The sequence below is a fragment of the Vagococcus salmoninarum genome, from assembly GCF_003987495.1.
Classification (GTDB): domain Bacteria; phylum Bacillota; class Bacilli; order Lactobacillales; family Vagococcaceae; genus Vagococcus_D; species Vagococcus_D salmoninarum.
In genome coordinates, this window is sequence record NZ_NGJU01000021.1 from 1 (window position 1) to 57,671 (window position 57,671).

The window sequence follows — 57,671 nt, forward strand, 5'->3', positions numbered from 1 at the left end:
CTGCTTCTTTAACTTCTAATGGGTATGAAATTCGTTTAACCATAAAAATACACCTCCGTTTTCTTCATTTTACACGAATTCAACGGGGGTGTTTTTATATTTGTCTCAACCTATGGGGTCAGTTCACATGTGCCTAACTCGGTTTTTTTATTTCTGATATTTAACGTTAGCCATAAAGGCTTCTAGTTCTGTTCGACGCTGAATTTGTTTGTTACACTGATGACTGTCATAACAAATATAGTTTCCTTGGTTTAGATAAGTGCCATCGTGGCCACCGCGGACCCGAGCTATAAATAAAGTGACTGCAGATTTAGTATGGCAAATCGAGCAAATACTTGTTTTAACAGTTGGCGAAACAACGCCATCGACACCAATTAATTGATCGTTCTCATAATAAATTAAGTATTTTCTTTGCTGACCGGGGTCGTTCCAACCGTAGAAAGAAAAGTCAGTTAAGGGCAACGTTTGCCAATCAGGTAGTTTGAGCTTTTTAGTTTTTTTGAAAAGTTTCTTTAACTCACTGTCAGTTGGCGCCTTAAAGGGAATAATTAAAGGGGTTAGCTTTTCCAAATAAGCTTGGACTTCTTTGTGAGATTTTTCAATAAGTAAGATTTCCTCTAATATGGCTAGCTCTGTTAAGGAGCTGTCTGGAAAGGTCTCATGAATTTTTTCAATAATTAACGAGCGTAAAGTTCCTCGGGTTCCTTGGTCATTGACCCATTGATTAGTTTTTAGTAAATTCAGACTATGTTCTGCTAGAAAATTATAGTGATAAGGTTGAATAAATGGTTTCATTACTGTGTCCTCCTTAGGTTGGTTAAACAAAACAACCTTCAGTATTGAAACGTTTAGCTAAGCTTTTTGCTGGAACTAACTCAATACTGAAGTAGTGTGAGTTGTTCCTAAGGAATGCAGTTTAATTTGCATCATGTGATCACCACCTTGAAAGGTATTATAAAATAAAACGATAAAAAATGTCAATTTAGATAGAAAAAAAGAACTTGTCATCTAGAAGATGATAAGTTCTTTTAGCGTTTATAACTTAGTTTTATCCGCTTGTTGTTGCGCTAATAAATCACGAATTTCAATTAATAGAAGTTCACTGGCTTCAACTTCCGGTAAATCCTCTTCTTCAACTGGTTTAGTTACAACAGCTTTAGCTTTATTAACAGCTTTTAAAATAATGAAGAGGACAAAAGCGGTAATTATAAAGGTAATAATAGCACTTAAGACGTTACCGTATTCAAAAGGTACGCCATTAATCGTTGTGGCCATCGTTTTAACCCCATCGGCTCCATCTGTCCGGTGAGTGAAAAGGCTGAAAAATAAAGCAATTAATGGAGTGATTAAATTTTCAACTAAAGAAGTTACGATGGCTGTAAAAGCTCCACCAATAACAACCCCAACTGCTAAATCTAAGACATTCCCTCGCATAATAAACTCTTTAAATTCTTTGATCATAGTAAACTCCTCCTTTTTTTAGTCAGCATCCGTTAGAGGGGAAAGTCGTAAAAGTGGAAAAAAGTCGTACATAATTGCAAAAAAACGTGACCAATTCTCTAAAAAAACCAGATGTTTAATAACTAATTTCATTATACAGAATAACCTGAAAAAACGGAATAAATAACTACCATTAAACTTAATTTGTATATTAAAGCCGGGGAATTTGAACCGCATCAAAGTATTATCTTTAGCGGATTTATGCTATCATATAAGGACGAAGTTTTTAAGGTCTTAGCAAAATTGACTCTTGAAAAGTAATAAGGAATTCATTAAGAAAAATGATTTTATTTGTGATTAGATTTTGAATCTATTAGAATTAATAAATGATTGGGAAAGTAGGAAATAAAAATGAGTATAAGCTTAACTAAAGGCGTGGAACTCCATGTAATTCCCACAACTAAATATAAAACTGTCCGCATGATGGTCCGCTTTGCTAGCCCGTTGTTAGCGGAAACGATTAGTAAACGGACACTATTAGGTAGTCTGTTAGAAACTAATAGTCAAAAATACCCAACTCAAACGAAGCTCAGTGAAAAATTAGCCGATCTCTATGGGGCTAGTTTTGGTGCGAACGTCACTAAAAAGGGCGACAATCACTATTTTACGATTAGTTTAAATGTCGTTAACGATAAATTTTTACCAAATGAAGCGCCAGTGTTAGTAGAAGCTGTGGCTTTTTTAAAAGAAATCATCTTTCACCCTAACTTTACAGGAGGGGCTTTTGAGCAAGGAACATTTGAACGAGAACAACGGAATTTACAAGAATATATTAATTCCGTCTTTGATGATAAACAAAGTCATGCCGCCTTAGCCTTGCAAGAACTTTATTTCCAAGGAGCCCCTCAACAAAAAATGCCGAGTTTTGGGACTGTGGCAGGAGTTAAAGAGGAGACAGCTGAAAGTTTAGCTCAGTATTACAAGGAAATGTTAGCGGAAGATGATGTGGCGATTTTTGTGATTGGCGATGTGGTTGAAGCAGAGATTACTGAGCTCTTTAGCCAGTTACCTTTTACTCCAAGAAAGACAGAACAGCAACAAGCTTTTTATCAGCAAGCAGTCACGACTGACATTGTTGAGAAAGTTGAAAAACTAGCTGTGACGCAATCTAAGTTTAATTTAGCCTACCAAACAGGGATTTACTTTCACGGAAAAGATTATTTCCCGTTACAACTATTTAACGGACTATTTGGTGGTTTCCCTCATTCGAAACTCTTTATGAATGTTCGTGAAAAGGAAAGTATGGCGTATTACGCTTCTAGTTCCCTTGATACGTTTAGAGGGATGTTAACGGTTCAAACTGGGATTGATGGTCGTAACAAAGAACGGGTGTCTCAGTTGATTTCAGAGCAGCTGGCCAGTTTAGTTGCCGGCGAAATTAGCCAAGAAGCCTTAGACCAAACGAAAGAAATGTTGAAAAATCAATATTTATTGTCCCTTGATAATAGTGGGGCAGTCATCGAGTCTGCTTATATCACTAGTAAGTTTGAAGAAGGCGCCTTAACGACGGAAGAATGGTTAAAGGCAGTGGATGATGTTGAGATTAAAGACATTCAACGCGTTGCGGCACAAGTTAAATTACAAGCAGTCTACTTTATGGAAGGAGGGCAAGCTTAATGGAAAAAGTTGTTTACCCAGTATTAGAAGAAACCTTATACACAGAGACTTTAGAAAATGGTTTAAAAGTGACATTACTACCAAAAGAAGGCTTCCATAAAACGTATGGTCTTTTTACAACGAACTATGGATCAATTGATAATGAGTTTATCCCCTTAGGAGAGTCTGACTTTACAACTGTGCCAGATGGGATTGCCCATTTTTTAGAACATAAAATGTTTGAAAAAGAAGCAGGTGACATCTTCCAAACCTTTGGTAAACAAGGGGCTTCGGCGAATGCCTTCACTAGTTTTACCCGGACGAGCTACTTGTTTTCAACAACAGGTCAAGTAGCGGAAAACATGGAAACCTTATTAGATTTTGTTCAAGAGCCTTACTTTACTGAAGAAACGGTTGAAAAAGAAAAGGGGATTATTGGTCAAGAAATTCAAATGTATCAAGATGATCCCAACTGGCGTTTGTTTTTTGGAATTATTAGTAATTTATATCCAAAACATCCCTTACATATCGATATAGCTGGTACCATCGAAAGTATTGCTGAGATTACAGCAGAAGACTTATATTTATGCTACAATACTTTCTACCATCCTGGGAATATGAATTTATTAGTTGTTGGAAAAATGGACCCAGTGGCGATGATGGACTTAATTAAAGAAAACCAAGCTAAAAAACCCTTTAAAGCAGCAGAAACCGTTGCAAGACGCTTTCCAATCGAAGAAACAACTGATATTATTAAAGAGTCCCGTTTAGAAATGCTGATCAATCGACCAAAAGCGATTGTTGGCTTAAAAGGGACAGGGGCGTTACCAACAGATGGCTTTGAACTATTACGTTACCGGACCTCGGCCAGTTTACTATTCCAATTACTATTTGGGGATACTTCCCAAAATCAATTAGACATGTATGAAGAAGGGTTGATTGATGATAGTTTTGGTTATGAATTTAACTTAGATCGTGGGTTTTACTTTGCTGATTTTGGTGGTGACACAAATCACCCAGAAGAGTTAGTCTTGCGAGTGAAAGAAATACTTTTATCAGCCTCAAAGAGTTCGGAAATTACTGAAACTAATTTAGAATTATTGAAGAAAAAAATGTTAGGACAATACCTCCAATCATTAAATTCATTAGAATACATTGCTAACCAGTTTAGCCAAATGCAGTTTGGTGAAGCTACGTTATTTGATATGGCAGAAGTGATTGGCAGTATTACGATTTCAGATATTCAGCATGTAATTAGTCATTTTATTAAAGAAGAGGCGATGAGTCAGTTTTACATGTTTCCAAAAACTGCTGAAAATGACTAATGAAGTAAGTGATTGAAAGTTTAACAATAAAGAAAAAAAGGTGAGCAAGTGGAATCGATTGGAGAAATATTAAAAAAAGCGCGCTTAGCGCGAGGACTGACAATTGAAGAATTACAACAAATAACTAAAATTCAAACTCGTTACCTAGAAGCCATGGAAGAAAATGATTTCGATGCCTTGCCTGGAACCTTTTATACCCGCTCATTTATTAAGCAATTTGCTAAAGAAGTCGGTGTCGACGGGGAGTATTTAGTCGACCGTTTTGATGGCAAACCAACGAGTAAAATGAAAAAGCCTGAATTAGTTCGTGGCTCTCGTTCGGAGTTATACAAAGGCCGTCACGGCAGTAGCAGTACTCCGGGAATCAAAGGGAAATTACCAATGATTGCGCTATTCTTAGTCGCTGCATTAATCGTCGGTGGAATTGGCTATTTAACTCTCAAAGAAAATGAGAAAAAAGATTTAATTAACCGAGCGACTGAGCTAACAGTTGATAATCAAGTGACTGCTGAAACTTCAGAGACAACTGTTGCCAGTGAAACTGAAGCCAGTTCAACTGCCGAAAGTAGCACTGAAGCCTCAACTAGTGAAGAGCCGAAAACGGAAGTTAGTTTTGATAGTGAAAATGGCGCTGAGATTGGTATGACAGTCAAAGGATTAACGGAACCAGTCACCTTTGAGTTTGAAGGAATCGACGGACAATGTTGGATTGGAATCTTAGTTGACGGGGCTTATGTCTACGACTACACTTTAAATCCTGGTGAGACGGTTACTACCGAGCTGCCAGCCGGACTTGAAAAAGCAACCTTAGTGTTAGGGGCTTCCAGCAATGCCAAAGTCTCAGTTAACGGGGAAGAAATTAACGTGAACCCTAATCAAACAGGGACGATTAAGAGAAATGTTAACATGAACTTTGAATACGATGAACAAAATTAATTAGTGAGTAGAAAGAGGAAGGTGTGACACCGTTGAATTTACCGAATAAATTAACTGTAATCCGCATTTGTATGATTCCAGTTTACATTGTTGTTGTTGGAGTGAGTTTTGATTGGGGAGTAATCACTTTAGCAGGCACAGAAGTAGCTTTAACCCAATTTGTTGGGATGATTATTTTCGCTGTGGCTAGTTTAACTGACTGGTTAGATGGCAAAATTGCTCGTTCCCAAGGGTTGGTCACAAATTTCGGGAAATTTGCTGATCCCTTAGCGGATAAAATGTTAGTGATGACCGCTTTTATCATGTTAGTCGCCCAAGATAAGGCGCCAGCTTGGATTGTGGCAGTGATTGTCTGTCGTGAATTAGCAGTGACGGGCTTACGTTTATTATTAGTTGAAGATGGGGAAGTCATGGCTGCTGCTTGGCCAGGTAAAATCAAAACAGCAACGCAAATGTTTGCGATTATTTTTCTGATGATTAATAATGCGCCATTTGCAGCGATTGGCCTACCTATGGATCAATTGTTGTTATACATCTGCCTAGGCTTTACAGTCTATTCTGGTGTTGATTATTTCATTAAAAATGCCCATGTTTTTAAAGGCTCAATGTAAGAGCATCAGAAGTTCTTTGCTAGAGATAGCAGAGAGCTTTTTTTGTCTGAGGCCAAGGTTGTTTGTGCTATAATAATACAGAATTGAAAATAATACGAATACTATATCAGGTGAAGAGGGATAAGATGAAAGCAGAAATAATTGCCGTTGGGACAGAGTTATTACTTGGTCAAGTAGTCAATACAAATGCGACGTTTCTATCTGAAGAATTAGCCGGTCTTGGTTTTGAAATTTACTATCAAACTGTTGTGGGAGATAATCCGGAGCGATTAGTTGAAACTTTAGCCCTAGCAGAAACTCGTAGTCAATTGATTGTCTTATGCGGTGGCTTAGGTCCTACCGATGATGATCTCACTCGTGATGTCGTCGCAGCCCATGTCGGTGAACAATTGGTCATGGATGAGGCATCCTTGGCTAAAATCTTAAAATACGTCTCTAAAATTGGTCATCCAATGACTGAAAACAATAAGCGCCAAGCTTTATCGATTAGTGGCGGTCAAGTCATTGAAAATCCTACTGGCTTAGCAATTGGCACTTTATATCAAGCTGAAACAGTCAATTATTTATTATTGCCAGGCCCACCACGGGAGTTGTATCCGATGTTTCACCAAAAGGCCAAACCATTACTAGCTAAACTCTTGCCGCAAGATTATCACTTGACCTCGCGAGTTTTACGCTTTTACGGCATTGGTGAATCCCGATTAGTGACTGAGCTAGCCGAACTGATTGCTAGTCAAAGTAATCCAACGATTGCCCCCTACGCGAAACCGAATGAAGTCACCTTGCGTTTAACGGCTAAAACGAAAGAGCTAAGTCAAGCTGAAACATTACTAGATCAAATGGAAAATGAAATTATGGCAAGTGTCGGTGAGTATTTTTATGGCTATGGTGAAGAAAATAGCTTAGTCCAAGAAACAGTCAAGTTGTTAATTGCCGAAGACCAGACAGTGACATGTGCTGAAAGCTTAACTGCAGGTATGCTTCAGAGCGCTTTAGGTAGCGTTCCAGGGGTTTCAGCGGTCTTTCCAGGCGGATACATCACTTACAGTGACGAAGGGAAAACTAGCCTCTTAGGGGTCCCAGGGGAAGTCTTAACAACTCATGGAGCAGTTAGTGAAGCTTGTGCCATTGCCATGGCGGAAGGGGCGCGTCAAAAGATGGGCACAGATTTTGGGCTATCTTTAACTGGAGTAGCAGGTCCAACTGAAGTTGAGGGCCAGAAAGTTGGCACAGTCTGGATTGGCATCGCCTCTAAGAATCAGCCGACGATTGCCAAAGAGTACTTTTATCAAAGAGATCGGGAGACAATTAGACAAAGTTCCGTCATGGCCGCCTTAGGCTTATTACGGCAAGAAATCTTGGCTCAAAAAGCCTAAAAAAAAGAAAAGCGAATGTTTGTTCGCTTTTCTCTTGATTTTTGTCAGAAAAAAAAGTATGATTAGTTTATTAGAGAAATAGGTACATTACATAAGGAGGTTCATATTAGTGGCAGATGATCGTAAAGTAGCCTTAGACGCTGCGTTAAAAAAGATAGAAAAAAGTTTCGGTAAAGGGTCAATTATGAAGTTAGGGGAAAAGATTGATACGCAAATCTCGACTGTTCCCAGTGGTTCACTAGCACTAGACGTTGCGCTAGGTGTAGGTGGCTACCCTCGAGGTCGGATTATTGAAGTTTATGGTCCAGAGAGTTCAGGTAAAACAACTGTTGCCTTACATGCCATCGCTGAAGTTCAACGAAATGGCGGAACAGCAGCCTTTATTGATGCTGAACATGCCTTAGATCCAAAATACGCCCAAAACTTAGGGGTAAACATCGATGAATTATTATTATCACAACCAGATACTGGTGAGCAAGGCCTAGAAATTGCTGATGCTTTAGTTTCAAGTGGCGCGATTGATATCGTTGTTGTCGATTCAGTAGCAGCTCTCGTTCCTCGTGCGGAAATTGATGGCGAAATGGGTGACGCCCACGTCGGCTTACAAGCCCGTTTAATGTCTCAAGCCCTACGTAAATTATCAGGTTCAATCAATAAAACTAAAACGATTGCGTTATTCATTAACCAAATTCGTGAAAAAGTCGGCGTTATGTTTGGTAACCCAGAAATTACCCCTGGTGGTCGCGCGCTGAAATTCTACGCAACGGTCCGCTTAGAAGTCCGTCGTGCGGAGCAATTAAAAATCGGAACGGATATTATTGGTAACCGTACGAAGATTAAAGTTGTTAAAAACAAAGTTGCCCCACCGTTTAAAGTGGCAGAAGTTGATTTAATGTACGGCGAAGGAATTTCAAAAGCCGGCGAACTAATCGATATGGCTTCTGATCGTGACATTGTTGATAAGAGTGGTGCTTGGTACTCTTACAAAGAAGAACGAATTGGTCAAGGTCGTGAAAATGCGAAGCGTTACATCTTAGATCATCCAGCGATGTTTGCTGAAATCGAAAGCCGTGTCAGAAATGAATTCGGCATTGGTGATGGCAGTGAAGAAGTGGCTGAACCAGTTGAAGTTACCTTAGATTTAAAAGATAAAAAATAATTTTAAATAAAGGAGGGCTGACAAATATCAGTCTCTCCTTTATTTTTTGCCTCACACAAGGAATCTGCCAACAGATTTAATGGCCCTTTCCAGCTGGTTCATTAAAGGTTTATTTAATTCTGGAAGTAGTAAAAAAGACTAGGGCGGGAATCAAAATGAGCGGTTTTTATTCCCTAATAGTCGAAAACAAAATTTTTCTAGCTCTTTCAGCATTTTAACGAATACATTAGCAAGTAAGTTTGCTATAATAATAGATAGGCGTCAAAACTTTACTTGAAACCACTGACGAAGGTAATTTTAAAGTTGACACACCTAGATTCAAACATTAGAATAAAAGTTGTATACTATTTAATTTTATACAAAATATGCAAGTAGGGCATATTGATAAGTAACAAACCTTTTATCAATTAAAAACTACAGATATAGAAGATTTTACGGAGGTGTACTAATGGGTATTGAATTATTCCTCGGTATCATCATGTTAATTGTCGGTCTCGGCGTAGGGTTTATTATAGCTAACAATCGTCATCAAAAAGCGATTGACGGTGCTAAAAACTCAGCAACTGGTATTATAGAAGAAGCACAACGAGAAGCTGAAACCTTGAAAAAGGAAACTTTATTAGAGTCCAAAGAAGAGAATCAGAAGTATCGCCTAGAAATTGAAAGTGAGCTGAAAGAGCGAAGAGATGAAGTAAAAATTCAAGAAACTCGTTTATTGCAACGCGAATCTAATATTAATCGTAAAGATGAAACATTAGTCAAACGTGAACACTCACTTGAAGACAAAGAAGAAAAACTCGATTCTAAACAACAATTGATTGATGAACGAGAAAAAACCGTCTCAAACTTAATTGAAGAACAACAACAAGAATTAGAAAAAGTCGCTGCCTTATCAAGGGAGCAAGCCCAAGATATAATTATGACAGCAACTGAAGAAGAATTAACTCATGAAGTTGCCGTAATGGTTAAAGATAGTGAGCGTAAAGTTAAAGAAGAAGCCGACCGGGTAGCCAAAAATATTTTATCATTAGCGATGCAACGTTGTGCCGCTGATCAAGTATCTGAAGCAACCGTGTCAGTAGTTACTTTACCGAATGATGAGATGAAAGGTCGCATTATCGGTCGTGAAGGTCGTAACATTAGAACTTTAGAAACATTAACAGGTATTGATTTGATTATCGATGATACACCTGAAGCAGTTGTACTTTCGGGATTTGATCCTATTCGTCGGGAAACAGCCCGGATTGCCTTAGAAAAATTAATTCAAGACGGCCGGATTCATCCAGCTCGGATTGAAGAGATGGTTGACAAAGCTCGTAAAGAAATGGATGAAACGATTCGTGAGTATGGTGAAAATGCTGCTTTTGAAGTTGGCGCCCATACGTTACACCCAGATTTAATTAAAATTATGGGGCGGATGCGTTTCAGGACAAGTTATGGTCAAAATGTTCTTAATCACTCAATCGAAGTTGCTAAATTAACAGGTGTCTTAGCTGCTGAGTTAGGTGAAGATGTTGAATTAGCGAAACGTGCCGGTTTCTTACACGATATTGGGAAAGCTCTTGACCGTGAAGTCGAAGGTTCTCATGTGGAGATTGGAACAGAGTTAGCTAAAAAATACAAAGAACACCCAGTCGTGATTAATGCGATTGCTTCCCATCATGGGGATACTGAAGCAACTTCAGTAATTTCAGTCCTTGTGGCTGCTGCTGATGCTTTATCAGCTGCTCGTCCTGGTGCGAGAAGTGAATCATTGGAAAACTATATTAAACGTTTAGAACGTCTAGAAGGTATCTCAAATGACTTCCCAGGTGTTGACTCAAGTTTTGCGATTCAAGCAGGACGTGAAGTTCGGATCATGGTTAAACCAGATGAGATTTCAGATGATGAAGCAACGATTTTAGTTCGTAAGATTCGTAAGCGAATTGAAGAAGAGCTGGATTATCCAGGACATATTAAAGTCACAGTTGTTCGAGAAACTCGTTCTGTGGATTATGCTAAATAGTTAAATAAAAACAAGGAAAAGTCAGTTTGACTTTCCTTGTTTTTTCTGTGAAAATAGCCTTATTAGAGGTTATCAATTTAAAGGAGATGAATAAAGTTGGATTTAGAAAGAAGTAGCCGACGCTCACAAAACAATCAACCAAAGGGTGGTAAAAAATGGTTACTGGCATTAATTGTCCTGTTGTTATTAGCAAATACTCTCGGTTTAGGTTTATTAGTTTATCAATCATTAGCAGCACCGAAAGCGGCCAGTCATGAAAATGAACGATTGACGAAAATCGAAGAACAACTTGAAAAGATTGTTTTAGATAATCAAGAATCAACACCGAGTCAAGAAGTTAAAGAAAGATCAACTGAAACAAGTCAATCAGACCAAGTAACGGAGTCTTCAGAGCAAAATCAAGTTCTAGCCTCAAGTCAACCAGAGACAAGTGAAGGAACAGAAACTAGCATGGAAGCTCCTAAAACCCACATCGTTGAAGATGGGGATAGCTTATCTGTCTTAGCTACGAGATATCATGTGACTTACGAAGACTTGTTAAAATTAAATAATTTAACGAATAATATTATCGTGATTGGTCAAGAATTGATTATTAGCGAATAAGAAAGTGGTGACTGATGTGAATAAATTATGGTCGATCATTAAAAGTGTCTTAATCATTATTGGACTCTTTCTACTATACAATATACCTAGTTTTTTTCTAGCTTTGGAGCAGCCAGTACTCTTATGGGGGAGTGGTATAGTAATCATCGGACTGCTAATCTGGGTAGCAATCAAGTCAGGCTATTTTAATTCCCGAGCAAAACTGTTAACTAGTTATAATTTAAAGTGGGTTTTAGGAGCTTTTGTAGCTGGCCGTTTTGTAGCTGTGATTTTCACTTTATTAATGGGTGAAGCCTCTAAAAACGATATTGCCATTCAAGAGATGACTAAGAACTTACCGATTGGCAGCTTGTTCATGTTATTGTGTTTACTAGCACCAATTGGGGAAGAAATTATTTTTAGAGGAGCGATTTTAAATAGTATCAGCCCCCTTAAAGATAACCCAACACAAGTCCGTCAGTTAATGGGATTGCTCGTTAGCTCTTTATTGTTTAGTAGCGTCCATTTATCAAGTAATGTGATGGGCTTTCTCATGTATGCTTCTTTAGGAGCTTTGATGGGTCTAGTCTACTTAAAAACGAAACGACTGGAATGTGCCATAGCTGTCCACTTTTTAAACAATTTTTTACCATTTCTCTTTTTAGCTTTAAATAATTAAAAAACGTCAACCGGTCAGCTTCCTAGAGTTAGGAAGGAACGGTTGACGTTTTTTTTAGTCTAATTTGAATAAATAAATTTTTGAATAAGGCGTATTTGACTTGATGTTACTAATTTTATTTGCTGGGTAAGAAGAGTGCCAAAATTTATTTTCAGAAGGGCTATTTCCCCAGAAATAACCTAAGTGACAGTCAGCATTTGGTTTTGAGCGATCCGCTTCAAAGTAAATGATGTCACCTTTTTTAGCTTCACCACTTTTTAGTAAAGCGTTAACTGAGGAGAAGGTTTCGTAGCGGGTATTCGCTAAGAGAACATCACGGACACGGTAGCCATCTGCTAGGCCAGCCCACCCTTTTGAAAGTTGAGGGGCTTTGTTAAAGTTACCACCGGAGCGTTTAATGACAACTGTCACAAAGCCGGTACAGTTCATGCCAGCCCCATATTTATTAGGTGCACCATTTGGACTCATTGAACGAGCGGCATCTGGGGAATCTAACAGACTACGATAACGGGTGCCTTGGTAGAAACGGTCTTTTTCATGACGAGTCAGTTCTTTAAGGACTTTAGCCCGAGTCGTATTGAAGAAAGCGGCAGTACCAGGTTTAACTTTGACAGCCTTACTATTTAGATAACCAATCCAACCGCCATTTTTATTGTAAATAGAATAATAAGTCGACCCATTATAATGACGGTAGTGGCCTTTGACACGATAGGATTTATTACGCATGTTTTTTGTGGTTGTCTTTTTTTGACCATTAAAATTTCGCCAAACATCATAGTTGCCTTTGGTGACAAGGACTTCTTTGTCTAAAGGTAACCAAATCCCTTGGGGCCCGGGAGCTGCTTTCGAGTCTCGCCCATTTAAGTAACCTAGCCAGTTGCCTTTTTGATTGTAAAGGGAATAATAAGTCGAGCCGTTGGCATGGAGGTACTTGCCTTTCGCTAAGAATGTTTGTTGGTAAAAGTTACTATTTTTGTGGCGTGGTTGCCAGCTGAAATTGCCCCAAAGGGTATATTTTTTAGTTGTAATCGTGATGTACTTATCATAAGGGAGATAAGAGCCTTGTAGATTATTTGTTAACTTACCAGCTTTACCATTAATATAGCCTAACCAACGCCCAGCTTGATTATAAATGGAGTAATAAGATGTTCCACTGTAATGATGGTAAACCCCTTTAGCTAAGTAAGTATGATTGACGAGTTGTTTGCCACTCAGTTTACTTGCCCCATCAAAGTTGCTCCAAGAGTTGAAGGACTTGCTAGTAATCGTGAGATATTTTCCAGAAGCTTGGTACCGACCTTGGGGGTCATTTGAAAGCAGACCAGAACGACTATCGATATAGCCTTGCCATTGCCCTTTATTATTATAAAGGGAGTAATAGCTAAGACCATTGGCGTGATGGTATACCCCTTTAGCTAAAAAAGTCTTATTGATTACAGAACTATTAGCTAATTTTACTTTCCAAGCAAAGTTACTATAGGTGCCGTAATTTTTACTAGTAATCGTAACGTATTTGCCTAAAGCTTGATAAGCACCTTGAGGGCCAGTTGCTTCTGTCGCGTCACTTCGATCGAGATAGCCTAATAATTGTTGCTTATCATTATGTAAAGCTAAGTATTCTTTACCATTGACATGAATGTAGCGTTCTTTGGCAAAATAAGTTTTACCATAAGCGACAGTAGCGTTAGTTGCAATCGTGCCCTTTAAGTCACTGTAAAGAACAAATTTTTTGTTGAGAATTGTGACGTATTTCTCGTAAGCAATGGCTTCCCCTTGAGGGTTGTCACTTAAAGCAATTGCGTTACTAGCAACGTAGCCTAAAAACTGCTCCTTGCTTGTGTAAAGGGCGTAATAACGTTGGCCCTGACTGTCAAGGATGTAGTGTTTCGTTATCAAAGTTTGATTAACTAGTTCTTTCGTTGTCCCACTTTGTTCTTCGTTAACGACTTGCCATAAAGGATCATTGTCATGGAGAACACGTCCATATTGATGAGGTTCCAACTTGATTTCAGTTAAAGTGAGGGTGTCAGTCAGAGACTCCTCAACTGTCGAGTCGACGGTACTTTCCCTGGACCCTTCCGTAGTACTATTTTGATCTGTTGTTGCTTCTAAAGAAGTTTCACTAGAAACCTCTGTTTCTGCTAATGACTGACTTGTAGAAACTAGTTCGCTATTCTCACTGTCTTGATTAATTCCGCTACTATCTTCTGTGGCACTAACCATTGTGCCAAAGCTCATTAGTAAAAGAGTACTAATACTAAATAAACTAACCCAACCCTTTTTCATTGTCTCACTCCTAATTATCTCTGTATAAAAACACCGTTTTATATAACTCTATTTTAACCTAGAAAAGGCTATTGGGATAGTCATAAAGCTGACAAAAAGAACAAAATTTAATTAACTGCCACAGTAAATCCCCTTTCGATAAGAGAAGAGATTGAGATTCCTTTCATTTGGAGCTAAATATTGTTAAAATAGATAGAGATATTATAAGAGAAGAGGAAGTAATGATGCGTTTATTGTTTGTAGGAGATGTTGTCGGCTCTTTAGGTCGCGACACAGTCAGTGAGTATTTACCAAAATTAAAGAAAAAATTCCGTCCTCAAGTGACGATTTTAAATGGCGAAAATGCCGCCGCCGGTCGAGGAATTACCGAAAAAATATATAAAAAATTTTTACAAGACGGCGTCGATGTTGTGACTCTAGGCAATCATACGTGGGATAATCGCGATATTTTTGAGTTTATTGACGAGGCTAAAAAAATGATTCGCCCAGCCAACTTTCCAGCCGATAGTACACCAGGCAAGGGGATTGTCTATGTTAAAGTCAATCAAGTTGAATTAGCAGTTATCAACTTACAAGGTCGGACCTTTATGACACCCATTGATGATCCCTTTAAAATCATTGATGAGTTAGTGGCAGAAGCGCAACAAAGAACGCCTTTAATTTTCGTTGATTTCCACGCGGAAACAACGAGTGAAAAGCAAGCCATGGGTTGGTTTTTAGATGGTCGTGTCTCAGCGGTAGTTGGGACCCACACCCATGTCCAAACCAATGATGCCCATATTTTACCAGGAGGCACAGCTTACTTAACAGATGTTGGTATGACTGGCCCTTATGACGGTATTTTAGGTATGAAACGGGAAGCTGTGATTGAAAAATTCCGGACAGCTTTACCTCACCGTTTTGAAGTTGTCGAAAAAGGTCGGACGAACTTGTCTTACTGTGTGATTGAATTAGACGACACTGACGGCAGTGCTAAAAAAATTGAGATTGGCCAAATAAATGAAGATACTCCTTTTAGAGATTAATTAAAAAGGGAAAAGTAGGTGAGCTGAATGATAAGAAGTGGTGAAGAGTTTAAAATGGAAGATGATGTTCGCCTAACTTTAGATCGCTTGTTAAAATTACTAGATGATAGTGATGTGATTCAAGCTTATAAGCAAATCGAAGAACGGGTGACCGACCATCCTAAATTATATGCCATGACGGAAGAAATTAAAGCGATTCAAAAAGAGGCAGTTAAATGTGCCCATTACGGCAAGCCAGAAGCTGAAAAACAAGCTATTAAGCGGGCGGATCAATTAACTCAGGCCTTTGACGAAGAACCATTAGTCATCCGTTACCGGGAAAAATTAATTGAAGCCAATGATTTATTGCAACACATTACGAGTCTGTTAGAGCGAACCGTGAATGTCAAACTAGAACTAGCTTACGAGGACCTTTTTAAACAGCCCTCAACTGAAACTCAGGAACCAACATAAGGAAGTGAACAAAACGTGCCCCAAAAAACCAAACATACGCCAATGATGGAACAGTATTTCCAAATAAAAGCCGGCTACGAAGATGCCTTTGTCTTTTATCGTCTAGGCGATTTTTATGAAATGTTCTACGAAGATGCGATCAAAGCCTCACAAATTTTAGAATTAACGTTAACAAGTCGTAACCGGAATGCCGATGATCCGATTCCAATGTGTGGGATTCCCCATCATGCTGCTCGTAGCTATATCGATACGTTGATTGAGCAAGGCTACAAAGTTGCTCTCTGTGAACAAGTGGAAGATCCTAAAACGACGAAAGGCATGGTTAAGCGAGAAGTTGTTCAATTAATTACTCCAGGAACAGTCATGGAGACAAAAGGTCTCAGTGCTAAAGAAAATAACTACTTAACAGCGATTGTCTTTCAAGAACCAAGTCAAACATACGGCTTTGCTTACATCGACTTAAGTACAGGTGAATTAAAAGTCACTACGTTACTAGATGAAGAAAGTGTCTTAAATGAAGCCTCAAGTCTGCAAACGAAGGAACTTGTCTTAGGCAGTGACATCCCTGAAAGCTTGCGCCAAAAATTAAGTCAACGGTTAGAAATTCTCTTTTCAACCCAAGGGGAAGTGGCTCACAATTCCGAGTTAAACTTTCTCGCTAGTGACTTAACTGAAGCAATCGAATTAGCAGTAGTCCAAAAGCTATTAGCTTATTTAAGTGTCACCCAAAAACGTAGCTTATCTCATATTCAACAAGCGACACGTTATGAGCCGACTCATTATTTGAAAATGGACCATAACTCAAAGTTCAACTTAGAGTTAGTTCAATCGATTCGGACGGGGAAAAAGCAAGGAACTTTGCTTTGGTTGTTAGATGAAACGAAAACGGCTATGGGTGGCCGTCTCGTCAAACAATGGTTAGACCGTCCCTTAATTCAAGAAAAAGCCATTATTCAACGGCAAGAAATGGTTCAAAGTTTATTAGATGCCTTTTTCGAGCGTGGTGACTTACAACAAGCCATGACGAAAGTCTATGACTTAGAACGTCTCGCTGGTCGAGTGGCCTTTGGTAGCGTCAATGGTCGAGACATGATTCAATTAAAAACATCTTTAGAACAAATTCCTCAGATTCGTCAGTTAATTGAAGGGATTAACCAAGGTCAGTGGCAAGACTTGTTACTTGCCTTAGATCCTGTTCAAGATGTAGTTGATGTGATTAATCACGCAATTTTAGAAGATGCCCCTCTGACAATTACGGAAGGTGGCGTGATTCGTGATGGCTATAACGAGCAATTAGATACTTACCGCGAAGCCATGACTCATGGCAAACAATGGATTGCGGAGTTAGAAAGCAAAGAACGGCAAGCCACTGGTATTAAAAATCTAAAAATTGGTTTTAACCGGGTCTTTGGCTATTACATTGAAGTCACGAAAGGTCAGTTAGCTAACGTGCCAGAAGGTCGTTATGATCGCAAACAAACTTTAACCAATGCGGAGCGTTTCATTACGCCAGAGCTGAAAGAAACGGAAACGTTAATCTTAGAAGCGGAAGAGAAATCCCAAGACTTAGAGTACCAACTCTTTTTAGAAGTCCGAGAAGTCATTAAAGGTGCCATCGGCCGCTTACAAAAGCTAGCGAAAGCAGTGGCCGCAATCGACGTCTTACAAAGCTTCGCTACCGTCAGTGAAAAATACCAATACGTTCGACCAGTCTTAAAAGCTGGGGAACATAATTTACAATTATTAGAAGGTCGTCACCCAGTTGTCGAAAAGGTGATGGGTCATCAAGAGTATGTCCCAAATAGTGTTAAAATGGATCAACAAACGGGAATGTTACTAATAACTGGACCGAACATGTCGGGTAAAAGTACGTACATGCGCCAATTAGCCTTAACGGTCATTATGGCTCAAATGGGGTGTTTTGTCCCAGCTGAGTCAGCAGAAATGCCGATTTTTGACCAAATCTTTACTCGAATCGGGGCCTCAGATGATTTAATCTCCGGTCAAAGTACGTTCATGGTAGAAATGATGGAAGCGAACGAAGCTCTCCGCCATGCCACGCCAAATAGTTTAATTCTCTTTGATGAAATCGGTCGGGGAACCGCGACTTATGACGGTATGGCTTTAGCCCAAGGAATTATCGAGTACATTCATGAAAAAGTTAAAGCGAAAACCTTATTCTCCACCCATTACCATGAGTTAACGGATCTAGAAGGCAGTTTAGAGAATCTCGTTAACGTCCATGTTGGCGCCATTGAAAAAGATGGGGAAGTAGTCTTCTTACATAAGATGATGACTGGACCAGCGGACAAAAGTTATGGGATTCACGTGGCGAAACTAGCCGGCCTCCCTTTAGCCCTGTTAGAACGCTCATCAACTATTCTCGCTTCGTTGGAAGCAGGACATTCTACAACGAGTTTACAAACTGAGACACCAGTACCAGTAGTAGCTGAGTCTGGACAATTGTCACTCTTTTCCGAAGTTTCCACAGAAGAATTAAGTGTGATTGCTACTGTTAAAGGCTTTAATTTATTAGATATGACACCAATGGAGGCTTTAAATGCCTTACATGAGTTGCAAAAAAGAATTTAAATGTGAGACACAAGACGTGAAAGGAGGTCCAATCAATGGGACGAATTCAAGAACTTTCAGAAATGTTAGCGAACCAAATTGCCGCAGGAGAAGTCGTTGAACGGCCAGCTTCCGTTGTTAAAGAGTTAGTTGAAAATGCCATCGATGCCAATAGTACGCAAATAGATATTTATTTAGAGGAAGCTGGTTTACGAAAAATTCAAGTCATCGATAACGGTGACGGGATTGAAAATGAAGATGTACTCAACGCCTTTAAACGACATGCCACTAGTAAAATTCATACTCGTGACGATTTATTCCGGATTCGGACCTTAGGTTTTCGGGGTGAAGCTTTGCCAAGTATTGCTTCAGTCTCGGAACTGACGATTGAAACATCGACTGGTCAAGAAGCTGGCCGGTGGTTAAAACTAGCTGGGGGCAAAGTCTTAGAAGATAAGCCAGGCGCAATTCGTAAAGGGACCAAGTTAACCGTTGAAAATCTCTTTTTCAACACCCCAGCCCGTTTAAAATATGTTAAAACCTTACAGACCGAACTAGCTAATGTGGGCGATATTATTAATCGCTTAGCTATGAGTCATCCAAATGTGGCTTTTCGTTTAATTCATGATGGCAATAAGATGTTAACGACTACAGGGAATGGGGACATTAAACAGACAATTGCTGGTATTTATGGTGTGGCGACAGCGAAGAAAATGTTGAAAATCGCTAAAAGCGACTTAGACTTTCAGATTAGTGGCTATGTCTCTTTACCAGAATTGACTCGGGCAAGTCGTAACTACTTGTCGATCATCATCAATGGTCGCTACATTCGTAACTTTGCGATAAATAAAGCGATTGTTGAAGGCTATGGCTCTAAATTAATGATTGGCCGTTTTCCTTTAGCCGTTATTCAAATCGAGATGGACCCGTTACTCGTAGATGTTAACGTCCATCCAACGAAACAAGAAGTTCGCTTAAGTAAAGAAAAAGAATTAATGGCCTTAATTTCCGCCAGTATTCGTGATGTCCTGATGGAGCAACAATTAATCCCTAGTGCCGGGTCAGACTTAGGGGCGAATTTAGCCTTAAAAAAAGAACCGAAGTTTCCTCAACTAGAAATCCCCCTAGCTGAGAGTCACGACACACTAGTAGCGCCTAAGCCCCAAAGAAGTCCAGCTGAACAACAACGACTGAACCAAGGTCGGGGACTAGCTTACAACGCCGCTGAAGGCCGTTTTTATGTGCCGGAAACGCAGACTAGTGAGGTTGGCAAATCGGAACCTACGGCGGTAGCAGAAACGGTTAAAGACTTACCAGTCCAAGACAGTTCAATCAAAGAGTTAAGTCAGATTGAGGATAGTAAATTTGAGTTTCCTTTTGGTGAAGATGAGCCAGTCGCCGAAGCTGAAGTCTTGCCAGAGCCAAGTTCAAGTCAAGCTGGTTTTCCTGACTTAGCTTATTTTGGGCAAATGCATGGCACTTATTTATTTGCTCAAAGCGCCCAAGGGTTATATATCGTGGATCAACATGCTGCCCAAGAGCGAATCAAATATGAATACTTCCGAGAAAAAATCGGCGAAGTTGGGACGGACTTACAAGAATTACTCGTCCCAATCGTGCTGGATTACCCTCAAACTGATGTTTTAAAAATTGAAGAATACCGGGAGAATTTAAAAGATGTGGGAATTCATTTAGAAAACTTCGGTCAAAATAGTTATTTAGTCAGGTCTCATCCCACATGGTACACTGCTGGCAAAGAAGAAACCATTATTCGTGAGATGATTGATTTAGTCTTACAAACTGGCGATGTCAGTGTCGCTAAATTTCGGGAAGATACCGCTATTATGATGAGTTGTAAACAATCGATTAAAGCCAATCATCATTTAAATGAAAGCCAAGCCCGGATTTTATTAGAAGATTTAAGTAAGTGCGACAATCCCTATAACTGTCCTCACGGTCGCCCAGTCTTAATTCATTTTGATAATAAAGACATGGAAAAAATGTTTAAACGGATTCAAGATTCCCATTAAAAAGTCAGAACATAAATAAAAAAACGCGATTAAACACTTTCTTAATCTTCGATGACTATCGGAAACTAAGAAGGTGTTTTTTTTGTATTAGAGGGAAGCCCTCGAAAGGACTCATCCCTAAGTGAAGGATAAAGTTATACTCTAACATGACATTAACTCTGGATTTTTGTATAATAAAAAAATGTTATGTTTTAAGGGGAAATTAAATGAAACAACTATTTAATAAAAGTATGGCACGGCAGATGAGTTTAGTCGAAGAGATCAATCAGTCAGAAGAGTCTTCCGTGATTGAACTAGCGAATCAGTTTGGGGCAGACGTTAAAACCATCATGAAAGACATTAAAGAAATCAATAAGACTATTTACCCGCTAGAAGTAGTGCCTTCAGTTTCACTGACTTATTATGTGGAAGTGCCACCAGGCTATAGCTTTGACTTTGTTTACATTAGTTTTTTAGCTAAAAGTCCAGAATTCCAGTTATTAGAACTAATTTTTAAAAATGAAACTTATAGTGGCCAAGAACTTTCAAAAAAATTATTTTTAAGCTTGTCGAGTTTACGACGGCGAGTGATTCGCTTGAACAGTATCTTACAGTCAGAAGGCATCAGAATTGAGAGTAATCCTTACCGTATTAGAGGGGACGAAAAAAGAATTGTTAATTTTTTTGTTCACTATTTAGTCGGAAAATATACAATTAGTCAAAACTATTTGTCAGAGTTTGAACAAAAAAATATTACTCACTTAGTTAATAAAATTTTGACAGTCAGTAAAATCAAGGAAAATTTTCATTACCGTGAATTAACGACTTGGTTGATTGTTGTCAGTTTGGTTAGGGAAAAACACGGAGTCAGCATTGAAGGCTTAGACATAGGTGTCTTTGAAGCCGTTCGACAGTATTATGCTGAAGAAGTTATTTTACATAAAAAATTCAAAAGTGTTTTTAAAGTTGGGGTTACCACTTCTTTACTTTGTCGCAGTACTTATTTAGTTATTCAACCGGGTTACGCTTATACGACGGATCAATGGCAAGGGGAGTCATTAGTTGGGACAAAAAGCTATGAACGGGGCCGCCGGATTGAAGCTTTATTAGCGAAAATCGTCAGTGATTTTAAGTTAACGTCGCCACCACCGGAAGTCGCTTTAAAACTCTATAACATTTCGATTACCCATTTGGGGAAAGTTAGACTGCTAAACAATTTAGATGACGTATTTTTAAAAGAAGCTCAAAAGAAATGGCCAGAATTTATTCAGATGCTAACTAAGGAGTATGAGGCGTCCAGTCAGTATTTGGCGACTGAACAATTCAGTGTCTTTGTCTTTCAGTTAGTCAGTGAGTGGGCAGAGTTAGCTCACTATTTGAGTCGCAATCAAAAAAAGCTGAGTATTGGTTTGTTTTATACAACGACACAGGCTCATATGGAATACGTTGCCAGAGAGCTCCAGCGATTCTTACCAGATATTTTGACGATTACCTTTTTAGATGATGGGGGAAAGGAGGAATTACTAACAAAAGAAATTGATGTTATTGTGACTAAAATTAATGATTTTTCAAATACGAAAAAAGTAATTTGTCTTTCTAGAGATATTGATAGTAAAGATGTGGCAAAAGTTTCAAAATTTTATGAGCAGTGGTTGCTTAAATAAAAGATTAAAAGTAAGGGCGTAACTAGCCCTTACTTTTTTGTTATGAGAAGGGATAGGAGGGGAAATTAAATTAGTTCAACTGTTCAAAAAATCCTTGTTGAACGGAAAGATTGAACATTATAATATTAATTTTTTTATTATCATTAATAACAGGAAATAATTAACTAAATGAAAGGAGCTAACATGAGACGTATTCTGAATAGTAACTTAAGTCGGCAGTTAAAAGTCTTTGAGTATTTAAGCGACTATCATCAGCAAACAATCCATGACTTGCGGAGTGCCATGGAAGTTGATGAAAAGACAATCAAAACCGACGTTCAAGTCATTAATAGTTTGATTGCCCCAGTTCAAATTGAAGTTAAGGGCATTCATTATCAGATTAAAGTAGCAGAGAAATACGATGTAAATTATGTCTACGCCAAATTTTTAGAAGCTAGTTTAGAATTTAACGTCTTAGAGAAGATATTACTGACAGAAACCTTTAGTTATAACGAGCTAGCAGAGGAACTGTTTATTAGTGTCTCGACTTTGCGACGACTATTAACTCGTCTCAAACAGATTCTTTATAGTTATGACATGGTGATTTTGACTAATCCTTTACGTGTTCGGGGAAATGAAGGGAAAATCCTTAATTTTATTTTTAATTATTTAAAAGAAAGATACTTGATTACGTCGAATTTTTTAAATGATTTTGAAAGTGAATTAATTGATGAAATGCTAGCTTCAGGGTTAGCCAAACTTAATAAAGATTGGACGTTTACCCAAAGTGAGTCCCTTAAATGGTTAATTAAAACCCATTTAATCCGTATGAGTCATGGCAATCATCGTGACTATCAATTTCAGGAAGACAAAGAGATTACGAATCGATTGTTGGAAAATCTTAACAGTTATCAAGGACGGTTTAAACGAATTTTTGGGAGGCCTTTTACGTTAGAGATGGTAGGGGAGTTAGTCCAAGAGAGTTATGTTTTAAGTCCAGAACAATTTGTGAAAATGGAGCAGAATAATAATCAGATTGCTAAAAAAATTGCTGTCATTAAAGAAATTTTAGGACTGATTGAAGTTGAATTTGAAGTGGCTAGTGAAAATAAAGGGAGACTGGTGCTACAACTCTATAACATGATGACTTTAGACTACAGTAAAGGCTTTATTTTATACGATATGACAAAAGAATTTAATCAAGGATTGAAAAATAAAAAGCCGGACTTTTATCGAAGGCTAAAAGCTTATTATGAAAAGAATAAAACAATCTTTGACGATCATTCCTTTTCTCAGTTCGTTTTTTTAATTGTTACGGAATGGGAAGAATTGTTTGAAAAATTAAATCAAAAAAAGCGACGAATGAAAATCGGACTCTTTTTTTCGACAACAGAGAATCACATCCAATTTATCGAAGAAAAATTTAAGAAAGCCTTAAATAACCACTATTTTTTAATTAGTTTAAATAATGTCTCTTTGCAGATGTTAGATAAGACAGAAGTCGATTTAATCGTGACTAATATTAGTGATTTATCGACTAAGAAACAAAGTATTTGCGTTTCCGACTACCCTAAAGAAGGGGATTATCAAAAAGTCACAGCTGCCTATCGTCAATGGTCAAAACAGTAAGGGAATTGACTGAAGCTTTAAGGGGCGAAAGAACGAGGGAATACCGTTCAAAAAAGAATCTAAAAAAGAAAGAACTGGTGAAGTGAAAATGAGTAAAAAATACAAAGTGAAGAATCGGTGGCTAGTGTTAGTCTTGTTTTTTTTGGGTGGGCTACTATTACAAGGAGAAAAAGTCTCTGCGAATGTTGAAGAAGTCAGTACCCCAGCTGAGTTTTCCGCGGCTTGGAACAACTCAAATACAACTAAGATTGTTTTGAAAAATGATATTTTATATGGATCAGGAACGACTGGCTTAAAAAATCGCACGACCAATATTGAAATAACTGGTGAAGCAGGAGCTAGTGACTACGGTTATCGTTTAAATTTACAAAGTCGCTCATTACGGGTAGATAATCCCACAGAAAGTACAGGGAAAGGTCTCTTTAAACTCCATGATATAATTGTTGAAAATAATGGCGCGATTACTGGTGCCCGAGGTGGCTTTGTAGAGGATGAATCTTACACTGGTTCATCAGCTCGGAATTGGACATTTGAGATCGGTAACTTACAAGTACCGAAAGGGCGGACGGTCCGTTTAGGGCGAGTGACCCGTGGCCAAGTTAATGTCTATGGCAAGCTAAACTTAAGCACTTTAGGAGAAAATTTCTATACTGGTGGCATGTATTTTGAAGAAGGGACAGAGTATTATGGGGAAATTACGCGAGAGAACTTTTCGGCTATCTGGTTTCGTTCGTCAATAAAAGCCGGGGATTCAGGAGATGGCAAATTTGAGTTAGCACCGAATACTTCTGTTAAATTACGGAACACTGGCACAGGAGTGACTTATCCAGCCGTCTACCGGGCTTATAAGGAAATTATCATCGGTGAAAATGCGGAGTTTACCGCAACTGTTCCCGGAAGTGCAGTTCAGTTTGGTGGCACGAATAAAAAATTCACAGCTAAAAAAGGCTCTGTCGTCACTTTAACAAGTTTGAATTCTCAATCTAGTATTTTAGCTAGAAGTACAACTGGAGGGGATTCCGGGATTTCCCAAGAAGATAATCCCGCTAACCCAACGAATGCCCAAATGATTTTTGAACCTGGATCATCACTATTTGTTATTGGTAAATCAGGCACAAGTGGGATGATTGATTGGACGAATGGGACAAATAATACGTTAAGAATTGATACGCCGAAGCAATTTGATATTAGAAATAACAATAATAATCGAGCTTTGAACGTTAGTGGTAGCAACCGGATTGAATTATTAACGAGTAATGTCGATATGTGGAAAAATGCTAGCAATGTCACAGGCAGCGCTGATTTTTCTCATAACATGGTAGCCAGTTTTGGCGTCAACGCTAATAACTTGGCTCAAAGTAGCACCCAGTTATTAGAAAAAGAATACAATAGCGTTAATGGTCAAGTGCGCCGAATTATGGGACTAAATACTGAGCCAACCTTTTTGTGGGAGCGCCAAGTCACTGATGCTGATAAAAACTTAACAAAGATAGCGCGCGTCCGTTTAGGCATGGTGCCAGATAATGCCGGTTTAGATGAGAATGGCAATTTAGCGTTTATGCCGATGTACGCCACGAAAGATCAAGTTGAAGTCATCGTCAATGATAGCCTTGGAACGTTTCCGGAGCAGAAATTAAAAACCGAAGAAGGGGGTTATATTAGTTATCAGCTTCCTGATTTTTACGTAGCAGCGACTAAATTATTCGGGCAAGCCTTTCGCTCTGGCTTAGCTGGTGAGGTCGCAGAATCTCGACCAGTTGTCGATATTACGCCGCCTTTACCTGCAAAATTAACAGTTCCAACAATCAAAACCTCAACGAAGGAATTAGTCGGAGAATTAGCGGAACCATTTGCAACTGTCTATATTCATGTTAACAATCAAAAACAACCAGGAAACATTAAAGTCGATCAAGGAGGAAATTGGCGTTACCAGTTACCGGAGTATTTTAAAGCTGGCGAGCTAATTACTATTTATTTAGAAGACAATGCCGGCAAAGCCCCAACTGACTTAAATCCTGCTGCTCCCACAACTAATAACGATCTAGGAAATCTTAATCCGTTGAAAGAATTAAGTTATCGTGAAGCCGTCTTTCCCGCAGCCCCATCATTTAAAGTCAAAGACGACATTGTTTCTCAACCGCAAATTACTAAGACAGTTAAATCTAACACGTTAGATAGTCAACAAAAAGAAATCACTCAAGTAGGTTCAATTTTAACGTATAAAATCACTCTGAAAAATAATGATCCAAGGGATTCAGATAAAGTTTTAAGGGACAGTTTGTTTGAAGATCAATTACCTAGTGGTTTAGTATTTGAGCAGACTAGTCTGACAGCGACTAAAAATGGCACAACCATTCCGGCGGAGGACTTTCTTTTCAGTGCAGGTAAGTTAAGTTATTTGATTGGAGAGCTACACCCTCAAGATGAAGTAATTATTGAGTTTTCGACAGTCGTTACAAGAGAAGCCGTCGATGAGATAATTACGAATAGGGCTAAAATTAGTGGGCAGACGTCACAAGAAAAACTTTTGAAAAATGAAGCAGCAGTCAATAATCCCGGTGGAACTGTGGCAGGGCAATTAGTCTTAGAGTCGGCACCAACAGTAGTTGATTTCGGGAAAGTCTCGATTACTGATTTTCAAAAACAAGTCGGAGTAGATAAAACTAACATTGCAACACCGCTACTAGTTGAGGACACTCGTAAAAGCCGAAGTGACTGGGAAATCACTGCTCAAATCGAAAAAGAGATGACAAATGGGGAAGACGTCCAAGTAGGGGCTTTAAAATATATTTATAAAAAAGAGCGACAAACATTAGATGGCACACCTAAAATCATTTATACAAATAATGGCACTTCCGCAGAGTATTTGTACAATGTTTCTGATAGTTGGCAGAAAGGGGCCTTAGCTGACGGATTGAAACTGCAACTTGAAGCGGATCACGTACCTAAAACGACAGGGAGTTACGAAGGGGTCATTCGTTGGACTTTACGGGACACGATTGAATAAGAAAAGCTCATGTCGGTGGTGGTTAAATTAAGTTTTTCACAAATTAATTAAAAAACCTTTATTTTCTTAAAAGATAGGAATATAGTTACGAAGTTAAAGTAAATAATTAGTCGTAACGGACTTAAAATAAGAAATAAAGAAAGAAGGCTACAAACATGGCAATTATCTTAGCGTCCCAGTCTCCTCGGAGAAAAGAATTGTTAGGTAAGATTGTTAAAAAATTTCAAACGATGCCAGCGGAAATCGATGAAAGCGTCGTTGGGGAAGTCAGTCCTGAAGAGTATGTCTTAGACATGGCCCAAAAAAAAGCCCAATTAATTTGTAAGAGAAACCCAGATAACTTAGTCATAGGCAGTGATACGATTGTGGCAGTTGGTAATGAAATTCTAGGTAAACCAGCAAGTGATGCCGAAGCTTTCGCCATGTTACGGAAGTTAAGTGGCAGCAGTCACTTAGTTCACACAAGTGTCTACATGATGAATCCGAACCAAATTGAGCAACAAGTTGTTTCAGCAGAAGTGACTTTCTTCGATTTAACGGATGAAGAAATCAATGAATATCTGGCCACAGGTGAGCATTTAGATAAAGCAGGGGCCTATGGTATCCAAGGTCAAGGATCATTGCTAGTGGAAAAAATTACTGGTGATTATTTTGCAATCGTTGGTTTCCCAGTTGCCCAAGTCAAACGAATGTTAGCGAAATTCAAATGATGTTGAAAGGTGCCGTGACATTAGTCATCGGCGCCCTTTTTTTGACGAACGTTATTTGATAGACGGGTTCCAAAAGTCAAATAACTTCGTTCTCAACAAATGCTAAGCGCTGAAGCGCAAAGCTTTGAAGGCACGATAATTTCAATAAATCCGACTACACTCTGTTTCGCTCACATTAATCTCTAAGTGCTGCCGTTATTCTTAATGCTTTAGCATTTAGAAATAAGGGACAACGAAGTACTTGTATTTAAACGACTTTTGCCACACCTCCCTTTTTTTGAGCTGAAAGAGCAAATCTTAAGGATAATGTTAGTGGAGATGGTATACTCAGACTAACTAAAATAAAGAGGTGTTGGAAGTGAAATTATCAAAAGCCGAATTACGTCAAAAGTTAACGCCAGTCCAGTATCAAGTGACTCAAGAAAATGGTACCGAGCAACCTTTTAGTAGTGAATACGATAAGCAGTTTTCCCAAGGGATTTATGTTGATATCGTCAGTGGCGAAGCCTTATTTTCATCTTTAGATAAATACGATGCGGGCTGTGGGTGGCCTTCATTCACTAAGCCAATCGCCACGCTACAAGAATTAGCGGATCGCAGTTTAAGTCGTGAGCGCACAGAAGTCCGTAGCCAACAAGGCGACTCTCATCTAGGTCATGTTTTTCCAGATGGACCAGAAGCTGCTGGTGGTTTACGCTATTGCATTAACGGCGCAGCGTTGAAATTTATTCCTCTAGGAGAATTAGCGTCAGCAGGTTACGAACAATACATCGAACTATTCAATTAAATAGTCCAGAGGCTGTGACTAAAAGTCATAGCCCCTTTGTTTTTTTTACAATAAGTCACCTCATGAAGAGGAAGTTATTCAATTGTTACGAGTAACTAGAAAGGTCAAGTATGAAAAAATTAGTCTTAATAAGCTTAAGCCTAGTATTAAGTTTACTAGTGATGGTTGCCTTCTATCAAAAAAATCAATTGGCTCGTCAAGCTGATCCTCAGCCAGAAGTTAGTCAAATGACAGAAGAGCCAACGAGTTCTCAACCAAGTGACAGTGTGACGAATGAGGAATCATCAGCAAACAGTGACAGCCAAGGAGCCCCTAAAACAATTCAAGGCTTAGTTGGCAATTGGCAATTAAATATTCCCGGTCAAGAAGGCTATCATTTAGTCATAGACGAAGGTGTGTTTCAATTTTATGCCTTATACAATGGCCATGTTGTGCCACCTAATAAAAAAGAAGTCAGCTATCAATTTTCAGCAGATGGGCAAAGTATTACAGCTGTTGGTGTCAGAGATGAGTCAGATGCCTTTGGTGGTGAGCGGATCGGCAATCAACTCGTCCGCGACACCTTAGTAATTAACATTAAGGCAGACCAAAAGTTAACCGTTGTTGCTAACGGAGTAGACATTGCCTTAAGTGATGGTCAAGAATTTTTCGAAAAAACCTCAGAAGTTCCTGAAATCACGGAGCTACCGGGTAGTTAAGAGGGAGTTCAAGGCGCCTAACTTTTACTGAAAAGCCCAAGTTTTGAATTTAATCAGCTCTGAATTTGTGTTACAATCTAAAGGGAACACATGTGCTGTTTAAATGGAGGGGAAAAGTAGTGTACGAATATATCCGCGGGACGATCACTTTTGTGAGTCCTTATTATGTCGTTATGGAAAATCAAGGCATTGGCTATCAGATCGCTGTGGCGAATCCTTTTCGCTATGCCGCCGCAGAAGGCTCAGAAAGTATTATTTACTTATACCAAGCGGTGCGAGAAGATGCCATTACCTTATATGGCTTTACGACGTTAGAAGAAAAATTATTGTTTATTAAGTTAATTAGTGTTTCTGGGATTGGACCGAAAAGTGGTTTGGCGATTATGGCTGGTGAGGACCATGCCGGTTTAGTTAAGGCCATTGAGTCAGAAGATTTTAAATATTTAACGAAGTTTCCAGGTGTCGGTAAAAAGACTGCCCAACAGATGATTCTCGACCTTAAAGGTAAACTAGGGGAACTGGTCATTACTGATGTCGTTGAAGAAGGCCTCTTTGCGCCAGCAGAAATGGCCGCTCTCGGCACTAATGTTGTCTTAGAAGAAGCCTTAGAAGCCTTAAAAGCCCTTGGTTATAGCGAGCGTGAATTAAAACGCATCACTAAAGAACTAGAAGCAGTCAAGGCGACGACGACTGACGAATACTTACGTCATGGCTTGAAATTATTGATGAAGAAATAAGGAGTTGAAGTGACATGACAGAAGAAGAACGACTAGTTGCAGGAGAAGCGAACATTAGCGAAGAAGGCTTCGAGAAATCACTTCGCCCACAATACCTTGCTCAATACATCGGTCAAAGTAAAGTCAAAAAAGAACTAGCTATTTATATTCAAGCGGCTAAAAGTCGCTCGGAAGCCTTGGATCACGTCTTATTATATGGGCCCCCCGGTCTAGGTAAGACGACGTTAGCCATGGTAATTGCTAATGAGTTAGATGTCCAAGTTCGGACGACCAGTGGGCCAGCGATTGAACGGCCTGGTGACTTAGTGGCGATCCTCAACGAATTAGAACCAGGGGATGTCTTATTTATCGATGAAATTCACCGGATGCCACGAATTGCCGAAGAGATGCTTTATTCCGCCATGGAAGATTTTTATGTCGATATTATGGTTGGTCAAGGCAGCGCCTCACACCCCGTTCACTTTACTTTACCGCCATTTACCTTAGTCGGTGCCACAACTCGAGCCGGGATGCTTTCAGCCCCTCTGCGGGATCGTTTTGGGATCGTCTCTCATATGGAATATTATGAAGACGCTGATTTGAAAGAAATCGTCAAACGGACAGCCGATATTTTTGATACTGAAATTATCGAAGAGGGAGCTTTTGAAATAGCCCGTCGCTCTCGTGGCACACCGCGGATTGCTAACCGCTTGTTAAAACGGGTCCGTGATTACGCACAAGTCGAAAGTGATGGTGTCGTCAATCGAGAGATTGCTGATCAAGCCTTAAAAATGTTACAAGTTGATCACGCTGGTTTAGATTACGTTGACCAAAAAATCTTGAAAACAATGATCGAGTTGTATCAAGGGGGACCGATTGGTTTAAGTACTTTAGCAGTGAATATTAGCGAAGAGACTGAAACGGTGGAAGATATGTATGAACCTTATTTAATCCAAAAAGGTTTTATTAAACGGACGTCACGGGGACGAATGGCAACACCTTTGGCTTATGAACACTTAGGCTATGTTTATCACAATCAATAAAAAAACTCGTTCTCCAAAGATGAGTTGGAGCAAGGGGTTTTTAGAAAAACGGGCGTCAAAAGTCAAATTACTTGGATATAGAGGACTTTTGTTAAGCCTGTTTTTTTATTGTGTCCATTTGATAGCGCAAAATAAAAAAAAGTGCTAAACTATCACAAGAAGAATCTACTGAGAAAGAGTGACGAATAATGACATTAAGTACTGAAGATTTTGATTTTGATTTACCAGAAGAACTGATTGCCCAAACCCCTCTAGCAAATCGTGAAACATCTAAACTATTAACATTAGATAAAGAGACTGGCAAGCTGACAGATGGTCATTTTTCTGACATCTTAGATGAATTGAACCCAGGTGACGCCTTAGTTTTGAATAATACCCGAGTGCTACCAGCCCGTCTTTATGGTGAAAAACCTGAAACTGGGGGCCATGTGGAAGTCTTATTGTTAACTAATATCGAAGGAAATAAGTGGGAAACCTTAATTAAACCAGCCAAACGGGCTAAAAAAGGCACCTTGATTTCTTTTGGTGACGGCCGTTTGCAAGCCGAAGTCATGGAAGAAATTGAACATGGTGGTCGAATTATTGAATTTAAATACGAGGGAGTCTTCTTAGAAATTATTGAATCTCTAGGGGAGATGCCTCTACCACCTTATATCAAAGAACGTTTAGAAGATCCAGAGCGTTATCAAACTGTTTATGCCGAAGAAAATGGCTCGGCGGCAGCTCCAACAGCAGGCTTACATTTTACGAAAGAGCTTTTAGATAAAATTGCTGCTAAAGGGGTTGAACTCGTTTATTTAACACTGCATGTAGGATTAGGCACTTTCCGGCCAGTTAGTGTCGATAATATAGCTGAACACCAAATGCATAGCGAATTTTACAAGTTAACACCAGCTGCAGCTGAAAAACTGCAGCAAGTTAAAGCCCAAGGTGGGCGGATTGTGGCTGTAGGAACGACCTCGATTAGAACGTTAGAAACCATCGGCACTAAGTTTGCTGGTGAGATTCAAGCTGACAGTGGCTGGACAGATATCTTTATTACCCCTGGTTACCAGTTCAAAATAGTCGATGCTTTCTCGACTAACTTTCACTTACCTAAGTCAACGTTAGTCATGTTAGTCAGTGCCTTTGCTACCCGAGACTACACTTTAGCGGCTTATCATCATGCCATTGAAGAACGTTATCGTTTCTTCAGTTTTGGCGATGCCATGTTTGTTAAATAAAAAAGACAAAAAAAAGAGCCAAGCTTCTCGAGGAGCTTGGCTCTTTTGTTGCTTTCGAAAGGAAACAGAAAATAAATGTGTGACTACTTTTGCATTAGTGACTCATGTAAAGTAAAGTGAATTTCTTTTTCGTTAAACAAAACACAGTTTCTTATACAACTTCAACATTGTTAACTACAATCTTACATCTGTTCGTTTTGCAATTTCTTTACGTTTAGATCTTAATGGTGTTCTTTTGGGTTGCGTATGCTTAAAACACGTATTGATTTAATAAAGTGTTACTTAACTACTTTACAAGCTTAACTTACAGTTGGTGAATCTTGTACAACTAATCATATTATTGTTTACCTTTTTTACTTCGTGTAACAGTTTTCGAGAAATTCTTTTATTTTCTGTTTGGGTTCCTTTCTTATACTCTTATTAAACCATGAAAAGGAAACGTTTGCAAAGAATAAGCTCTAAAAAAATGAAAAAGGTCTAAAAGCTTCAAATAGATAGCTATTGCAAGCTGTTTTAGACCGTAAAAACTTGCTAAAAACCCAAAGTAAGAGTATGATATTTTAGGTATCTAATAAAGAATGCAGATAGAAAGTAGGCCGACGAAATGACAGAACCAGCCATTCGTTATCGATTAATTAAAAAAGAAAAACACACAGGCGCCCGCTTAGGAGAAATTATTACGCCTCATGGGACCTTCCCAACACCAATGTTTATGCCAGTAGGAACTTTAGCAACTGTCAAAACAATGGCCCCAGAAGAACTAAAAGAAATGGGTGCTGGGATTATTTTAAGCAACACTTATCACTTGTGGTTACGCCCCGGCGAAGATTTAGTTGAAAAAGCCGGTGGTCTTCACAAATTTATGAACTGGGATCAAGGAATTTTAACAGACTCAGGTGGTTTCCAAGTGTGGTCATTGGCTGACATGCGGAATATTTCTGAAGAAGGGGTTAATTTTAAAAACCATATTAATGGTTCAAAAATGTTCCTATCACCAGAAAAAGCCATTCAAATTCAAAACAAACTAGGGCCAGACATTATGATGAGTTTTGATGAATGTGCCCCATTTTACGAAAGTCACGACTATGTGAAGCGTTCAATTGAACGGACGACTCGCTGGGCTGAGCGGGGCTTGAATGCTCATGCCAATCCAGACCGTCAAGGCTTGTTTGGTATTATTCAAGGAGCAGGCTTTAAAGACTTACGGGAACAAAGTGCCAAAGACTTAATTAGTTTAGATTTCCCAGGCTACTCAATTGGTGGCTTGTCTGTAGGTGAAACGAAAGCTGAGATGAACGAAGTCTTACAATACTTGAATCCCTTAATTCCTGAGAACAAACCTCGCTACTTAATGGGTGTCGGAACTGCCGATTCACTGATTGATGGAGCGATCAATGGCGTGGATATGTTTGACTGTGTCTTACCAACGCGAATTGCTCGTAATGGCACATGTATGACGAGTAAAGGTCGTCTCGTTATTAAAAATGCCCAATATGCAGAAGATTTCCGACCAATTGATGAAAAATGTCAATGTTACACTTGTAAAAATTACACTCGTGCTTATATTCGTCACTTAATTAAATGTAATGAGACATTTGGTATTAGATTAACTTCTTACCATAATCTTTACTTCCTATTAAACGTCATGAAACAAGTTCGTCAATCAATTATGGATGACAATTTGTTAGAGTTCCGCCAAGCCTTCTTTGAAGAATATGGCTTTAATGACAAAAATGCTAAGAATTTCTAGAGAAATAAATAAAAATACTAGTAGTTTAAGTTAAACTTTGATAGAGTGTTAGAGAGACATTAAAAAAAAATGAGGTGAAAGATAAATGGGTGGAGGAATTAGCTTTTTATTTCCATTAATTATTATTGGTGGAATGATGTTTTTCATGTCAAGATCACAAAAGAAACAACAAAAACAACGTCAAGACTTATTAAATAGTATGGATGTTGGTAGTAAAGTTGTAACTATTGGTGGCTTACATGGTGTGATTTCTGAGATTAACACAGAGAAGAGTACTGTGACATTAGATTGTGAAGGTATTTTCTTAGAGTTTAATAGAACAGCAATCTCAACTGTTGTGCCAACAGCTGAAGCAGTTACTGAAACAGTTGTAACTGAAACAATTGTTGAACCAGCGGAAATCGTTGAAGAAGTAACAGAAGAAACAACTGAAGACAAATAACATTAACAGATGAAGAAGCTGCCGACTGATGTCGCAGCTCTTTTTATTCTAAGAATTAGCAAATAAAAATACATGGACAGGTACTTACTATGAGAGAAGAGTTTAATTGGCGGGAGAAATTAAAATTAAATCGCAAAGTAAAACAAAAATGTAAATCTTTTCATGAAAATGGCTATAAAACGGTTAAAGAGACAGATCTTTGGGGGTATTTACTAGATTATCGCTGGCCCCGTTTAGAAAGTCTGACTATCAATGAAAAGATCAAAGATATTTCCGTCGTTACTTTTAATGAGTTTTTCGATTATCAACGAATTAAAGCTCAAACAAAAGCACCAAATTTGTTTGATTGGGAAAATATGGAAGATCTCTTATAGAAAGTTACCTAATTCACAATACAAACTAGAGGAGCCTGAGTTTTAAGGCTTTTTTTGTTTATCAAAATATAGTCAAATAAACTTGATAAATAGCTGTTAATATCATTATCTGAATAATTGTGAAAAATATCACAGAAAACTATTTACAAACAAAAAGATCTATAGTATGATTAATTGTGAAAAGTGTAACAAAAGAAAATTTTCATAGGAGGATTTACATATGGTAGCCAAAAAAGAAACAGTAGATGTTCAAAGTATGATCGATGAGTTAGTGACAAAGGGGAATGAAGCCCTAGTTGCAATGGAAGATTTTAATCAAGAGCAAGTGGATCATATTGTTCATCAAATGGCAATGGCAGCATTAGACGCTCACATGCCTTTAGCAAAATTAGCCGTTGAAGAAACTGGTCGCGGGATTTATGAAGACAAAGCAATTAAAAACATGTATGCTTCAGAATCAATTTGGAACAACATTAAAGATAATAAAACAGTTGGTGTCATTAACCGTGACGATCAAAAAGGCATCGTTGAAATCGCAACACCAGTTGGCGTCGTTTGTGGAGTAACACCAACAACGAACCCAACATCAACAACAATTTTTAAAGCGATGATTTCAATTAAAACACGTAACCCAATTATTTTTGCTTTCCACCCAAGTGCGCAAAAATCATCAGCAGCGGCAGCGCAAATTATTTTAGATGCAGCAGTTAAAGCTGGCGCACCGGCTAACTGTATTCAATGGATTGAACACCCATCATTAGATGCAACAAGTGGTTTAATGAATCACCCAGGAGTAGCAATTGTCTTAGCAACTGGTGGTGGTGCCATGGTTAAATCAGCTTACTCAACTGGTAAACCAGCTTTAGGTGTTGGCCCAGGTAACACACCAGCCTACATTGAAAAATCAGCAAAAATCAAACGTGCTGTTAACGATTTAATCGTTTCAAAAACTTTTGATAACGGCATGATTTGTGCTTCTGAACAAGGTGTCATCGTTGATCAAGAAATCTACAAAGAAGTTAAAGCTGAATTCGAAGCTCACCAAGTGTACTTCGTGAAACCAGCTGAATTAAGCAAATTAGAAGCAGCCGTTATGAATGATGCTAAAACAGCTGTTCGTCCAGCCATCGTTGGTAACTCAGCTGAAGCGATTGCTAAACAAGCTGGTATCAAAGTACCAGTTGGCACTAAAATTTTAGTTGCTGAACTTGAAGGTGCTGGCATTGATTACCCATTATCATTAGAAAAATTATCACCAGTCTTAGCAATGATCAAAGCTAACAATCGTGATCACGCCTTTGAATTATGTGAAAAAATGTTAGAGTTTGGTTTAGGTCATACAGCAGTCATTCACTCTGAAGACGAAGACTTACAATTGAAATTTGGTATGAAGATGAAAGCGTGTCGTATTCTTGTTAACACACCAGCTGCAGAAGGCGGAATCGGTGATATCTACAATGAATTAGTCCCATCGTTAACATTAGGTTGTGGCTCTTACGGTAAAAACTCAGTCTCTAAAAACGTCTCAGCTATTAACTTAATTAACGTTAAAACAGTCGCGAAACGGAGAAATAATATGCAATGGTTTAAACTACCTAAAAAAATGTACTTTGAAAAAAATTCATTACAATATTTAGAAACAATGGAAGATGTTGAACGGATTTTCTTAGTCTGTGATGCTGGCATGGTTAAATTCGGTTATGCTGACTTAGTTATGGAAACTTTAAGAAAACGTAAAAACAAAGTTCAAATCGAAGTTTTCTCTGATGTTGAACCTGATCCGTCAACAAACACAGTTTATAAAGGAACTGAAAGAATGGTCGAATTCAATCCTGATACAATCATCGCTTTAGGTGGTGGATCAGCAATGGATGCTGCCAAAGGTATGTGGATGTTCTTTGAACACCCAGAAACAGAATTCTTTGGAGCGAAACAAAAATTCTTAGACATTCGTAAACGGACTTACAAAATTGAAAAAGCTGAAAAAACTCAGTTCGTCTGTATTCCAACAACTTCAGGAACTGGTTCAGAAGTCACACCATTCGCAGTTATTACCGATAGCGAAACAGGGGTTAAATACCCATTAGCTGACTACGCCTTAACACCAGATGTGGCAATCATTGACCCACAATTTGTGATGTCAGTTCCAAAGTCAGTGACAGCTGATACGGGGATGGATGTCTTAACTCATGCTTTAGAATCATATGTGTCAGTTATGGCTTCAGATTACACTCGTGGTTTAAGTTTACAAGCAATCAAATTAGTTTTTGCTAACTTAGAAGCGTCATGTGATGCACCAAATGAAGACAACCGTGAAAGAATGCATAATGCTTCAGCTTTAGCTGGAATGGCCTTTGCTAATGCTTTCTTAGGAATTAATCACTCAATCGCTCACAAATGTGGTGCGGAATACCATATTCCACACGGTCGTACGAATGCGATTCTTTTACCACACGTGATTCGTTACAATGCGAAAGACCCTTCTAAACATGCTATGTTTGCGAAATATGAAAGCTTCCACGCTGACGAAGATTACGCTGACATCGCTCGTTTCCTAGGCTTGAAAGGTAATACAACGGCTGAATTAGTTGAAGCGTTAGCTGTTGAAGTTGCTAACTTAGGTGAACGTGTTGGTATCGACATGAGCTTTAAAGCTCAAGGCGTGACGAAAGCTCAATTAGATAGTACAGCTGATCGTTTAGCTGAATTAGCTTACACTGACCAATGTACGACAGCAAATCCAAAACAACCATTAATTAGTGAGCTAAAAGCAATCATTGTTCAAGCTTACAATGGAAAATAGTACTACCCCATATTTTGGCCTACTAGCTCCCCAGCTAGTAGGTTTTTTATCATCTCAAAGGCAATAAACCTTTCGAAAAGTCAATAATTAAAAGAATCAGTAGGCTATTCCAAGAGAGTTCATAAAATTAACTTAAGATTTAGTTGATTCTCGGTGAAAGGAGAATCCCTTATAGAAAAAGCTCTGATTTAATGGTAAAATAGTTCCTATCGTATGCAATAGTCAGAAGAAAGTACCATGAGGTGGAACAGTGAAGAAATTCAATTCTAGTAAAAATATTATTATCGCGATTATTTTAGTAATTATCGTGGTCTTTTTAGTGAGCTATAGCTCTATGAAACGTGATGAAACGAAAGAAGTCGGCGTTGTCCAATCAGTAACTAATGATTTAACAGCGACCTTAGATAATATTTTGTCTTTTCCAATGCGAGCCGTTGAAGGCAGCGTCCAGTCGATCAGTAATTTATTCAATACTTACGAAGAAAATGATCGCTTGAAAAAACGCTTAGATGAATACGCAGCGATTGAAAGCCAAAATAAAACCTATGAAAAAGAAAACAAAGAATTAAAAGAGCAGCTGAATTTAACGGAAACATTATCAAGCTATGACACGATTAGTGGCAGTGTGATTACCCGCTCCCCTGATACTTGGCAAGATATTTTAATTATTAACAAAGGTAAACGTGACGGTGTTGAAGCGGAGATGCCAGTCCTTGGTAGTAAAGGCTTAATTGGCCGTGTGATTTTGTCTAATGAAACCTCAGCTAAAGTTGAATTGTTAACGTCAACTAACCAAAATTCCAACCACTTCCCAGTGATGGTCTCACCAAAAGAAGGGGAGTCTATCTACGGGTTAATGGAAAAATACGACGACGAAGAAGAAGCCTTTATCGTCAGTCAGCTAACATCATTAACTAACATTAAAGTCGGTGACTTAGTCAGTACATCAGGTCTAGGCGGCGGTTCGCCAAAAGGTTTAGTTGTAGGAGAAGTCAAAAAAATTAAAGAAACGAGTTTTGGTTTAGATAAAGAAGTCTACGTCACACCAGTTTCTTCAATGTATGACATTTCCGTCGTAACAGTTGTTAAACGCTTGCTAGGAAGTGATGAATAAAATGGAAAAACGTTCAGTTATGTCAGTTTTATTGCCAGTGATTTTAATTGTCTTAATGTTACTAGACGGCCAAATTAGTAATATACTTCGAGGAGTAACTAACAATCAGCTATTTTTAAATAGTCACTTGTTGTTAATTGGCTTGATTCTAGGCAGTTTATATTTTGAACGGAAATACATGGTCATCTTATCAATTAGTATCGGGATCTTATTTGATGTTTACTATTATAGTATTATCGGCATTAATATGGTTTCTTTACCTTTAACAGTTTTATTGATTTATGTGGTCTTTGAGTATGTTCGACCGTCTTTTATCTCAATCTTACTAAGTTTAGTTATCTTTATAACAATTATGGATAGTAGCGCTTACTTATTACAAGGGGTATTCGGATTGATCAACAGTGATTTCCTCGGATTTATCACTCGAAATCTCGGACCAACGATGATCCTGAACGGTTTGTTCTATACGTTACTAGCTTATCCAATCAAAAAAATCGCCAAGTTATAAAATAACAGTCTTTTACCAATGAAATGTTTTTGTAACATAGCTATTATCTTGTTGACATGTTGTTATGATACAATTCATCTATTGACGAGAAAGAAAACTCAAAATTTATATAAAATAAAGAAAAATAGTCGGGGGAATGAACAGTGAAGAAACGCATTATATCTGCTTTAATGGTAAGCACAATTGTCTTAGGAACGTTAGCATTACCAGCGGTGGCACTTGCAGACGACTACGATACTAAAATTCAACAGTCAGACAAAAAAATTAACGAATTAAGCTCTCAAGAAGCAGCAGCTTCAGAACAATTAGCAGCAGTTTCAGCGAATATTGCTAATATTCAAGAGAAAGCTGAAGCATTATTAGCTGAACAAGCTAAATTAAACCAAGCGGTAACAACACTTGGAGAAGAAATCGCTGGTTTAAACCAACGAATTGAAAAACGTGATGAAACGATCAAAGAACAAGCCCGTTCAGTCCAAGTTGATGGACAAGCAACTAGCTATATCGATGCTGTTTTATCAGCAGAATCAGTTTCAACTGCCTTAAGCCGCGTTTTTGCAGCGACTCGTTTAGTTTCAGCAAGTAACGACTTGATGAAACAACAAGAGTCAGATAAAAAAGAAGTTGAAACTAAAAAAGTTAAAACAGAAGAAAAAGCCGAAGCAATCAATGCCAATGCGGCAGAATTAGAAGCTCAAAAAGGTGAATTAGTCGATCAACAATTATACCAACAAGCCTTAGTTAGCGAAATTGCTGCTGAAAAAGAAACTGAAAAAGGTAAAAAGTCTACTTTCGTAAAAGAAAAAGAAGAAGCGGAAGCAGCTCGTGCTGAACAAGCCCGTTTAGTTGAATTAGCAAGAGAACAAGCGAAAGCGGCTGAAGAAGCTGAGCAAGCACAAGTGCAAGCAGAACCTGAAGCTTCAATTGAAGAAACGCAAAATACAACTACAAATTCAACAAATAACTCAACAACTGGTAACACTAACACAGGTAATACGAATAACTCAGGTAACAACAATTCAGGCAACAATAATTCAAATAATGGCAATAGTAACTCTGGTAATGGCAATGTAACGCCACCACCAGCGCCACCAGTTCAACAGCCTGAAAAACCAGCACCAGCACCAGGTTATTCAAATGTGATTGCTGCAGCACTTCAATACGAAGGTAAACCATATGTTTGGGGAGCAACAGGTCCTGATGCCTTTGACTGTTCTGGTTTAGTCCAAGCAGCCTTTGCAGCAATTGGTAGACCAATGGGTCGAAATACAGTTGCCCAAGAAGCTGAAGGAACAAGAATTTCTGTGTCAGAAGCTCAACCAGGAGATTTATATTTCTGGGGACCAGCTGGCGCAACTTATCATGTTGCCATTGCAACTGGCGGTGGAAGCTTTTTCCATGCCCCACAACCAGGTCAAAATGTTGGCTACGGATCAATCCAATACTTTACACCAAGCTTTGCTGTCCGTGTAAACTAATTTAACTTTAAACTATTAAGCGAACTCTTCGGAGTTCGCTTTTTTTTATTTGAAATTTTAGCTAAGCTTACTTGTGGATTGTGCTATAATTGAGCAAAATGCTTTCAAGGGCGGTGTTTTAATCGTGGACTTTTATCAACATCTAAAAAAAAATCAAACTAAATTAAACCAACAAGAAAGTAAGTCACTGGCTTATTTAATTGAAAATGTCGAGACAATAAGAGAAAAGACGTTAAAAGAAGTGGCTGACAATTTATTTTTATCACCAAATACTTTAGTGAGATTAGCCAAAAAATTAGAATTTCAAGGGTATTCAGAATTAAAAACCAGTTTACTATTAACTATTCAGGGACACAAAAATGTCATAGCATCAACACCATTAGACGAGCAGATTATTAAAACAAAACAACTGCTAACTAATGACAGTTTAAGCCAAATTACGAAGTTACTAGATGAAGCAGAAAATGTCTTTTTCTTTTCTTGTGGTCTTTCAAAATACCCATGCGAAGAATTCAATGAACGTTTACGGATCATCGGTAAAGTTAGTTCCTCTTATCATGAACCTCATGTGATGCAACAACGAGCTAAAAATGTCACCGAAAAAGATTTGATTTTTGTTGTGAGCCTGAGTGGTGAGACTAAGACACCTCTAGATGCAACAATCATAGCTAAACATCGCCAAGGGAAAGTTGTCTCTTTAACCAGCTTATCTCAAAATAGTATTGCCAAATTAGCAGATGTGGCGCTATATACCTTTGATACACCGATTTATGTTGACGGGATGGATGTGACAAGTCGTTTATCTTTCACTTATCTCTTTGATCGGTTGTTCGAAGCGTATATCAATAGGAGTCAATAAAATTAAGGCAGGCAGTCGTAAGGAGGGGTTTCTTATGATTGTCTGTCTTGTGTTTTATAACACGCAAATGTGTTTAAAAATAAAGGATGTAACCGCTACCTAACTTAGGCTAGAACCATTGAGTTGCAGAAAGTCTGAGCCTATAATATGATTATCAACTAATTGAGGAGTGGTAGTTTTGACGAAAAAAAATAATATTGTAATCGTAGGTGGCGGTTCAACTTGGTCACCTGGTATTTTAAAAGCATTAACAAAGCACCAAGATATTTTTCCTTTTAATAAAATAACTTTGTATGATATTGATGAAGAACGGCAAGCAGTTATTGGTGAATTCGGAAAAATCTTATTTACGGAAGAAACACCAGAGATTGAATTTAGTTATACGACAGATAAAAAGGAAGCCTTTACGGATGTTGACTTTGTGTTTTGTCAAATGCGAACAGGCGGTTATCCGATGCGTGAGAAAGATGAAAAGTTACCTTTAGCAATGGGAATTATTGGCCAGGAAACATGTGGTCCAGGAGGTTTTGCTTACGGCTTACGGTCGATTCGTGACATGATTGAATTAGTCAATGACGTTCGTGAACTAAGCCCAGAGGCATGGATTTTGAACTATACAAACCCTGCGGCTATAGTAGCTTACGCCTTAAATAAAGTCTTTCCAAATGATCATAAAATTTTAAATATTTGCGACCAACCAGTCAATTTATTACGTTCATTTGGACGTCTGATTAACCGAGACTATAATACATTTGAGCCAACTTACTTTGGTTTAAATCACTTCGGCTGGTTTACTCATATCTATGATGACAAAGGGATTGATTTGTTGCCAGAGATTCGTGATTATACTCTGAAAAATGGTTTTTTACCAGTAGATGCCGAGCAGCGAGATCAGTCATGGCTTGACACCTATGCAATGGTCGAAGACATGCTTCATGATTTTCCTGATTACTTGCCAAATACTTATTTACAATATTATTTATACCCTGAATACAAATTAGGTCAATTAGACCCAGAACACACTCGTGCTAATGAAGTTATGAATGGTCGTGAGAAGCGTGTGTTTGAAGAGTGTCGTCGAATTGCAAAAGTTGGGACTGCGAAAGATTCTCATATTGTCCATAACGATGCTCATGGCGACATGATTGTTGAAGTGGCAGCTTCTATTTATGGTAATTTGAGAAAGACATTTATTGTGATTGTGCCAAATAATGGCATTGTTTCCAATTTATCCGATGACGTCATGATTGAAGTAGCAGCCTCATTAGGTGCTAATGGCCCGGCGCCTTATGCAGTTGGAGAAATTGGCACGTTCTACAAAGGGCTGATTGAAGGGCAACACGCTTATGAAAAATTAACTTGCGAAGCATACTTAGAAAAATCTTACACTAAAGCCTTACAAGCATTAACCCTTAACCGAACTGTTGGCGATGCAAAAAAAGCCCGTAAAATTTTAGATAGTTTAATCGCAGCTAATCAAGATTATTGGCCAGAATTAAAATAGTTTCTTTGGGAATAGAAAAGCAGTGACTGCTTTTCTATTTTCCACTAAAGAACAAAGACGCTCTAATCAAAATGTAACCGATTTAATCAATGGTATAGGAGGAACAAAATGAAGAAAGAAAAAATGTTAGCATCTTTTCAGAAGTTAGGAAAAGTTTTAATGGCCCCAGTCTTAATCTTGCCAATCTCAGGAATCTTAGTTGGAATTGGCAGTGCCTTTACTAATCCTAAAATAATCGAACTAGCGCCTTTTTTAGGAAATACATTTTTCAATTATTTATTTCAACTAATGAAAGAAGCAGGTAATGTTGTCAATAATCATATCCCAGTAATTTTTGCAATTTCGATTGCCTATGGTTTTGCTAAATCAGAAAAAGGGACGGCTGCCTTGTCAGGTTTCTTAGGGTATATGACAATGAACGCTATCATGGGTAGCTTTTTAGTTTTAAATGGTGTCATCAATCCTGAAAACTTATTAACTGGTCAAAGGTCAGTCTTAGGTATTCTAACCTTAGACACAGGAGTTTTCGGCGGAATTATTATTGGTTTAGTTGTCAGTTTCTTGCATAATAAATATTATAAAATTCAGCTACCACCGGTTTTTTCATTATTTAACGGTACTCGCTTCATTCCTGCGATTACGATCTTAGTGGCAAGTGTTGTCGGAATTGGGTTAGCTTTTATTTTTCCACCGATTCAACAAGTTTTAAATCAGTCTTCGGAATTAATTATTAGAACAGGTTCATTTGGCGCTTTCTTTTATGGCTTAGCAGAACGTTTATTATTGCCGTTTGGCTTACATCACTTTATCTACTTGCCTTTCTTTTTCACTTCCTTAGGTGGTGTGATGGAGATTGGCGGAGATGTTGTTGAAGGGGCAGTGAATATTTACAATAGTATTTTAAATACCCCAGGAGCGATGTTTGATATTAGTGTGAGTCGTTTCTTAATGAATGGTAAAGTCATTTTTGCAATGTGTGGCTTACCTGGTGCAGCCTTAGCAATTTATAAATCAGCACTACCAGAAAATCGTAAAAAAACTGCCTCATTAATGATAGCAGCAACGATCCCTTGTGCTCTAATGGGGATTAGTGAACCACTTGAATACAGTTTCTTATTTGTGGCCCCCGCCTTATTCGGTATCCATGCTGTTTTCTCAGGTTTAGCGTATTACATAGCTTATATCGTCCAGTTTAATGTTTCTGGCTCTTCAACTTTTGGTGGGCCGTTCTTATCATTTATCTTCAACGGTATTTTAAATGCTGATAAAGGGTCGAATTGGTTATGGTTATTACCAATAGGAGTTGTTTACTTTGCAGCCTATTACTTCTCTTTCAAATTTGCGATAAATAAATGGGATTTAAAAACCCCTGGTCGTGAGTTAAGAGACGTTAATGAAGAGTCGATGAGTAATCAAATTAGTTCTAATGAGTTAATTCCAGCAATCATCTTAGCGGTTGGTGGCAAAGACAATATTGAAAAAGTTGATGCTTGTTTTACGCGGTTACGGTTAACGTTGAAAGACCCTGATAACATTTTTGATAAAGATCACTTTACTGACCAATTAAAGGCTAATGGCATTGTGAAGGTTCAAAACGGTGTTCAAATTATTTATGGTAACCAAGCGGCAGTATATAAGACTGAAATGCGCGAATATTTAGGGTTAGAATAGGAAGTGAATGAGATGTTTAAATTCGGCAAAAAAATGGTAATATCAGCTCCAGTATCTGGCAAACTAAAAAAGTTAGAAATGGTGCAAGATGATGTTTTTTCTGAAAAAATGCTAGGGGAAGGCTTTGCGATTGAACCTACAGAAGAGGCTATATATGCTCCTTGTCCAGAAGGGCAAATAGTAAGTGTTTTCCCAACTAAACACGCCATTAGCCTATTAGCCAAGGATGGAAAAGAAATCCTCATTCATATTGGGTTAGATACTGTAGAATTGAAAGGCAAAGGGTTTGATATTTTAGTCTCGGCCGGAGACTTTGTGACTAAGGAAACACTTTTGGCAAAAGTAAACTTTTCTGAATTAGCCAAATGTGGAAAAATCACTGACGTAATTGTTGTTTACACTAATCTAGAAGCTAATCATAAGCTTAAAATAGCAGAAAATATAATTGTAACTGCTAAAGAAAGTATCGGAAAAATATAAACAGTGTAAAAAGGCTTCTCTTTATGAGAAGCCTTTTTATAATAAGTTAAAAAAGAAATAGAGAATTAGGGCAAGGGTTAAAAAAGGCACAAAGGGCAGTTTAGGAGTAGTTTCCGAAGAATGGCGTAACACAAAGCAAAGCTACTAGCCAAGCAAATAATCACTGTCACAGCCTCCCAGCCTAGAAAGAGGGACCAGCTAGTGAGTAATTTTAAATCACCACCTCCTAAGCTGTTAGGTAGTAAAATACTTAGTAGCTCTAAACTAAGATAGACTGCTAAAGCTGAGCTTAAATGGAAGGTGAAAGGAGTTGGTAGTAGCCAAATAGTTAAAGTAATAGTTAAGGTAAAGAAGTAAAAAATTCGCGGCTCAACAATCAAATCAATTAAGTCAGTAATGCTTAAAAGAAGCCCACTTAAGATGATTAACAAGAGGGGCAGTAAGCTGACTTGCCACAAGTCAAAAACCTTTAAGGCAAGGGCTAGCAACCCCACAAGAGCTTCCATTACAAGGAGATAAGTAGGCAGTTTGGTCTGACAATGATGACAACGGCCTTTAAGGATAATAAAACTAATAATGGGTATCAGCTGCCACCAAGCTAGTTGAGTCTGACACTTTTGGCAGTGGGATCTTGGAGTGATCGCTGATTGCTTAAGTGCCAGTCGTTGGCTAAGAAGAGCTAAGAAAGAGCCGAAAATACTTCCTAGTATAAATGGGATTAACAAAGTCTGTTCCTCCTTAATTATTTAGTAGTAAGATACGAAGAAATTAGGAAACTACTTGAAATTCTTTCAAAATTTAGTGATAATTAAATGAATGGAAAATTGTTGTTTATTAATGGTATAATTATTAATGATAAGGCAAGAGAGAATTTAGAAAGCTGGTGTAATCAAATGAAAACTAATAAATATAAGCTAGGTCTAATGCTCCTGGCGATCATTTTTATAATTACCGGCTGTAAAAAAGCCTTACCGCCAGAGAGTGCGGGGATATTATTCGTAAACCGTCTTATATATGAAGAAAAAGACCCACGCTTTAGTAAAAATTTTGTCGAAGGCATCGGTCTAGAAACAGAAATGCAAAATCAGCGTTTAGATTTGACGAAAGATTTAGTGACGAGTTTTAATGAATTTGGAGGCGTCATTTCTTCTAAACAAACGGAAAACTTTTTAAAAGTTTGGCTCGAAAAAGTTAACTCAGAAACATATTATGACGTAAAAAAAGTCACCTATAATAAAAAAAATAAAACAGAGATAGTTGAATTTGAAATTACCGGTTTAGATTTTCAGAAAATTTATAAAAAAACAATGGACAAGCTAGTCGTTAAAATGCTTGCAGACGGGGACTTAGTTAAAAATAATGTTAAACTAGGGGACTTGACCATTGAGTTATTGAGTGAATCAATGGCGGAAGCGGAACTAATTAGTAAGCCGACTAAAGGCAGTTTGACCCTGAAAAAAGTCAAAAAGAAATGGCAACTTTCAGAAGAAAGTCAAAAAGAAGAAACAGCTACTTTATTATTAGCGTTTATGGTTGGGGTCACCGACACAGAAGAGTACGCTAAACAAATGAGCGCTGCTGTAACCGAAGCGGTTAATGACGCGATGAATCAAGTCGAAGAAGAACATGCCACAGGGAAAGACAAGCCGAAAGCACCGACTAAAACAAGTCAAAGTAGCTCGGAACAATTAACATCAGCTGAAAAAGCTGATCAAGTTGAAAAAGACCAAAAAGAAAAAGAGAAGAACGCTCGTACAAGTGTTACTGAAGAAACGATTGAAACTTACGAAGAAGAATCGTCGGAAACAACTGACTCAACTAAATAAAAATAATTAAAAGAGGCATTTCAGCTGAAGTGTCTCTTTATTTTAGGGTAATTCAGAAATAAGCTAAAGGGTTAATAAAATGGTATAATTGATGAGGAAAAGGAGGGCGAATCAATAATGAACGAGAGTATTAAAAATAAGTTAGCCCTACTACCAGACCAGCCAGGTTGCTACTTAATGAAAGATAAAAATGGAACAATCATCTATGTTGGTAAAGCTAAAATCTTAAAAAATCGTGTACGGTCTTATTTTAGTGGCAGTCATGATCGGAAAACTGAACGATTAGTCAGTGAAATTGCAGACTTTGAATACATCGTAACGGAATCAAATATCGAAGCCTTATTGTTGGAAATTAATTTAATTCAAAAAAATAATCCTCGCTACAATATTATGTTGAAAGACGATAAAAGCTATCCCTTTATCAAAATTACTAATGAGAAGTATCCTCGTTTACAAATTGCTCGCCAAGTCAAAAAAGATAAGGCCCATTATTTTGGTCCCTATCCAGATGTTAAGGCAGCGAATGAAACTAAGCGTTTATTGGATCGCTTGTATCCTTTAAGAAAATGTAGTTTAAGCTCAAAAAAACCTTGTTTATACTATCATTTAGGTCAGTGTCTCTGTCCAAGTGTCTTTGAAGTAGATCCTCAAGTCTATCAAGAAATGGTTGAAGAAATCAAACAATTTTTAAATGGTGGCTACACTCAAATCCAAGAAGACTTATTAGTAAAAATGAATCTAGCAGCTGAAAGTTTAGAGTTTGAAAAAGCCGGTGAGTATCGTGATCAAATTAGTTCGATTGAAACGGTAATGACTCGCCAAAAAATGACTAATCCCGACTTTATTGATCGAGATGTGTTTGGGTATGCCATTGATAAAGGATGGATGTGTGTTCAAGTCTTTTTTGTGCGTCAAGGCAAAATAATTGAGCGGGAAGTCTCGATTTTTCCATTTTACAATGAAGGACCGGAAGACTTTTTGACGTTTATTGGTCAGTTTTACTTAGAGAATCATAACTTTGTACCAAAAGAAGTCTTTATTCCTAATGAGATTGATTTAGAAAGTGTTGAAGCCGTCGTTAAAACAAAAGTCTTTAAACCGCAACGAGGAGAGAAGCGTAAACTAGTTGAATTAGCGAATAAAAATGCTAAAGTCTCCCTAACTGAGAAATTTAGTTTAATTGAGCAAAAAGAAGCTCGGACGATCGGGGCGGTTGAAAAATTAGGAGAAGTCATGGGAATTCCTACACCTATTCGGATTGAAGCCTTTGATAACTCGAATATTATGGGAACGGATCCGGTGTCTGCCATGGTGGTTTTTGTTGATGGTAAGCCTCATAAAAATGACTATCGTAAATATAAAATAAAAACAGTCAAAGGCCCGGATGACTATGCTTCAATGGCAGAAGTTATCTATCGCCGTTATTCACGAGTCCTTAAAGAAGGCTTAGTTTTCCCAGACTTGATTGTGATTGATGGTGGTAAAGGCCAAGTCGATGTAGCAAAAAATGTCTTGGAAAACCAACTAGGCTTAAACATTCCAGTTGCTGGCTTAGCAAAAAATGACAAACATAAAACAAGTGAACTCCTTTTTGGTCAAGACTTAGCAGTCATTCCTTTAAAACGGAATTCCCCAGAATTCTTTTTATTGCAACGAATTCAAGATGAGGTTCACCGTTTTGCGATTACTTTCCACCGTCAGTTAAGAAGTAAAAATAGTTTTTCTTCCCGGTTAGATGGGATTGAAGGGTTAGGTCCAAAACGAAAGAAACAGCTCTTAAAAGAATTTAAGTCATTAAAAAATATTCAAGAAGCCTCAGTTGAGAAATTAGAGGAAGTCGGCATGCCTAAAAATGTGGCAGTTAATGTCCGAAATCACTTTCTAAATGAGGCTTCTAAGTAAAAATAACGAAAAAAACCTTACAGTGACAAAGATGTAAGGTTTTTTTTACAGCCTTTTTTGAAAAGTTCGAATATTCACTAAATAGGTATGGTATCATTCTAATATAGGATTTTTTATATAAATTTTCGAAAAAATGATGGAGGTACAGTATGTTAGAAGTGAAACATTTAACGAAAAGTTTTGGGACGATGAAAGCTGTTAATGACGTTTCTTTCACAATCCCAGAAGGTACGATTTTAGGATTGATTGGTCAAAACGGAGCAGGTAAATCAACAACTTTCCGCTTGATTCTGGATTTTTTGTCTTCAGATCAAGGAGAAGTATTATGGAAAGGCCGTAAATTAACAGATAAGGACTACAATATTATTGGTTATTTACCTGAAGAACGGGGCTTATATCCAAAAATTAGTATTGAAGAACAGTTGATTTATTTTGCCAAACTACGTGGCAAAACGAAACAAGAAATCATTCCTAAAATTGACTTTTGGATGGATAAATTCCAAGTCAAAGGGAAGAAAACCGATAAAGTTAAATCATTATCAAAAGGTAATCAACAAAAAGTTCAGTTAATCGCCACTTTGATTCACGAACCAGAACTGATTATTTTAGATGAACCCTTTAGTGGTTTAGATCCGGTAAATGCAGAGTTACTTAAAGATGGCATTATTGAATTAAAAGAAAAAGGCTCATGTGTGATTTTTTCAAGTCATAATATGGACAACGTTGAAAAAATCTGTGATCACTTAGTCATGTTGCGAGACGGAGAAATGGTCTTAGACGGCCGCGTAAATGAGATTCGTCAAGCCTTTGGACGAACAAAATTATTTATTGAATCTGATTTAAGTCTGGAACGAATTCTGGCAACAGAAGGTGTTCTAAACGCGAACTTACGAAGTGATGGAATGATTGAAGCGAATTTAGCAAATGATGAGGTTGGTAAGGTTATCTTTAAAGAAGCCTTAGAATTTGGCTACATGCCAGTCTTTAACCAATTACCGCCTACTTTAGAAGATATCTTTAAAATGAAAGTTGGTGAAAGCCATGAATAAGTTTTGGGTAGTTGCCTTAGAGACTTATAAACGTAACGTTAAAAGTGTTACTTTTATTGTGATGATTTTAGCACCCTTTTTAATGATTGGTTTCAGTCTATTAGTTGGATTGATGGCAAGTAAATTTGAAGAAACGTCAAATATTGCAGTTATTTCTACGAATCAAGTAGTTCGGGAAAGTTTTGTGGCTCAATCACCATTAGATGTTGATGAAAAGATTTTAACTGTTGAAGAAGCCGAAAAAGCTTTAGAAGCAGAAGAAATCGACGGTTATTTAACTATTACAAGTGACGAAAAAGCCAGTACAGTTGCTGGTGAATACACTGGTACCACTAGTCTTGGTGGTACGGATTTAGCAGAAATTAACCAAGTGTTATCAAGTGTCCAATTAGCCTTAACGACCCAAGAAATGAGTTTAAGTGCTGAAGACATGAGTCGTTTAATGGCTCCCGCAGCGTTTACTGAAAAAACAGTTGAGTTTAAAGATGGTGAAATGAAGGAAAAAGAAACGAACCAATTTGCCTTAACTATGGGAGCTTACTTTATTGGTTTTGCTATGTATATGATTATTCTGATGTACGCACAAATCACTTCAACCGAAGTTGCTTCAGAAAAAGGGACACGCATTATGGAGATTATCTTATCGAGTACTACAGCGGCCAAACATTTCTACGGCAAAGTCATGGGGATTTTCTTAGTCATTATTACCCAAGTACTAGTTTATATTGCGACTGGGGCAGGGGCCTTTATGATTGCTAAAGATATGCCGATGGTGCAAGATTTTCTGAAAGTGATCTCCGTGAAAGAGCTTGTCACTGCCTTGTTCGGTTACAACATGCTTTACTTATTGTTTGGTGTCTTGATTTATACGATTTTAGCAGCTTTATGTGGTTCTTTAGTTTCTAAATCAGAAGATGCTGGTAAAGCAGCAGTACCAGTTACTTATATTACAATTATTGGTTTTATGATTAACGTCATGTTTGGCATGAGTAATCCTCAACATGTGGTAATGAAAGTCACATCTTTCGTACCATTCTTGTCATCATTTACAATGCCCTCACGGATTGCCAGTGGTACGGTTTCAACGATGAGTATTATGGTTTCCTTAGCTATCTTAGTTGTTACAACTCTATTGCTGCTGAAATTGTCAGCTAGTATGTATCGTTCGACAGCCTTAGTGTATAGTGATCAAAGTATGTGGAAAACCTTAACGAGTGCTTTTAGCTTTATGAAGAGTGAAAAGAAATAAATTAGTCAATAAAAAAGCAATGAAGAAAGCTGGTCCTGTAAAAAAGTCATACTTTTATAGGATTAGAAACTCTGTCATTGCTTTTTTTATGGTGCTATAAATAAAAAACTTTAGAGAAAGGTAAGAGGGGATAGAGATATTTGCTATAATAAGAAATGCATCGAAAGAATGAAATTAATCATTCTTGACCTCAGCAGATATTGCAATATTTATCAGTAGGACCTTTCTAATAAACTTGTTTAAAAAAGACGAAATAAGACAAAAATAAAAAAAGAGTATACAAAACAAAAAACAACTAACTGAGTTAGTTGTTTTTTGTTTTGTATAATATGTCTTATGTTAAGTAGTTTGATTACTTTATCAATAAATAAACTATACCATAATTGAAAATGTATGTACAGAGCTTATTAATATATTCATAAGCCCTACCATTCTGAAGACTATTGTATTGAATAGTCTTTTTTGTGTATAAGCATTAATTGAATCGTTTATTTACTGTTTTCAAATTTTTAATATTAGTACTTTGGTGATTTCGAGAATTTTTTTTTGAAAAACTGTGAAATGGCAATGCTATGGGATTTGAGCCTTCTTTTTTATTATTGAGCTCTGTAAAAAAAGCGAAAAAAAGTTATCCGTCTTCAAAACTACTTAACATAAGACATATTAAAGAAAGCTTACTTAATAAAGTTAGTTACTGACGTTTTTTTTTTATGAAAGCTTGAAAAGGGATACTTGTCTCTATCTGTTCGAAAAGAAAATATATGAACTAGTAAGTGGGTATTAAGAGCGATATGTTAGCAAATGGTACAGTTATTAACAATAATAATGCCTTTGTGTTCGTAAAGGTAAAAGTTTATGAAAATCGTAAGAAGGAGATCAGGTATGAGTGAAAATGAAAGAAGGCTAAAATCTCAAAGTCTTAATCATCGTGACAAAGAGGGAAAAAGCAGTACTAAACGACATTCCTCTAAATCATCAAAGCGAAGAAGGCGGCGCTCATATGAAGGGACTAACTATTTAGCAGAAAGAAGACCAAAGCAGAGCTATCAGCCAGGGAATTCTTACAGCGAAAAAAAACCTAAAGGATACGTTAAAATAATTCACGGTGTGCTGAATCTCATCTTTTATTTTTTAACAATTAGTATCTTAGTGGGCGCAATATTATTCAGCGTAAGTAAAGATTCTAATAAAGCATTTTTTGGTTATCGTTTCTATTCAGTCTTAACTAATTCAATGCGGACACCAAAAGAGTTAGCCTATAAAGATGGTTTTTCAGCAGGAGATATTATTATTGTTCAAATGATCAACCCAGCTGAAATTAAGAAAAAAGATATTATAACCTTTAATATCCTTACATCAGACCCAAAATCTGACGCAGTTTTAACCCATCGAGTGATTGATATCAAGCATGATATTCCTGATAGAGATAAAGGGCGCTATTTCGTAACGAAAGGTGATGCAAACACTGGGGAAGATACACCAGTATCGGAAAAACAAGTAGTCGGTAAAGTTGTGTGGTCAATCCCAAAGGTTGGCGTCGTTCTTAGTTATATTCGAGAGTATTTTTATGTCAGCATTGGTGTATTAGTTTCATTTTTTGCTTTAATAGTCAGCTTACGGTACTACTTTTCATACTCGCCAAACAGTGATCCATTAGAAAACTCCGGGCGGAAAAGAAAACAGAGGCAATAACCCCCAAGCTGAAAAAGTTAAAGGGATTTAAAAGGGAACTTAACTAACGACAAAAAGGTCTCTACAAACAGGCATTAACAAAGTTTCAATAATAAGTGATATTCATTTTTTTACATAAATGTAAAAGGATTTATATAAAAAACATATAGGAGGTTAGGACCAATGAAAAAAGGAACTGACAAAAAGACAAATAAGCGGAAAAAAGTAATGGCTGTAGCAGCATCAGCATCATTATGTGCGCTAATGTTAGGAACATTTGCATGGGACGTTTACAAAGCAGAGAAAGAGAATAAGTTTGGTAATGCCCTAGTCGGCGGTAGTATTGAGATTGAAGAAATCTTCGAAGATCCGCATATGACACCAGGGAAAGAATTAAAGAAACAAGTTAAATTAGTCAACACAAGCTCAAGTGACGTTTTTGCTCGTGCTTCATTTGAAGAATCAATGAAAATTTTACAAAATGCGGGACCGAATGACCCAAATAAAAAACATGTTACATCATTGGACGCAACAACATTATTACCAACAACAAACGATAAAGCAATCCCGATTGTCTTAGACGTTGGTTACTACGTGAAGCAAGCGGCAGCGAACACTGATCCAACTGTTGGCTGGGCTGACATTACAGCAACAACAAAAGCTGACGGAGCTGTTTTAGATGCTGGCGTCCAAGTTTTTGCTAAATTAAACGTTCAAACAATTACATCATCAACAGGCGATAAAGAATACAAAGTAACCGGTGAATATGTTGCTTATCGTGCTTTTGATATTGCTAACTCAAACATGGGTGAAATTTCTAAAAATATTGTTGTTAAATTACCAGGTACGACAGATAAAGTTGCTTTAAGTGCCGGACCTGCTACAAAAGAACAATTTAAAATTAATTTTGATAAACACACAGGAACAATTAGTGGCTATGACATGATTGATTTTGGTTATGATTTCTATGATGGTTTAAAACCAGCAGAAGAACATAACTGGGCTGGCGATGTGGCATTATTCGGTTTAGTTGGCGATACACATCCAGCGGTTAAAGATACATCAGCTGTAGATCCACTTATTACATTAGGTTATAACGCGTCTGTTGAGGCTGCACCAACACCTAATAAATGGGTTTACAACGCAGAAGATGGTTATTTCTACTTCTTAAAAGTATTAACACCAGAAGACCAAACAGATGAATTCTTAGCAACTGTGGCTTTAGATGCAAGTGCTGGGACAGAATATGCTTACTTAGACTACTCACTACACATTGAAGGTCAAGCAGTTTTAGTTAACAAAGCAGCTGTTGAAGCTGAATTCGGTTTAACATCGGCTTCTCTTGGCACATCTAAATTAATTTATGACGCCTTAATTGCTTTAGTACCTTAATAATTAATTAAACCAATAATCAACTTAGGAGGGAGCCTAATGGCTAAAATAGTTAAAAAAGCGACTGGGATTGTCGCGTTCATAATAGGTGCCTTGTTTTGTTTGATACCTGTAAGCTACGCCGATAGCCTTCCTCCTGGGATGGTTGTCGGGGATTCTGATGGTATTTCAGTCGATGGCACAGGGGCATACTACATTCAAAAAGAAGAATTATTGCCAGGTGATCAGTTTACGAAAGAAATTAAACTGATGAACACGGAGAAAGATGACCGGCCCTATCTTTTAGAATTAGAAATGTCACCAACTGAAAAAAAAGGTGCAATTGATTTTTATGAAGCCATTGAAGTTGTTATGATTTTAGGCACAAAGGAAGTCTATCGAGGAAATTTAATCGGTAATGGTACTCCTAAACTTGAAAATAAACGTTTAGAGTTAGGAACCTATGCTTACGGTGACTACGATACACTAACGGTTAACTTTAAAGTATCAGACAAGTTACCAAGTGAAGTTTGGCAAACACGAAGTGAAGCAACAATGAACTGGACATTTATTGCAACAAAAAAACCAGTAGTAGTACCACCAGGAAAGAAACCAAAACCAAAGCCAAAGCCAGGAATCTTGCCTCAAACAGGTGAGGAATGGCGTTCATTGATTTACAAAATAATTACCGGGGTCTTTATTATTGTAGTCGTCTTATTATTTATGAAAAAACGCCGGGATGGCGACCGTGACAATGATTATTAAGTAACAAAGGGAATCGTTTCCCTTATGAGAGTGGCACAAGTTGGTGACTCTTTCATAAGAGCAACGAAAGATTCAGGAACTTTAGGAGGGAAAAACATGAGCCGTAATAAGCATAAAAAAATCGCAACGTCGAATGTAGTCGTAAAATTTTTTATTAAGCATACAAATAAATTATTTGTAGTCTTGTCATTGACGCTATCACTGTTATTAGTTATTAGAGGCACCTATGCCTGGGAAACTTACAGTGATGAGAAAGAAAATAAATTTGGCTCTGTCGATTTTAGTGTGAATTTACGTGAAAGTTTTAAGCCTAATTTTCAATGGGAGCCAGGACGCTCAACAATTAAAGAAATCTATGTTTCAAATGACGGTCAATATCCAGCTTTTGTTCGATTAAAAGCTGAAGAGTTTTTACTAGCTTTTGAAATGGATATAAAAGGTACGGATGATTTTGAAGGGACTGGAAATGTAGTTGTGTATCCAAATAGTGGGCCAGGGGGAACCATTGATCGCAATGATGTCCGAACATGGCAAAAAGATAAATATTTTGATAAAACACTTACCAATGAACGCTTGAAAGGATTAAAAAGTACGCCAGAAAATTTAAGCATCGATGGAAAAGGGTTTGTTTATGAAGAAGATAAAGTGGATCGAAATAAGTCGGATTTAACTTATTTTGACTTAAACTTTGTTGCGGTGAAAGATTATACCCCAGGGTTGCTTTCAAGTTATTGGGTTTATGGTAATGATGGCTACTTTTATTATTCGGAACGCTTAAAACCAGGGGTAAGTACTACCGTCTTTTTAGAAAGTGTGACTTTATCAGCTTCAGCACCAAATCGACTGAAAAACGCCTTGTATAAGATAGAAATTAAAATGGATGCGAGTCACTCGATTATCGAAAGTTTAGGGGAATGGAATCACGTGACGCCAGGGGATCCGATTTTTGAGTTGCTCAAAGACGAGATCGCTGACCGTTAGATAAAAGGAGAGAAAGTGATGAGAAAGAAAAAACGATTAGCGTCACTCAAATACCGCAAATTTTTGTTAGTTATAGTATGTTGCTTAGCTGTAATTGGTGTTGTTTTTAGTGGGATTGGTGTGACCTTAGCATTGATGAAAAGTTCTGAGCAACGGACGAATGATTTTTCTATTGGGGATTTGCGAACGGAATTAGTTGAAGACTTCACTCCACCAACCTTAACAGAGCTAGATAAGCCTTACAAAAAAGAAGTATCGGTAAAAAATACTGGTGAAACCGGAGCTTTTGTCAGAGTAATGGTTTTGCCACAAATATTATCAAAAGCAGATAATCAAGGCAATCAATTATTGTTGCCAAGTACAATTGCTAAAGAACTAATTCTAGACTTAGACTTAGCTAAGTGGGCAGATGGCGAAGATGGGTATTATTACTATTTAGATATTTTAGCACCCAAAGAAGCGACTTCTCATTTATTTACGACAGTGACTTTAGCCAGTAGTGCTATGACAGATGCTTATGAAGAAGCTGAATTGACGATTGACGTTAAGGTTGAAAGTATTAATGGAACGAAATGGGCATATCAAGATGCTTGGTGGAATGGTGACGTAGCAAATTGGTCAGTTAAACCGTTGAGTGATATTAATGAGATATTAAAAACAAAAGTGATAGATTAGGACTGATATAATATGATAAAAAAAAGGACTAGAAGTCAGTTACTTAAAATAAAAAAAGGGAGCAAGTTGGTATTTTTTATCATTAGTATGATTCTTTTTAATGTACTGATGAGTTCTGAAGTATTAGCAAATATTGAAACGTCAGAAAATATGCCAACTAACCCAAATGAAGTAGATATTACAGAAAATTTTACAGTTATCCCTGGCTATGACTCATACACTGATTTAGAACGAATTAATCAAGTCGTTATAACACCAGATAAAAGAAACCAACGTGGTGGTATTTGGTATAACTATGAGCTAGATTTAACAAAAGATTTTTATATAAAAATGGGTGCCTATCTTGGAACAAAGAATATGAGTGAAGGGGGAGCAGATGGAATTACCTTTACAATGCATAATGATCCAAGGAAGTTAAACGCAATAGGCTCTATGGGTGGGGGAATTGGTTCATATGGTGGCGCTAAAGGGGATCCGAATCCACTGAATCAGCCGTTTATTGCTAATGCTATTAGTGTTGAAGTTGATACGTTTCCTAACTATGAGGCAGCAGGTGGCATCGAAATGTCTTATGATAAGGGATTTGTTACGCGCTTTGGTGGCGGAGTTAACAATCTTCCCGAACAGTCAAAAGTAATAACACATACGGCCTTTGTTAAACCCGGCAGTCATGAATCTGTTATGAACTGGGATCGAGCAGACTCAGGTTTTCCAGGACACGCAGGAGTCATCACTTGGAATGATGTTAAAACTACTAGACCAGGACTGTTCCCACCAGAACCATGGCAGCAATGGACAAATAACAAATGGCGATATTTGAATATTAAATGGGACGCTTCAACGAAAATACTACAATATAGCGTTACAAATGATATCAACGTTGAAATGGACCTAGCGTCAACTAAGAGTTTACAAATAGAACCGTTGACAGAGTTTGGAGCAAATAAAGTTTTTTGGGGATATACCGGAGCAACAGGAGCAATGTGGAATGAACAGCGAGTAGCCATAATGAATTATCCCCAAGAACCAGTTTCTGAGTTGAAAAAAACAGTTAAGAATATCTCAACTCCAGATGTGACATTTTTAGAAAAAACGGCGGCTAACTTAGACGATGAACTAGAATATCAGTTAAATATCATTAATGATGAAGATAGCCCGATGCCAATTGTTAATGGGGTTATCAAAGACACAATAAATGCTGGACAAGAATTTATAAATGGCTCGATGAAAGTAGATGGTGTCGCTGTTGCGGATCCTTCATTTAGTAGTAATACATTTACGTACAAACTACCAAATGAAGTTAAACCTAAAACGTCAATGGTAGTAACTTATCGAGTGAAGGCTAAAGAAGCAATTACCAACCCATTATTAAATGAATTTAGTATTGTTTCTCAATATGCTAGTGATATGACATCAAACGAAACGGAAGTTTATATTAATCCTAAAATAACATTGAAAAAAGCAGTGGATAAAAACCACTCATATGTTAATGGTGAACTTGTTTACACATTAAAAGCAACAAATGCTAATAAAGCCGGCAAATGGATTGCCGGGAATATTATGGATAACTTACCAGTAAACACTGAATATATTAAAGAGAGTACTAAAATTAATCAGCCAGGCGATAGCT

The 57,671-nt window shown here is 37.7% G+C and carries 47 protein-coding genes (1 of these 47 running past the window's edge); 43 read left to right on the plus strand and 4 right to left on the minus strand.

What is annotated here, in order from left to right; translation table 11 throughout:
* Nucleotides 1-147 precede the first annotated feature (147 nt).
* Both CBF35_RS12330 and mscL read right to left on the minus strand, forming a co-directional pair.
* Entirely contained in the window at nucleotides 148-795 is a 648-nt protein-coding gene (locus CBF35_RS12330) for a FusB/FusC family EF-G-binding protein (protein WP_126781637.1), read from the minus strand.
* A 240-nt stretch (nucleotides 796-1,035) separates the two neighbouring features.
* Nucleotides 1,036-1,461, minus strand: a complete 426-nt coding sequence (mscL, locus tag CBF35_RS12335; RefSeq protein WP_126781640.1) for a large conductance mechanosensitive channel protein MscL — start codon at nucleotides 1,459-1,461, stop codon at nucleotides 1,036-1,038.
* 390 nt (nucleotides 1,462-1,851) lie between these two features.
* Between mscL and yfmF the strand changes: the two genes are divergently transcribed.
* From yfmF to CBF35_RS12380, 9 genes are all read left to right on the plus strand, one after another.
* Complete coding sequence (gene yfmF / locus CBF35_RS12340) at nucleotides 1,852-3,117, plus strand: EF-P 5-aminopentanol modification-associated protein YfmF (RefSeq protein WP_126781642.1); 1,266 nt, start codon at nucleotides 1,852-1,854, stop codon at nucleotides 3,115-3,117.
* Entirely contained in the window at nucleotides 3,117-4,421 is a 1,305-nt protein-coding gene (gene yfmH, locus CBF35_RS12345) for an EF-P 5-aminopentanol modification-associated protein YfmH (protein WP_126781644.1), read from the plus strand. The genes yfmF and yfmH overlap by 1 nt, the downstream gene beginning before the upstream one ends.
* A gap of 48 nt (nucleotides 4,422-4,469) precedes the next feature.
* Nucleotides 4,470-5,357: a RodZ domain-containing protein gene (locus CBF35_RS12350; protein WP_126781646.1), complete on the plus strand. Its 888-nt coding sequence runs from the start codon at nucleotides 4,470-4,472 to the stop codon at nucleotides 5,355-5,357.
* Nucleotides 5,358-5,389: 32 nt separating this feature from the next.
* Entirely contained in the window at nucleotides 5,390-5,968 is a 579-nt protein-coding gene (gene pgsA / locus CBF35_RS12355; RefSeq protein ID WP_126781741.1) for a CDP-diacylglycerol--glycerol-3-phosphate 3-phosphatidyltransferase, read from the plus strand.
* 125 nt (nucleotides 5,969-6,093) lie between these two features.
* Nucleotides 6,094-7,344, plus strand: coding sequence for a competence/damage-inducible protein A (locus CBF35_RS12360; protein ID WP_126781648.1), 1,251 nt, complete (start codon nucleotides 6,094-6,096; stop codon nucleotides 7,342-7,344).
* Between the two features lie 109 nt (nucleotides 7,345-7,453).
* Nucleotides 7,454-8,503, plus strand: a complete 1,050-nt coding sequence (recA, locus tag CBF35_RS12365; protein WP_126781650.1) for a recombinase RecA — start codon at nucleotides 7,454-7,456, stop codon at nucleotides 8,501-8,503.
* A gap of 448 nt (nucleotides 8,504-8,951) precedes the next feature.
* Complete coding sequence (rny, locus tag CBF35_RS12370; RefSeq protein WP_126781652.1) at nucleotides 8,952-10,508, plus strand: ribonuclease Y; 1,557 nt, start codon at nucleotides 8,952-8,954, stop codon at nucleotides 10,506-10,508.
* A gap of 96 nt (nucleotides 10,509-10,604) precedes the next feature.
* Nucleotides 10,605-11,111: a LysM peptidoglycan-binding domain-containing protein gene (locus CBF35_RS12375; RefSeq protein WP_126781654.1), complete on the plus strand. Its 507-nt coding sequence runs from the start codon at nucleotides 10,605-10,607 to the stop codon at nucleotides 11,109-11,111.
* A 16-nt stretch (nucleotides 11,112-11,127) separates the two neighbouring features.
* Complete coding sequence (locus CBF35_RS12380; RefSeq protein ID WP_126781656.1) at nucleotides 11,128-11,769, plus strand: CPBP family intramembrane glutamic endopeptidase; 642 nt, start codon at nucleotides 11,128-11,130, stop codon at nucleotides 11,767-11,769.
* 54 nt (nucleotides 11,770-11,823) lie between these two features.
* On the opposite strand, the gene CBF35_RS12385 is transcribed toward CBF35_RS12380, so the two are convergent.
* On the minus strand, nucleotides 11,824-14,055 hold the full coding sequence (locus tag CBF35_RS12385; RefSeq protein WP_126781658.1) for a hypothetical protein: 2,232 nt from the start codon (nucleotides 14,053-14,055) through the stop codon (nucleotides 11,824-11,826).
* A gap of 224 nt (nucleotides 14,056-14,279) precedes the next feature.
* Here CBF35_RS12385 and CBF35_RS12390 point away from each other — a divergent pair, with 224 nt between their 5' ends.
* From CBF35_RS12390 to CBF35_RS12505, 24 genes are all read left to right on the plus strand, one after another.
* Nucleotides 14,280-15,080: a TIGR00282 family metallophosphoesterase gene (locus CBF35_RS12390; RefSeq protein ID WP_126781743.1), complete on the plus strand. Its 801-nt coding sequence runs from the start codon at nucleotides 14,280-14,282 to the stop codon at nucleotides 15,078-15,080.
* 27 nt (nucleotides 15,081-15,107) lie between these two features.
* Entirely contained in the window at nucleotides 15,108-15,533 is a 426-nt protein-coding gene (locus tag CBF35_RS12395; RefSeq protein ID WP_126781660.1) for a YlbF family regulator, read from the plus strand.
* A 15-nt stretch (nucleotides 15,534-15,548) separates the two neighbouring features.
* On the plus strand, nucleotides 15,549-18,125 hold the full coding sequence (gene mutS, locus CBF35_RS12400; protein ID WP_126781662.1) for a DNA mismatch repair protein MutS: 2,577 nt from the start codon (nucleotides 15,549-15,551) through the stop codon (nucleotides 18,123-18,125).
* A 35-nt stretch (nucleotides 18,126-18,160) separates the two neighbouring features.
* Nucleotides 18,161-20,134 carry a DNA mismatch repair endonuclease MutL gene (gene mutL / locus CBF35_RS12405; protein WP_126781664.1) on the plus strand — a complete coding sequence of 658 codons (1,974 nt, stop codon included), beginning with the start codon at nucleotides 18,161-18,163 and terminating at the stop codon, nucleotides 20,132-20,134.
* Nucleotides 20,135-20,340: 206 nt separating this feature from the next.
* On the plus strand, nucleotides 20,341-21,777 hold the full coding sequence (locus CBF35_RS12410; RefSeq protein ID WP_126781666.1) for an AcpB/EbpR/MafR family transcriptional regulator: 1,437 nt from the start codon (nucleotides 20,341-20,343) through the stop codon (nucleotides 21,775-21,777).
* Between the two features lie 183 nt (nucleotides 21,778-21,960).
* Nucleotides 21,961-23,385: an AcpB/EbpR/MafR family transcriptional regulator gene (locus CBF35_RS12415; RefSeq protein ID WP_170174799.1), complete on the plus strand. Its 1,425-nt coding sequence runs from the start codon at nucleotides 21,961-21,963 to the stop codon at nucleotides 23,383-23,385.
* 88 nt (nucleotides 23,386-23,473) lie between these two features.
* Entirely contained in the window at nucleotides 23,474-26,392 is a 2,919-nt protein-coding gene (locus CBF35_RS12420; RefSeq protein WP_126781670.1) for an isopeptide-forming domain-containing fimbrial protein, read from the plus strand.
* 155 nt (nucleotides 26,393-26,547) lie between these two features.
* The gene (locus tag CBF35_RS12425) at nucleotides 26,548-27,102 is read left to right on the plus strand and encodes a Maf family protein (RefSeq protein ID WP_126781672.1); all 555 of its coding nucleotides are present in this window, start codon (nucleotides 26,548-26,550) and stop codon (nucleotides 27,100-27,102) included.
* A 358-nt stretch (nucleotides 27,103-27,460) separates the two neighbouring features.
* The gene (gene msrB, locus CBF35_RS12430; protein ID WP_126781674.1) at nucleotides 27,461-27,889 is read left to right on the plus strand and encodes a peptide-methionine (R)-S-oxide reductase MsrB; all 429 of its coding nucleotides are present in this window, start codon (nucleotides 27,461-27,463) and stop codon (nucleotides 27,887-27,889) included.
* A 110-nt stretch (nucleotides 27,890-27,999) separates the two neighbouring features.
* On the plus strand, nucleotides 28,000-28,587 hold the full coding sequence (locus tag CBF35_RS12435; protein ID WP_126781676.1) for a hypothetical protein: 588 nt from the start codon (nucleotides 28,000-28,002) through the stop codon (nucleotides 28,585-28,587).
* 119 nt (nucleotides 28,588-28,706) lie between these two features.
* Nucleotides 28,707-29,324, plus strand: a complete 618-nt coding sequence (gene ruvA, locus CBF35_RS12440; RefSeq protein ID WP_126781678.1) for a Holliday junction branch migration protein RuvA — start codon at nucleotides 28,707-28,709, stop codon at nucleotides 29,322-29,324.
* A gap of 14 nt (nucleotides 29,325-29,338) precedes the next feature.
* Nucleotides 29,339-30,346: a Holliday junction branch migration DNA helicase RuvB gene (gene ruvB, locus CBF35_RS12445; protein ID WP_126781680.1), complete on the plus strand. Its 1,008-nt coding sequence runs from the start codon at nucleotides 29,339-29,341 to the stop codon at nucleotides 30,344-30,346.
* Nucleotides 30,347-30,534: 188 nt separating this feature from the next.
* On the plus strand, nucleotides 30,535-31,569 hold the full coding sequence (queA, locus tag CBF35_RS12450) for a tRNA preQ1(34) S-adenosylmethionine ribosyltransferase-isomerase QueA (protein WP_126781682.1): 1,035 nt from the start codon (nucleotides 30,535-30,537) through the stop codon (nucleotides 31,567-31,569).
* A gap of 604 nt (nucleotides 31,570-32,173) precedes the next feature.
* A complete protein-coding gene (gene tgt / locus CBF35_RS12455; protein ID WP_126781684.1) occupies nucleotides 32,174-33,319 on the plus strand; it encodes a tRNA guanosine(34) transglycosylase Tgt in 1,146 nt (381 codons plus the stop codon).
* An 85-nt stretch (nucleotides 33,320-33,404) separates the two neighbouring features.
* Nucleotides 33,405-33,761, plus strand: coding sequence for a preprotein translocase subunit YajC (yajC, locus tag CBF35_RS12460; protein ID WP_126781686.1), 357 nt, complete (start codon nucleotides 33,405-33,407; stop codon nucleotides 33,759-33,761).
* Nucleotides 33,762-33,850: 89 nt separating this feature from the next.
* Nucleotides 33,851-34,135 (plus strand): post-transcriptional regulator, encoded by a 285-nt coding sequence (locus tag CBF35_RS12465; RefSeq protein ID WP_126781688.1) that lies wholly within the window; start codon nucleotides 33,851-33,853, stop codon nucleotides 34,133-34,135.
* 220 nt (nucleotides 34,136-34,355) lie between these two features.
* Nucleotides 34,356-36,938 (plus strand): bifunctional acetaldehyde-CoA/alcohol dehydrogenase, encoded by a 2,583-nt coding sequence (adhE, locus tag CBF35_RS12470; protein ID WP_126781690.1) that lies wholly within the window; start codon nucleotides 34,356-34,358, stop codon nucleotides 36,936-36,938.
* 250 nt (nucleotides 36,939-37,188) lie between these two features.
* Nucleotides 37,189-38,052 carry a rod shape-determining protein MreC gene (gene mreC, locus CBF35_RS12475; protein ID WP_126781692.1) on the plus strand — a complete coding sequence of 288 codons (864 nt, stop codon included), beginning with the start codon at nucleotides 37,189-37,191 and terminating at the stop codon, nucleotides 38,050-38,052.
* Nucleotide 38,053: 1 nt separating this feature from the next.
* The gene (mreD, locus tag CBF35_RS12480; protein ID WP_170174800.1) at nucleotides 38,054-38,560 is read left to right on the plus strand and encodes a rod shape-determining protein MreD; all 507 of its coding nucleotides are present in this window, start codon (nucleotides 38,054-38,056) and stop codon (nucleotides 38,558-38,560) included.
* A 143-nt stretch (nucleotides 38,561-38,703) separates the two neighbouring features.
* Nucleotides 38,704-40,038, plus strand: coding sequence for a C40 family peptidase (locus CBF35_RS12485; RefSeq protein WP_126781704.1), 1,335 nt, complete (start codon nucleotides 38,704-38,706; stop codon nucleotides 40,036-40,038).
* Nucleotides 40,039-40,162: 124 nt separating this feature from the next.
* Entirely contained in the window at nucleotides 40,163-40,897 is a 735-nt protein-coding gene (locus tag CBF35_RS12490; RefSeq protein ID WP_170174801.1) for a MurR/RpiR family transcriptional regulator, read from the plus strand.
* 169 nt (nucleotides 40,898-41,066) lie between these two features.
* Complete coding sequence (locus CBF35_RS12495) at nucleotides 41,067-42,401, plus strand: 6-phospho-alpha-glucosidase (RefSeq protein ID WP_244922600.1); 1,335 nt, start codon at nucleotides 41,067-41,069, stop codon at nucleotides 42,399-42,401.
* Nucleotides 42,402-42,509: 108 nt separating this feature from the next.
* Nucleotides 42,510-44,072, plus strand: coding sequence for a PTS transporter subunit EIIC (locus CBF35_RS12500; RefSeq protein ID WP_126781710.1), 1,563 nt, complete (start codon nucleotides 42,510-42,512; stop codon nucleotides 44,070-44,072).
* Between the two features lie 12 nt (nucleotides 44,073-44,084).
* Nucleotides 44,085-44,552 carry a PTS sugar transporter subunit IIA gene (locus CBF35_RS12505; RefSeq protein WP_126781712.1) on the plus strand — a complete coding sequence of 156 codons (468 nt, stop codon included), beginning with the start codon at nucleotides 44,085-44,087 and terminating at the stop codon, nucleotides 44,550-44,552.
* 77 nt (nucleotides 44,553-44,629) lie between these two features.
* Here CBF35_RS12505 and CBF35_RS12510 read toward each other — a convergent pair whose 3' ends face one another.
* Complete coding sequence (locus CBF35_RS12510; protein ID WP_126781714.1) at nucleotides 44,630-45,277, minus strand: prepilin peptidase; 648 nt, start codon at nucleotides 45,275-45,277, stop codon at nucleotides 44,630-44,632.
* A gap of 168 nt (nucleotides 45,278-45,445) precedes the next feature.
* Here CBF35_RS12510 and CBF35_RS12515 point away from each other — a divergent pair, with 168 nt between their 5' ends.
* From CBF35_RS12515 to CBF35_RS12560, 10 genes are all read left to right on the plus strand, one after another.
* Nucleotides 45,446-46,378 (plus strand): hypothetical protein, encoded by a 933-nt coding sequence (locus CBF35_RS12515; protein ID WP_126781715.1) that lies wholly within the window; start codon nucleotides 45,446-45,448, stop codon nucleotides 46,376-46,378.
* A 117-nt stretch (nucleotides 46,379-46,495) separates the two neighbouring features.
* A complete protein-coding gene (uvrC, locus tag CBF35_RS12520; protein ID WP_126781717.1) occupies nucleotides 46,496-48,280 on the plus strand; it encodes an excinuclease ABC subunit UvrC in 1,785 nt (594 codons plus the stop codon).
* 149 nt (nucleotides 48,281-48,429) lie between these two features.
* A complete protein-coding gene (locus CBF35_RS12525; protein WP_126781719.1) occupies nucleotides 48,430-49,329 on the plus strand; it encodes an ABC transporter ATP-binding protein in 900 nt (299 codons plus the stop codon).
* Nucleotides 49,322-50,578 carry an ABC transporter permease gene (locus CBF35_RS12530; RefSeq protein WP_126781721.1) on the plus strand — a complete coding sequence of 419 codons (1,257 nt, stop codon included), beginning with the start codon at nucleotides 49,322-49,324 and terminating at the stop codon, nucleotides 50,576-50,578. The genes CBF35_RS12525 and CBF35_RS12530 overlap by 8 nt, the downstream gene beginning before the upstream one ends.
* Nucleotides 50,579-51,460: 882 nt before the next feature.
* Nucleotides 51,461-52,270, plus strand: a complete 810-nt coding sequence (locus CBF35_RS12535) for a signal peptidase I (protein WP_170174802.1) — start codon at nucleotides 51,461-51,463, stop codon at nucleotides 52,268-52,270.
* A 162-nt stretch (nucleotides 52,271-52,432) separates the two neighbouring features.
* Nucleotides 52,433-53,641: a hypothetical protein gene (locus CBF35_RS12540; RefSeq protein WP_126781725.1), complete on the plus strand. Its 1,209-nt coding sequence runs from the start codon at nucleotides 52,433-52,435 to the stop codon at nucleotides 53,639-53,641.
* Between the two features lie 39 nt (nucleotides 53,642-53,680).
* Nucleotides 53,681-54,385, plus strand: a complete 705-nt coding sequence (locus CBF35_RS12545) for a hypothetical protein (RefSeq protein WP_126781727.1) — start codon at nucleotides 53,681-53,683, stop codon at nucleotides 54,383-54,385.
* 96 nt (nucleotides 54,386-54,481) lie between these two features.
* Nucleotides 54,482-55,366 carry a BsaA family SipW-dependent biofilm matrix protein gene (locus CBF35_RS12550; protein WP_170174803.1) on the plus strand — a complete coding sequence of 295 codons (885 nt, stop codon included), beginning with the start codon at nucleotides 54,482-54,484 and terminating at the stop codon, nucleotides 55,364-55,366.
* An 18-nt stretch (nucleotides 55,367-55,384) separates the two neighbouring features.
* Entirely contained in the window at nucleotides 55,385-56,041 is a 657-nt protein-coding gene (locus tag CBF35_RS12555; RefSeq protein WP_126781731.1) for a hypothetical protein, read from the plus strand.
* 66 nt (nucleotides 56,042-56,107) lie between these two features.
* Nucleotides 56,108-57,671 carry the 5' portion of a lectin-like domain-containing protein gene (locus tag CBF35_RS12560; protein ID WP_170174804.1) on the plus strand. Its footprint extends 746 nt past the window's final position, so only the first 1,564 of its 2,310 coding nucleotides appear in the window; its start codon is at nucleotides 56,108-56,110; its stop codon lies off the right edge, out of view.

Excerpts from the sequence above, each read along its gene's own strand:
- CBF35_RS12330 (WP_126781637.1), bottom strand. The coding sequence starts at position 795 with ATGAAACCATTTATTCAACCTTATCACTATAATTTTCTAGCAGAACAT.
- mscL (WP_126781640.1), bottom strand. The coding sequence starts at position 1,461 with ATGATCAAAGAATTTAAAGAGTTTATTATGCGAGGGAATGTCTTAGAT.
- yfmF (WP_126781642.1), top strand. The coding sequence starts at position 1,852 with ATGAGTATAAGCTTAACTAAAGGCGTGGAACTCCATGTAATTCCCACA.
- yfmH (WP_126781644.1), top strand. The coding sequence starts at position 3,117 with ATGGAAAAAGTTGTTTACCCAGTATTAGAAGAAACCTTATACACAGAG.
- CBF35_RS12360 (WP_126781648.1), top strand. The coding sequence starts at position 6,094 with ATGAAAGCAGAAATAATTGCCGTTGGGACAGAGTTATTACTTGGTCAA.
- rny (WP_126781652.1), top strand. The coding sequence starts at position 8,952 with ATGGGTATTGAATTATTCCTCGGTATCATCATGTTAATTGTCGGTCTC.
- CBF35_RS12385 (WP_126781658.1), bottom strand. The coding sequence starts at position 14,055 with ATGAAAAAGGGTTGGGTTAGTTTATTTAGTATTAGTACTCTTTTACTA.
- CBF35_RS12390 (WP_126781743.1), top strand. The coding sequence starts at position 14,280 with ATGCGTTTATTGTTTGTAGGAGATGTTGTCGGCTCTTTAGGTCGCGAC.
- CBF35_RS12395 (WP_126781660.1), top strand. The coding sequence starts at position 15,108 with ATGATAAGAAGTGGTGAAGAGTTTAAAATGGAAGATGATGTTCGCCTA.
- mutL (WP_126781664.1), top strand. The coding sequence starts at position 18,161 with ATGGGACGAATTCAAGAACTTTCAGAAATGTTAGCGAACCAAATTGCC.
- CBF35_RS12410 (WP_126781666.1), top strand. The coding sequence starts at position 20,341 with ATGAAACAACTATTTAATAAAAGTATGGCACGGCAGATGAGTTTAGTC.
- CBF35_RS12415 (WP_170174799.1), top strand. The coding sequence starts at position 21,961 with ATGAGACGTATTCTGAATAGTAACTTAAGTCGGCAGTTAAAAGTCTTT.
- CBF35_RS12420 (WP_126781670.1), top strand. The coding sequence starts at position 23,474 with ATGAGTAAAAAATACAAAGTGAAGAATCGGTGGCTAGTGTTAGTCTTG.
- CBF35_RS12425 (WP_126781672.1), top strand. The coding sequence starts at position 26,548 with ATGGCAATTATCTTAGCGTCCCAGTCTCCTCGGAGAAAAGAATTGTTA.
- CBF35_RS12435 (WP_126781676.1), top strand. The coding sequence starts at position 28,000 with ATGAAAAAATTAGTCTTAATAAGCTTAAGCCTAGTATTAAGTTTACTA.
- ruvB (WP_126781680.1), top strand. The coding sequence starts at position 29,339 with ATGACAGAAGAAGAACGACTAGTTGCAGGAGAAGCGAACATTAGCGAA.
- queA (WP_126781682.1), top strand. The coding sequence starts at position 30,535 with ATGACATTAAGTACTGAAGATTTTGATTTTGATTTACCAGAAGAACTG.
- tgt (WP_126781684.1), top strand. The coding sequence starts at position 32,174 with ATGACAGAACCAGCCATTCGTTATCGATTAATTAAAAAAGAAAAACAC.
- yajC (WP_126781686.1), top strand. The coding sequence starts at position 33,405 with ATGGGTGGAGGAATTAGCTTTTTATTTCCATTAATTATTATTGGTGGA.
- CBF35_RS12465 (WP_126781688.1), top strand. The coding sequence starts at position 33,851 with ATGAGAGAAGAGTTTAATTGGCGGGAGAAATTAAAATTAAATCGCAAA.
- adhE (WP_126781690.1), top strand. The coding sequence starts at position 34,356 with ATGGTAGCCAAAAAAGAAACAGTAGATGTTCAAAGTATGATCGATGAG.
- mreD (WP_170174800.1), top strand. The coding sequence starts at position 38,054 with ATGGAAAAACGTTCAGTTATGTCAGTTTTATTGCCAGTGATTTTAATT.
- CBF35_RS12500 (WP_126781710.1), top strand. The coding sequence starts at position 42,510 with ATGAAGAAAGAAAAAATGTTAGCATCTTTTCAGAAGTTAGGAAAAGTT.
- CBF35_RS12505 (WP_126781712.1), top strand. The coding sequence starts at position 44,085 with ATGTTTAAATTCGGCAAAAAAATGGTAATATCAGCTCCAGTATCTGGC.
- CBF35_RS12515 (WP_126781715.1), top strand. The coding sequence starts at position 45,446 with ATGAAAACTAATAAATATAAGCTAGGTCTAATGCTCCTGGCGATCATT.
- uvrC (WP_126781717.1), top strand. The coding sequence starts at position 46,496 with ATGAACGAGAGTATTAAAAATAAGTTAGCCCTACTACCAGACCAGCCA.
- CBF35_RS12525 (WP_126781719.1), top strand. The coding sequence starts at position 48,430 with ATGTTAGAAGTGAAACATTTAACGAAAAGTTTTGGGACGATGAAAGCT.
- CBF35_RS12530 (WP_126781721.1), top strand. The coding sequence starts at position 49,322 with ATGAATAAGTTTTGGGTAGTTGCCTTAGAGACTTATAAACGTAACGTT.
- CBF35_RS12535 (WP_170174802.1), top strand. The coding sequence starts at position 51,461 with ATGAGTGAAAATGAAAGAAGGCTAAAATCTCAAAGTCTTAATCATCGT.
- CBF35_RS12540 (WP_126781725.1), top strand. The coding sequence starts at position 52,433 with ATGAAAAAAGGAACTGACAAAAAGACAAATAAGCGGAAAAAAGTAATG.
- CBF35_RS12545 (WP_126781727.1), top strand. The coding sequence starts at position 53,681 with ATGGCTAAAATAGTTAAAAAAGCGACTGGGATTGTCGCGTTCATAATA.
- CBF35_RS12550 (WP_170174803.1), top strand. The coding sequence starts at position 54,482 with ATGAGCCGTAATAAGCATAAAAAAATCGCAACGTCGAATGTAGTCGTA.
- CBF35_RS12555 (WP_126781731.1), top strand. The coding sequence starts at position 55,385 with ATGAGAAAGAAAAAACGATTAGCGTCACTCAAATACCGCAAATTTTTG.